Origin of the sequence: Nitratireductor sp. GCM10026969 (assembly GCF_042660605.1) — a bacterium.
In the GTDB taxonomy this organism is placed as follows: Bacteria; Pseudomonadota; Alphaproteobacteria; order Rhizobiales; family Rhizobiaceae; genus Chelativorans.
The window spans coordinates 1-56877 of record NZ_JBHSUM010000004.1 but is presented as its reverse complement, the minus strand read 5'-3'; the positions used below and the strand labels follow the sequence as shown (position 1 = coordinate 56877).

50 protein-coding genes and 1 tRNA gene (1 of these 51 only partly in view) are annotated in these 56877 nt (G+C 63.3%); 24 read left to right on the top strand and 27 right to left on the bottom strand.

Translation table 11 applies throughout. The features are described 5' to 3' along the window. The 6 genes from ACFP9U_RS02115 to ACFP9U_RS02090 all read left to right on the top strand — a co-directional run. Positions 1 to 441, top strand: partial view of an ABC transporter permease gene (locus tag ACFP9U_RS02115; protein ID WP_378618666.1) — the 3' portion only. The gene continues 345 nt to the left of window position 1, outside the view; the window shows 441 of its 786 coding nt (coding positions 346-786); its start codon lies off the left edge, out of view; it ends in the stop codon at positions 439 to 441. Next, on the top strand, positions 438 to 1682 hold the full coding sequence (locus tag ACFP9U_RS02110; RefSeq protein WP_378618664.1) for an ABC transporter ATP-binding protein: 1245 nt from the start codon (positions 438 to 440) through the stop codon (positions 1680 to 1682). Before ACFP9U_RS02115 ends, ACFP9U_RS02110 begins: the two co-directional genes overlap by 4 nt. Before the next feature lie 121 nt (positions 1683 to 1803). After that, positions 1804 to 3246, top strand: a complete 1443-nt coding sequence (locus ACFP9U_RS02105; protein ID WP_378618663.1) for a methyltransferase domain-containing protein — start codon at positions 1804 to 1806, stop codon at positions 3244 to 3246. After that, positions 3246 to 6956 (top strand): glycosyltransferase, encoded by a 3711-nt coding sequence (locus tag ACFP9U_RS02100; protein WP_378618661.1) that lies wholly within the window; start codon positions 3246 to 3248, stop codon positions 6954 to 6956. Before ACFP9U_RS02105 ends, ACFP9U_RS02100 begins: the two co-directional genes overlap by 1 nt. Positions 6957 to 7028: 72 nt before the next feature. Then, positions 7029 to 7211 (top strand): hypothetical protein, encoded by a 183-nt coding sequence (locus ACFP9U_RS02095; RefSeq protein WP_378618659.1) that lies wholly within the window; start codon positions 7029 to 7031, stop codon positions 7209 to 7211. Between the two features lie 4 nt (positions 7212 to 7215). After that, a complete protein-coding gene (locus ACFP9U_RS02090; RefSeq protein WP_378618658.1) occupies positions 7216 to 8352 on the top strand; it encodes a glycosyltransferase family 4 protein in 1137 nt (378 codons plus the stop codon). Here the strand turns inward: ACFP9U_RS02090 and ACFP9U_RS02085 are convergent. After that, on the bottom strand, positions 8319 to 9422 hold the full coding sequence (locus ACFP9U_RS02085) for a glycosyltransferase (RefSeq protein WP_378618656.1): 1104 nt from the start codon (positions 9420 to 9422) through the stop codon (positions 8319 to 8321). The genes ACFP9U_RS02090 and ACFP9U_RS02085 overlap by 34 nt on opposite strands. Positions 9423 to 9733: 311 nt before the next feature. Beyond that, positions 9734 to 9807 (bottom strand) — tRNA-Gln (locus tag ACFP9U_RS02080). Between the two features lie 255 nt (positions 9808 to 10062). Between ACFP9U_RS02080 and ACFP9U_RS02075 the strand changes: the two genes are divergently transcribed. Continuing rightward, entirely contained in the window at positions 10063 to 11391 is a 1329-nt protein-coding gene (locus tag ACFP9U_RS02075; protein WP_378618655.1) for a Ppx/GppA phosphatase family protein, read from the top strand. Further along, a complete protein-coding gene (locus ACFP9U_RS02070; RefSeq protein ID WP_378618653.1) occupies positions 11388 to 12089 on the top strand; it encodes an RlmE family RNA methyltransferase in 702 nt (233 codons plus the stop codon). The genes ACFP9U_RS02075 and ACFP9U_RS02070 overlap by 4 nt, the downstream gene beginning before the upstream one ends. A 4-nt stretch (positions 12090 to 12093) precedes the next feature. Here ACFP9U_RS02070 and ACFP9U_RS02065 read toward each other — a convergent pair whose 3' ends face one another. From ACFP9U_RS02065 to ACFP9U_RS02055, 3 genes are all read right to left on the bottom strand, one after another. Next, positions 12094 to 13506, bottom strand: a complete 1413-nt coding sequence (locus tag ACFP9U_RS02065; RefSeq protein ID WP_378618652.1) for an MFS transporter — start codon at positions 13504 to 13506, stop codon at positions 12094 to 12096. Positions 13507 to 13634: 128 nt separating this feature from the next. Continuing rightward, entirely contained in the window at positions 13635 to 14687 is a 1053-nt protein-coding gene (locus ACFP9U_RS02060) for a M48 family metallopeptidase (RefSeq protein WP_378618650.1), read from the bottom strand. Next, complete coding sequence (locus ACFP9U_RS02055) at positions 14677 to 15756, bottom strand: YjgN family protein (RefSeq protein WP_378618649.1); 1080 nt, start codon at positions 15754 to 15756, stop codon at positions 14677 to 14679. Before ACFP9U_RS02055 ends, ACFP9U_RS02060 begins: the two co-directional genes overlap by 11 nt. A gap of 186 nt (positions 15757 to 15942) precedes the next feature. Between ACFP9U_RS02055 and guaB the strand changes: the two genes are divergently transcribed. Beyond that, complete coding sequence (guaB, locus tag ACFP9U_RS02050) at positions 15943 to 17445, top strand: IMP dehydrogenase (RefSeq protein WP_378618647.1); 1503 nt, start codon at positions 15943 to 15945, stop codon at positions 17443 to 17445. Here guaB and ACFP9U_RS02045 read toward each other — a convergent pair. Further along, positions 17408 to 18394: a hydrogen peroxide-inducible genes activator gene (locus tag ACFP9U_RS02045; RefSeq protein WP_378618645.1), complete on the bottom strand. Its 987-nt coding sequence runs from the start codon at positions 18392 to 18394 to the stop codon at positions 17408 to 17410. The genes guaB and ACFP9U_RS02045 overlap by 38 nt on opposite strands. Before the next feature lie 137 nt (positions 18395 to 18531). Here ACFP9U_RS02045 and katA point away from each other — a divergent pair, with 137 nt between their 5' ends. Further along, complete coding sequence (gene katA / locus ACFP9U_RS02040; protein WP_378618644.1) at positions 18532 to 20034, top strand: catalase KatA; 1503 nt, start codon at positions 18532 to 18534, stop codon at positions 20032 to 20034. 126 nt (positions 20035 to 20160) lie between these two features. Continuing rightward, positions 20161 to 21447 (top strand): RsmB/NOP family class I SAM-dependent RNA methyltransferase, encoded by a 1287-nt coding sequence (locus tag ACFP9U_RS02035; RefSeq protein WP_378618642.1) that lies wholly within the window; start codon positions 20161 to 20163, stop codon positions 21445 to 21447. A gap of 43 nt (positions 21448 to 21490) precedes the next feature. Here the strand turns inward: ACFP9U_RS02035 and ACFP9U_RS02030 are convergent, their stop codons facing one another. Beyond that, the gene (locus ACFP9U_RS02030) at positions 21491 to 22189 is read right to left on the bottom strand and encodes a 2'-5' RNA ligase family protein (RefSeq protein ID WP_378618641.1); all 699 of its coding nucleotides are present in this window, start codon (positions 22187 to 22189) and stop codon (positions 21491 to 21493) included. 59 nt (positions 22190 to 22248) lie between these two features. Between ACFP9U_RS02030 and ACFP9U_RS02025 the strand changes: the two genes are divergently transcribed. Beyond that, positions 22249 to 22599: a hypothetical protein gene (locus tag ACFP9U_RS02025; RefSeq protein WP_378618639.1), complete on the top strand. Its 351-nt coding sequence runs from the start codon at positions 22249 to 22251 to the stop codon at positions 22597 to 22599. Between the two features lie 128 nt (positions 22600 to 22727). Next, positions 22728 to 24290 carry a glutamine-hydrolyzing GMP synthase gene (gene guaA / locus ACFP9U_RS02020; protein ID WP_378618637.1) on the top strand — a complete coding sequence of 521 codons (1563 nt, stop codon included), beginning with the start codon at positions 22728 to 22730 and terminating at the stop codon, positions 24288 to 24290. 456 nt (positions 24291 to 24746) lie between these two features. Here the strand turns inward: guaA and phnE are convergent, their stop codons facing one another. Genes phnE through phnC form a run of 3 tightly spaced genes read right to left on the bottom strand, consistent with a single transcriptional unit; the run spans position 24747 to position 27221 of the window. Beyond that, positions 24747 to 25550: a phosphonate ABC transporter, permease protein PhnE gene (gene phnE, locus ACFP9U_RS02015; protein ID WP_378618636.1), complete on the bottom strand. Its 804-nt coding sequence runs from the start codon at positions 25548 to 25550 to the stop codon at positions 24747 to 24749. A 3-nt stretch (positions 25551 to 25553) separates the two neighbouring features. After that, positions 25554 to 26429: a phosphate/phosphite/phosphonate ABC transporter substrate-binding protein gene (phnD, locus tag ACFP9U_RS02010; protein ID WP_378618634.1), complete on the bottom strand. Its 876-nt coding sequence runs from the start codon at positions 26427 to 26429 to the stop codon at positions 25554 to 25556. Positions 26430 to 26459: 30 nt separating this feature from the next. Beyond that, positions 26460 to 27221, bottom strand: a complete 762-nt coding sequence (gene phnC / locus ACFP9U_RS02005; protein ID WP_378618633.1) for a phosphonate ABC transporter ATP-binding protein — start codon at positions 27219 to 27221, stop codon at positions 26460 to 26462. A 328-nt stretch (positions 27222 to 27549) separates the two neighbouring features. Between phnC and ACFP9U_RS02000 the strand changes: the two genes are divergently transcribed. The 3 genes from ACFP9U_RS02000 to ACFP9U_RS01990 all read left to right on the top strand — a co-directional run bounded on the left by ACFP9U_RS02000 (position 27550) and on the right by ACFP9U_RS01990 (position 31365). Then, on the top strand, positions 27550 to 28560 hold the full coding sequence (locus tag ACFP9U_RS02000; RefSeq protein WP_378618632.1) for a phosphonate dehydrogenase: 1011 nt from the start codon (positions 27550 to 27552) through the stop codon (positions 28558 to 28560). Then, positions 28560 to 29432: a LysR family transcriptional regulator gene (locus tag ACFP9U_RS01995; RefSeq protein WP_378618631.1), complete on the top strand. Its 873-nt coding sequence runs from the start codon at positions 28560 to 28562 to the stop codon at positions 29430 to 29432. Before ACFP9U_RS02000 ends, ACFP9U_RS01995 begins: the two co-directional genes overlap by 1 nt. Before the next feature lie 775 nt (positions 29433 to 30207). Further along, on the top strand, positions 30208 to 31365 hold the full coding sequence (locus tag ACFP9U_RS01990; RefSeq protein ID WP_378618724.1) for a M24 family metallopeptidase: 1158 nt from the start codon (positions 30208 to 30210) through the stop codon (positions 31363 to 31365). A gap of 63 nt (positions 31366 to 31428) precedes the next feature. Here the strand turns inward: ACFP9U_RS01990 and ACFP9U_RS01985 are convergent, their stop codons facing one another. Genes ACFP9U_RS01985 through ACFP9U_RS01975 form a run of 3 tightly spaced genes read right to left on the bottom strand, consistent with a single transcriptional unit; the run spans position 31429 to position 33920 of the window. Continuing rightward, positions 31429 to 31851: a cupin domain-containing protein gene (locus tag ACFP9U_RS01985; RefSeq protein ID WP_378618630.1), complete on the bottom strand. Its 423-nt coding sequence runs from the start codon at positions 31849 to 31851 to the stop codon at positions 31429 to 31431. Positions 31852 to 31872: 21 nt separating this feature from the next. Beyond that, positions 31873 to 32715, bottom strand: a complete 843-nt coding sequence (locus tag ACFP9U_RS01980) for a phosphoenolpyruvate hydrolase family protein (RefSeq protein ID WP_378618629.1) — start codon at positions 32713 to 32715, stop codon at positions 31873 to 31875. A gap of 8 nt (positions 32716 to 32723) precedes the next feature. Then, a complete protein-coding gene (locus ACFP9U_RS01975) occupies positions 32724 to 33920 on the bottom strand; it encodes a Tm-1-like ATP-binding domain-containing protein (protein WP_378618627.1) in 1197 nt (398 codons plus the stop codon). Positions 33921 to 34019: 99 nt separating this feature from the next. Between ACFP9U_RS01975 and ACFP9U_RS01970 the strand changes: the two genes are divergently transcribed. The 7 genes from ACFP9U_RS01970 to ACFP9U_RS01940 all read left to right on the top strand — a co-directional run bounded on the left by ACFP9U_RS01970 (position 34020) and on the right by ACFP9U_RS01940 (position 40666). After that, positions 34020 to 34661 carry a TetR/AcrR family transcriptional regulator gene (locus ACFP9U_RS01970; RefSeq protein ID WP_378618626.1) on the top strand — a complete coding sequence of 214 codons (642 nt, stop codon included), beginning with the start codon at positions 34020 to 34022 and terminating at the stop codon, positions 34659 to 34661. Positions 34662 to 34984: 323 nt separating this feature from the next. Further along, on the top strand, positions 34985 to 36292 hold the full coding sequence (locus ACFP9U_RS01965) for an ABC transporter substrate-binding protein (protein ID WP_378618624.1): 1308 nt from the start codon (positions 34985 to 34987) through the stop codon (positions 36290 to 36292). Between the two features lie 85 nt (positions 36293 to 36377). Then, positions 36378 to 37283 (top strand): carbohydrate ABC transporter permease, encoded by a 906-nt coding sequence (locus ACFP9U_RS01960; RefSeq protein WP_322453666.1) that lies wholly within the window; start codon positions 36378 to 36380, stop codon positions 37281 to 37283. A 1-nt stretch (position 37284) separates the two neighbouring features. Beyond that, positions 37285 to 38244, top strand: a complete 960-nt coding sequence (locus ACFP9U_RS01955; protein ID WP_378618622.1) for a carbohydrate ABC transporter permease — start codon at positions 37285 to 37287, stop codon at positions 38242 to 38244. Next, positions 38241 to 38486 carry a hypothetical protein gene (locus ACFP9U_RS01950; RefSeq protein ID WP_322453664.1) on the top strand — a complete coding sequence of 82 codons (246 nt, stop codon included), beginning with the start codon at positions 38241 to 38243 and terminating at the stop codon, positions 38484 to 38486. The genes ACFP9U_RS01955 and ACFP9U_RS01950 overlap by 4 nt, the downstream gene beginning before the upstream one ends. Continuing rightward, on the top strand, positions 38483 to 39589 hold the full coding sequence (locus ACFP9U_RS01945) for an ABC transporter ATP-binding protein (protein ID WP_378618620.1): 1107 nt from the start codon (positions 38483 to 38485) through the stop codon (positions 39587 to 39589). Before ACFP9U_RS01950 ends, ACFP9U_RS01945 begins: the two co-directional genes overlap by 4 nt. Before the next feature lie 3 nt (positions 39590 to 39592). Further along, positions 39593 to 40666 carry an ABC transporter ATP-binding protein gene (locus tag ACFP9U_RS01940; protein ID WP_378618619.1) on the top strand — a complete coding sequence of 358 codons (1074 nt, stop codon included), beginning with the start codon at positions 39593 to 39595 and terminating at the stop codon, positions 40664 to 40666. Positions 40667 to 40728: 62 nt separating this feature from the next. On the opposite strand, the gene ACFP9U_RS01935 is transcribed toward ACFP9U_RS01940, so the two are convergent. From ACFP9U_RS01935 to ACFP9U_RS01920, 4 genes are read right to left on the bottom strand one after another with little or no spacing between them, the layout of a single operon-like run. Next, positions 40729 to 41709 (bottom strand): hydroxyacid dehydrogenase, encoded by a 981-nt coding sequence (locus ACFP9U_RS01935; RefSeq protein ID WP_378618617.1) that lies wholly within the window; start codon positions 41707 to 41709, stop codon positions 40729 to 40731. Between the two features lie 27 nt (positions 41710 to 41736). Further along, the gene (locus ACFP9U_RS01930) at positions 41737 to 42468 is read right to left on the bottom strand and encodes a FadR/GntR family transcriptional regulator (RefSeq protein WP_378618615.1); all 732 of its coding nucleotides are present in this window, start codon (positions 42466 to 42468) and stop codon (positions 41737 to 41739) included. A 3-nt stretch (positions 42469 to 42471) separates the two neighbouring features. After that, complete coding sequence (locus ACFP9U_RS01925; RefSeq protein WP_378618614.1) at positions 42472 to 43641, bottom strand: mandelate racemase/muconate lactonizing enzyme family protein; 1170 nt, start codon at positions 43639 to 43641, stop codon at positions 42472 to 42474. A gap of 9 nt (positions 43642 to 43650) precedes the next feature. Further along, positions 43651 to 44538, bottom strand: a complete 888-nt coding sequence (locus ACFP9U_RS01920) for a sugar phosphate isomerase/epimerase family protein (RefSeq protein WP_378618612.1) — start codon at positions 44536 to 44538, stop codon at positions 43651 to 43653. Positions 44539 to 44962: 424 nt separating this feature from the next. On the opposite strand from ACFP9U_RS01920, the gene ACFP9U_RS01915 reads away from it, so the two are divergent. Next, positions 44963 to 45550, top strand: coding sequence for a DJ-1/PfpI family protein (locus ACFP9U_RS01915; protein WP_378618611.1), 588 nt, complete (start codon positions 44963 to 44965; stop codon positions 45548 to 45550). A gap of 216 nt (positions 45551 to 45766) precedes the next feature. Here the strand turns inward: ACFP9U_RS01915 and ACFP9U_RS01910 are convergent, their stop codons facing one another. The 10 genes from ACFP9U_RS01910 to ACFP9U_RS01865 all read right to left on the bottom strand — a co-directional run bounded on the left by ACFP9U_RS01910 (position 45767) and on the right by ACFP9U_RS01865 (position 56492). After that, the gene (locus ACFP9U_RS01910; RefSeq protein ID WP_378618609.1) at positions 45767 to 46654 is read right to left on the bottom strand and encodes an amidohydrolase family protein; all 888 of its coding nucleotides are present in this window, start codon (positions 46652 to 46654) and stop codon (positions 45767 to 45769) included. Beyond that, entirely contained in the window at positions 46638 to 47822 is a 1185-nt protein-coding gene (locus ACFP9U_RS01905) for a vWA domain-containing protein (RefSeq protein ID WP_378618608.1), read from the bottom strand. The genes ACFP9U_RS01910 and ACFP9U_RS01905 overlap by 17 nt, the downstream gene beginning before the upstream one ends. Next, positions 47819 to 48691, bottom strand: coding sequence for an AAA family ATPase (locus ACFP9U_RS01900; RefSeq protein ID WP_378618606.1), 873 nt, complete (start codon positions 48689 to 48691; stop codon positions 47819 to 47821). The genes ACFP9U_RS01905 and ACFP9U_RS01900 overlap by 4 nt, the downstream gene beginning before the upstream one ends. Before the next feature lie 17 nt (positions 48692 to 48708). Next, complete coding sequence (locus ACFP9U_RS01895; protein WP_378618605.1) at positions 48709 to 49719, bottom strand: xanthine dehydrogenase family protein molybdopterin-binding subunit; 1011 nt, start codon at positions 49717 to 49719, stop codon at positions 48709 to 48711. 3 nt (positions 49720 to 49722) lie between these two features. Next, positions 49723 to 51090, bottom strand: a complete 1368-nt coding sequence (locus ACFP9U_RS01890) for a xanthine dehydrogenase family protein molybdopterin-binding subunit (protein ID WP_378618603.1) — start codon at positions 51088 to 51090, stop codon at positions 49723 to 49725. Positions 51091 to 51110: 20 nt separating this feature from the next. After that, a complete protein-coding gene (locus ACFP9U_RS01885) occupies positions 51111 to 51593 on the bottom strand; it encodes a (2Fe-2S)-binding protein (RefSeq protein WP_378618602.1) in 483 nt (160 codons plus the stop codon). A gap of 19 nt (positions 51594 to 51612) precedes the next feature. Beyond that, positions 51613 to 52413, bottom strand: a complete 801-nt coding sequence (locus ACFP9U_RS01880) for an FAD binding domain-containing protein (protein WP_378618601.1) — start codon at positions 52411 to 52413, stop codon at positions 51613 to 51615. Between the two features lie 9 nt (positions 52414 to 52422). Continuing rightward, entirely contained in the window at positions 52423 to 52866 is a 444-nt protein-coding gene (locus ACFP9U_RS01875) for an SRPBCC family protein (protein ID WP_322453648.1), read from the bottom strand. A 115-nt stretch (positions 52867 to 52981) separates the two neighbouring features. Further along, complete coding sequence (locus tag ACFP9U_RS01870; protein ID WP_378618599.1) at positions 52982 to 53845, bottom strand: AraC family transcriptional regulator; 864 nt, start codon at positions 53843 to 53845, stop codon at positions 52982 to 52984. A gap of 373 nt (positions 53846 to 54218) precedes the next feature. Further along, the gene (locus tag ACFP9U_RS01865; RefSeq protein WP_378618597.1) at positions 54219 to 56492 is read right to left on the bottom strand and encodes a mechanosensitive ion channel domain-containing protein; all 2274 of its coding nucleotides are present in this window, start codon (positions 56490 to 56492) and stop codon (positions 54219 to 54221) included. Positions 56493 to 56877: the final 385 nt, after the last annotated feature.

Here is a 56877-nt window from a genome sequence, read left to right as displayed (position 1 = left end):
GCGCTGGTCAACCATGCGCTGTTGCTCGTGGCGATCGCCGTGGTCTTCCTGTTCCTGGGCAAGGTGCCGGGCGCGGCCTGGCTCGCGCTGCCGCTCGGCATCCTGTTGATCTCCGTCTTCGCCTTCGGCCTCGGCATGCTGCTCGGCGTCTTCAACGTCTTCGTGCGCGACATCGGCCAGGCGGTGGGTGTCGTCCTCCAGCTCTGGTTCTGGCTCACCCCGATCGTCTATCCCGTCTCGGTCGTGCCGGATCATCTGCGCTGGGTGATCAACCTCAACCCCATGGTTCCGCTGGTGGAAATCTATCACGAGGCGATGGTGTTCGATCGCTGGCCGGATCTTGCGCCTCTGGTCGTTCCCGTGATCCTGTCGGCCGTGCTGCTCGTCCTGTCGTTCATGGTCTTCAAGCGCGCCAGCCCTGAACTGGTGGATGCGCTATGAAACCGGTCGTGCTTCATGTTGAGGGTGTCGGCAAGTGCTATGCAGCCTATTCGTCCAATATGGCCCGCTTCGCCTCCTGGTTCGGCGCCAAGGTGCGTCCAGTCAGCGAATCCTGGGCCGTGCGCGACGTCGGTTTCACCCTGAACCGCGGCGAGGCGCTGGCGCTCATCGGGCAGAACGGCGCCGGCAAGAGCACGCTGCTCAAGCTGATAACGGGCACGGTGCGGCCGACGACGGGCCGCATCTCCGTTGCCGGGCGCATCAGCGCCATCCTGGAGCTGGGGCTCGGCTTCAACCCCGAATTCACCGGCCGGCAGAACGTCTACCAGGCGGGCGGCCTGATGGGGTTTTCCCAGGAGGAGCTCACCCGCCTCATGCCCGAGATCGAGGACTTCGCCGAGCTCGACGAATATTTCGACGAGCCCCTGCGCGTCTATTCCTCCGGTATGCAGGCGCGCCTCGCCTTCTCGCTGGCCACCGCCGTGCGGCCGGAGGTGCTCATCGTCGACGAGGTCCTGTCCGTCGGCGACAGCTATTTCCAGCACAAGAGCTTCGACCGCATCCGCCGGTTCAAGGAGGAAGGCACGGCAATCCTCTTCGTCACCCACAGCATGGGCGACGTGCGCGCCCTGTGCGAACGGGTCATCCTCCTCGACCAGGGAAAGGTTCTGCGCGACGGCGCCCCCGACGAGGTGGTGGACTACTATAACGCGCTGATCGCCGAAAAGGACAACGCGCGGCTCACCGTGGAGCAGCGGCGCGAAAGCAACGGGTGGCAATACACGCGCTCGGGCACGTTCGAGGTCTCCACGAAGAAGGTGGAACTGCTCGACGGGGAAACGTTCGAACCCGTGGCGACTGCCCGCGTGGGGCAGGAGCTCGTCCTGCGCCTCACCGCTCGCGCGGAATCGGACATTCCACAGCTCGTTCTCGGCTACATGCTGCGCGACCGCACCGGTCATGTGATCTGGGGCACCAACACCTGGCATACCGAACAGGTGCAGCGAGGGGTCAGGAAAGGTGACGAGATCGAGTTCGCACTGGGCTTTCCATGCAACCTCGGGCCAGGGTCATATTCTTTCACGCCCGCTCTTACGGGCAGCGACACGCATCTTGAGAGCAATTACGAATGGCAGGACAACGCCATCATCTTCGATGTCGTGAATGCGGACATGCCGTATTTCATCGGCACGTCGCACCTGCCAGCAACTTTCTCTGTACGGAGAATGGTCCATGAGTGATCTCCAGGAGCATGAAGCCGACCTGCACTCATATGGAGAAACGGAGGCTGGCTTCTATCGCGCTTTCGAAGACAGGTTTCGCGGCGCCCGCAAGGTCATCCGTAGCCGCCTCGAAGCTTATTTGCCCTTCATCGAGCCTCTGAAGCAGGTTAGCGACAAGACGGAAGCAGTGGATCTGGGCTGCGGCCGGGGGGAATGGCTGCAATTCCTTCGCGACCAGGAGTTCCAAGCACAAGGGGTGGATCTGGACGAGGGAATGCTGGCGAGCTGCCGTAAGCGCGGTCTTAAGGCGCGGAAGGGGGACGCACTCGAGTTTCTCCGGGAGATGCCTGACGACAGCCAGGTGATCGTGTCCGGTTTCCACATCGCCGAGCACCTGCCCTTCGCCAAGCTCCAGCGTCTCGTCCGGGAAGCCCACCGGGTCTTGATGCCTGGCGGGCTGCTCATTCTGGAGACCCCGAACCCCGAAAATTTCAGGGTATCGACGCTGTCGTTCTATATGGATCCCACCCACCTCAACCCGCTGCCGCCCGACCTCTTGAGCTTTCTGACCGAGTTTGCCGGTTTCAAGAGGAACAAGGTCATCCGCCTTCAGGAGAACGAACGGCTGAGAGCCGCGTCTTCCGCGTCATTGGATGAAGTTCTGGGTGGAGCCAGCCCGGACTTTGCGGTCGTCGCACAGAAGGAGAGCGATGCCGCCGCAATGGCGCTTTTCGACGAACCCTTCGGCAAGGAATACGGACTGGGCGCTTCTACCCTTGTCGAGCGGTTCGACCGCGCGCTCAGTGGGCAGGACGAGAAGGTGGAAGCGCTTGCTGCCGCTGTCGAGGAGGAGCGTCTCGCACGGTCGCATCTGTCTTCGCAGTTTGAAGAGATGCAATCGGCGCTGACGATCGCGCTCGAGGAGGAGCGCCTTGCACGCTCTCGCCTATCTTCCGAATTTGAGGAGATGCAATCGGCGCTGACGACCGCGCTCGATGAGGAGCGCCTTGCGCGCTCTCGCTTGTCCTCCGAATTTGAGGAGATGCAATCGGCGCTGACGACCGCGCTCGATGAGGAGCGCCTTGCACGCTCTCGTCTGTCCTCCGAACTTGAAGAGATGCAGTCGGCGCTGTCGAATCTTCCCGCAAAAATCGAAGAGGAACACGCAGCAAGACGACGGCAGGCAGAGGCCAGCTTGGCGGCTGTCTACGCCTCCACCTCCTGGCGCATCACCGCTCCATTACGCGCTGTCTCCGAGTGGGGGAGGTGGTTTGTGAATGGCTCCCGAGCCTGGCTGACGCTCAAGCCCGGCACGCGGCCACGGCGGGTTGCGCGGGCGCTCATAGTGCGACTCGAACGGTTTGTTCTGGCACGTCCCTGGTCCGCGGCAGGAGCTAAGTGGCTTTTACGCCGCTTACCGCCGCCTCTTGAGACGCGCCTGCGACGCACAGTTCGCCCGCCGGCCCCTGCGCCTGTCATCCAGCAAGAAGGGGAACAAGTGTTGCCGAGCCTCTCGCCGCGTGCCCGGCAGGTCCATGCAATGCTGAAAACAGCCTTGGCGGAAGGAGGGAAAGCCACCTGATGCGCATCGTCATTGATATGCAGGCTGCGCAAACGGGAAGCGCCAAGCGCGGAATTGGCCGGTATACGATGGGGCTCCTCAAAGGGCTGCTGGCCAAAAAAGACCAACACGAAATAATCCTCGCCCTCAGCGATCTTCAGGCCCACACAGTCGATTCCCTGCACCAGGAACTTATCAGCCATGTTCCTCCTGACAATGTTGTCATGTGGCGAGGGGTAGGCCCTACTGCGTGGGAGAATCCAGCTAACCATTGGAGGCGACCTGCAAGCGAAGCGGTGCGAGAAACCTTTCTGGCTGGTCTAAATCCTGATGTGTTGCTGGTACCGAGCGTCATCGAGGGGTTTAGCGACGAGGTAGCTGTCAGTCTGAAAACTTCACAATATTCTCCTCCAACAGCTGCAATATTATATGATTTGATTCCTCTTTCCTTTCCGAAGAAGTATTTATGCACTAGTCAAATAGCTGAATGGTATAGAACGTGCGTTGATCGTCTTCGGAGAGCTGATTTATTGCTCGCCATTTCTGAGCACGCTCGGAAGGACGGGATCGAGCGGCTGCACCTTCATGAGAAGCGGATTGTCTCCATACTTGCAGGCATAGATCCCAAGTTCCGTCCTCAGAAGATTGACGCCGAGGCGGAAGCAACACTCCGCACCAAGTTCGGACTTGCCCGGCCGTTTATCCTCACCGCCGGCGGCGCGGAGCCCCGAAAGAACGTGGAGCGCCTGATCGCAGCTTTCGCGAAGTTGCCATCGTCATTGCGCGAAGCCTATCAAATAGCCGTTCTTGGGTGCGGCGATGATCAGCAAACATGGCTTGTTGGTGATCATTGGCGTGCGGAGAACGGCCTGCCGCGCGGATCAGTTGTCCCGCTCGGTCACGTGACGGACGCGGAGCTGGTCGGGCTCTATACCTTATGCTCAGCGTTCGTTTTCCCGTCCTGGTTCGAGGGCTTCGGATTTCCGCCACTTGAGGCCATGGCCTGCGGTGCGCCCGTTATTTCCTCAGGAGAAACCAGCCTCCAGGAGGTCATAGAGCGGCAAGACATTTTGTTTGATCCCTATGACGTGAACGCGATCGCGGAGAAGGTGGAGGCCGTCCTCACGGATGAAGCGCTTCGTGCTGATCTGGCAGAATGGGGCCCGGAGCGCGCTCGCTGCTTCACCTGGGAAAGGAGTGCGGAAATTGCCCTTCGGGCGATGGAGCGTCTCCATGCGGAAGCGGTATCTGCCCCGCCTCCCAGACCCCAAGCCCTGACGGCGGCACTCGTCAAAGAAATTGCCGCCTTACCGCGTGATAGGTCAGAGCCTTCAGAGAAGGACATCCTGGTACTGGCGGATGCAATCGCGGCCAATGAGGCAGAGGTGCGCCGTCGGCCGCGTGCCGACGCTCTGCCGCCAACGCTTAAATGGCGAATGGAGGGGCCGTTCGACAGCAGTTACAGCCTGGCACTCCTGAACAGGGAATTTGCCCGTGCGCTCGATGGCCTTGGACACAACGTTGCGCTGCACTCTACGGAAGGGCCGGGAGATTTTCCGCCCAATCCTGCTTTTCTTGACGCCAATCCGGATCTGGCAAGGCTTCACGACGCTTCCGGCTCGATGGCGCCCGATATGGTACATGTGGTCAGTCGGAACCTCTATCCACCCCGCGTTGCCGATATTGCGGGCACGACTGCACTGCTTCACAGCTATGGATGGGAAGAATCGGGTTTCCCTCAGGACTGGGCAGACAGTTTCAGCGCCTATCTGGACGGTATGACCTGCATGTCCCGCCATGTCGAAAAGGTCATGATTGACCATGGCGTGACTTGCCGCCTCGGTGTTGCATCCCTCGGCGTCGATCATTGGGAAAGGGTAAGCCCTGACCCAGCTTTCCAGCTAGAGACGAATGGATCCTTTCGATTCCTGCACGTCTCTTCTTGTTTCCCGAGAAAAGGCGTACGGGAAATGCTTGAGGCCTATGGTCGTGCCTTCACCGCCAATGACGATGTGGCACTGGTGATCAAGACTTTTCCCAATCCCCATAACGAGGTCCGGAAATGGCTGACGGCGGCTAGGGCGGACAGAGAGGACTTTCCCGAAGTCGTCATCATCGAAGACGACCTTTCTGATGGACAATTGAAAGCGCTTTATCTGCAAAGCCAAGCTTTGGTTGCACCAAGCAAGGCGGAAGGTTTCGGTTTGCCTCTGGCCGAAGCCATGCTTTCCGGACTGGCTGTCGTCACGACCGGCTGGAGTGGCCAAATGGATTTCTGCGACGAGCAGACCGCATGGCTCGTGGACTACGATTTCGAAAGGGCGGAATCGCATTTCGGCGTCTTTTCTTCGGCATGGGCGCGCCCGCGCGTTGACGATCTCGCCGCCAAGATGCGGGAGGTTTTCGAAGTCGGGGAACCGGTACGCAGGGAGCGTTCCCGTGCTGGCCGGCAAAGACTTCTTGAACAATTCCGTTGGCGGGACGTAGCCGAGCGTAGCGTTGCCTTCGCTCGCAATTGTGCCACCGAGCCGACGGCCGGAATGCCGAAGGTGGGCTGGGTAACGACCTGGAACACGCGTTGCGGGATCGCCACCTATTCGGATCATCTGATCAGCAATACGTCGTCGAGCCTCAGCATCTTGGCGCCTGACAATCAGGAAATCACCAGCATTGACGGTTCCGATGTAAGTCGCTGCTGGTCGGTTGGGGGGGGGGCCGACTTACGACGCTTGCAGGGTGAGGTGGCGCGCCTGGACCTTGATGTGGTCATTGTGCAGTTCAACTATGGCTTTTTCGACTTTGAGGCGCTCAGGCGTTTTCTGGACACCCTTATGGATGAAGGGCGTCTTGTCGTCGTCACTTTACATTCCACAATGGATCCTGCGGGAGACCCGAAAAAGCGGCTGGAATTGTTGCGCGAGCCGCTGTCACGCTGCGCACGTATTCTCGTCCACTCCATCCCGGACCTTAATCGTCTGAAGGCGCTGGGATTGGTGGATAATGTCACGCTCTTCCCCCATGGGATCATGGACCATGGGCTGACCGAAACCTCGAGCAAGACCAATGTCGAAAGAGAATTCGTCATTGGGTCTTACGGATTCTTTTTGCCTAACAAAGGTCTCATTGAGCTCATTGAGGCTGTATCGCTTCTTAATGACCGGCAGTGTCGTGTAAAACTGAAGCTGGTCAATGCGGAATATCCCGTTCCCGTATCACGTGATTTGATCGAGCAGGCAAAGGCGCTGATTGCCCGGAAAGGGCTGCAGGACATAATTGAACTGGAAACGTCTTTTCTCAAAGACGAAGAAAGCCTGGCCCGCTTGGTTGAAACGGACGTCATCGTTTTCCCCTATCAAAAGACAGGTGAATCTTCCAGCGCGGCGGTCCGTTACGGCCTCGCCACCGGCAAACCCATTGCCGTGACACCACTGCCGATTTTCGATGATGTATCACCTGCTGTATTTCATCTTCCGGGGTGCTCTGCCGAGGACATTGCCAACGGGCTGGAAGATCTAAGGCAGCAGATTTTAAGCGATTCCACGTCCTATCGGGAAATCATTCAGCAGGCGGAGAATTGGCGCGCCCAACATCGCTACTCTCGACTCGGGCACAGGCTGGAGGGAATGCTGGTTGCCCTGATGCGCAAGCACTCTGAACAGAGGTCGGCAAGATCCGAGCAGGGGGAGCCGCATGAAGCACATCATCCGGATTCCGTTCTTCAACAAGCCTGAGATGCTGCCGGTTACGCTGAAAGAAGGGGTACGGGGGATCGCCCGAACGCTGCCCGCGAGCCTGTTTTCCGAATGAACCAGCCAACGCCTCCCCCGTCGGACATCGCCCTCTTCCACAACTACTTCGCCAGCCGGGGGGGCGGGGAGCGGCTTGTGCTGGGGCTCGGAGGCGACAATGTCGTCGTCGCCAACTCGCAGAATACCCGTGCCCGCATCAGCCGCTATCTCGGCTGTGAAATATTCGGAGGCGATTGACGCCATGCATGTGGGCGTTGATGTCCGCAACCTGACTGCAGGTCCGATCACCGGCATTTCCCGTGTTCTCATCCAAACGGCAAAGGAACTCTCCCGCAAGGGCGCACGGTTCACATTCTACTGGCCAGGCAACCGCCACGCCTCGCCGCTCGATGACATTGCCGATGCGCATCATGTAACGGGTTCCTTTGCTGGCACTGTTGGACGTCTCGTCTGGAGCGCATCAGAGCTTCCCTGGGCGGTACGCAGAGCACCGCCGGATGTTTTCTGGGGGCCGGCGCACCGGTTGCCGTTTTTTATGCCCAGTCATGTTCCCATGGTGGTGACCATTCACGACCTCGTCTGGCATCGCTACCCTAAGACCATGGCCCCAGGCCGGCACCTCACCGACCGTATGCTTATGCAAGCGGCCATCCGAAGGGCAGACCGCATTGTTGCCGTTTCCAAGGCCACTGCGAAAGATCTCACATCGGTGTTCGGCGTATCACAAATTGACGTCGTCTACCCCGGCGCGACGCAGACGCATGTTCGCTCTGACGAACCTCTATTGCCCCCTGCCTACCTTGTGGATAAGCCCTATGCTCTGTTCGTCGGCACGCTGGAACCGCGCAAGAATCTGGAGCGGCTGCTGCGCGCTTTTGTTCTCGCACGCGGGGGCGGCAGCAAGAATTGGCATCTGGTTGTCGCAGGCGGAAAAGGCTGGAAGGACCACCAGGTCAGGCAGACTTTGGAGCCGCTGGTTGCATCCGGATATGTCCATGTCACCGGCTATGTAAGCGAGGCCGAACTTTCTGCTCTCTATGCTGGTGCCCGCTTTCTGGCGCTCCCTTCCCTCTATGAGGGATTTGGGCTGCCTATCATCGAGGCCCAGCAGTATGGTATCCCGGTTCTGGCCTCTCATTGCGGTTCCCTGCCGGAAGTCGCGGGATCGGGGGGGCTCATCGTGGATCCCCGGAACGAACAGGAAATAGCCTCCGCTATGGAAAGGCTGTTTGCAAGCGACGATCTCCATGCGTCGCTTGCCTTTGCCGCACGTGAAAACGTTCGGCGGTTCACATGGGACAAATGCGCCGATGGGATGATCGCTGCGTTCGAGGCAGCACGGAGTCACTCCGTGTTGCGCGCAGCAAGCCGCTCGTAAAGCCTGAGATAGGCGCGGCACATATCCTCGGCCCGGAAGAGCTGCTCGAAGCGCGTGTGCGCGTTCCGCCCCATTTGCGTCGCCTCGTCGGGATTTTCCGCCAGCCAGGCCATTGCGCTTGCGAGCTCCTGTGCGTCGGCAGGGGCGACCGTGATGCCGGTCTGGCCGTCGGCGTTGACGTAGCTCGTCCCAGAGCCCATTTTGCAGGAGATCATCGGCTTTCCCGCCCGCGCGGCTTCCAGAAGCGCCACACCGAAGGCTTCCGAGCGCAAGTGCGAGGGAAAGACGAAGGCCCGGCAGAGGGACAGAAGCGCTTCCTTGTCCGTCTCCGAAACCGCGCCGACGAGGGTGACGTTCGCGGGCGCGTTGGCTGCCGCCCATCCTTCCAGATTGCCGCTTCCCGCAACGACGACGGGCAGCCCCGTGCGCTCGGCGGCTTCGATCAGGAAGGGCAGGCCCTTGTAGTAGCGCAGCGCGCCGATGAAGAGGAAGAAACTGTCGCCCACCCGCCGGTGCCAACGATCCAGATCCGCGGTCGCCGGCGGCACCCTGTCTGCCGCGCCGATCGGAATGATCGACAGCCTGGCGCGATGGTGCCTCAGGACCGGGCTTGTTTCGGCATAGTCGGGCGAGGTCGCCACGATCGCGTCCGCCCGATCAAGAAAGCGCCGCATAAGGGGCAGGTAGAGGCGCTTGAGATAACGCTGGCGCACGATGTCGGAATGGTAGGTGACCAGGGCGGGCTTGCCGCGGCCATGGAGAAAATAAAGCGCGTCGGCCACTGGCCAGGGGAAGTGATAGTGCACCACGTCCGCCATCCCGGCGAGCGCGCGAAAGCGCGTGAAGACGGAGAGCGAAAGCCCGGTCGAAGCGATCTGCAGGTCCTGCCTGGCGTGATGGGCGTAATGGCTGCCCACGCGCAACGGCCCCTCGCGCTTTTCCCTGGAAAGGGAAAGCACGTGGCTCTCCACGCCGTGGGGCGCCAATCCCTCCGCCAGGGTGTGTATGACGCGCGCCACGCCCGTGAAGTCGTCAGGCAGGTAGGCTTTGTAGACGTGGAGAACTTTCAATGCATCCCGGTGTCTGGAAAACGCGCAACGGCGACCCTGTTCCAAATGCGGCTGAGAAGGGATGGATCCTCCTTCTCACCCCTGAAGCCGGATCGAGTCGAGCAGAGTGATACCCTGTCCCGCCTCGCTTGGAAATCATTTTCAATCGTGCGTGCGGACCGTTCTCGGCACCTTCACGTGTGTTCGTGCGGCCCGAAGGTCGGCGTCCGCAGCTTCATCTCATGGCGCCATTCGCGCCAATGGCGACGAGCAGCGCCATGAGCACGGGGTCGATGAAGAGCCGAGCAGGCCAACGAAACCTAGAAAATTTCTGGCTGGGGAACCTGGATTCGAACCAGGACTGACGGAGTCAGAGTCCGCTGTTCTACCGTTAAACTATTCCCCAATGCCGGCCAGAGCCCTGGCGGCGTGGCTCCACGCTATTTATCGATCTGCATGCAATAGTCAACCCGGGCCGGTTTCATTGTCGACCCCGGATCCGTCGGGTCGCATCCGTCTTGGTGGCGCGGCGTGACGGTCTTGTCCGGATTCTTTCGCCTGTGCTCTTGGTCAAAACGCGCCCCGCTGCTACTGTGTCGCCAACATGGAATGTCAGACGCCTGCAGCGCCCCTTGGTGCGCGCGGCGCAGAAGGAACAGCGGTGGACGAGCACGAGCAAGGTGACGCGCCACCGGTCGCGGAACTCGTTCGCGATCACGTCTCGGCCGGGGGCGACGTGGCCGAAGAACAGGGGGAGCCCCCGCAGGCGCTCCTTTCGGGTTTCGCGGGCGATGGCCCGGCGAAACGCAAGCGCAAACGCAGGAGAAAGCGTGGGCGCCGCCGCGTCTTTGTCCGTGACGGGGCAGAGTGCGAGACGCGTCCGCAACCTGCGGCGGCCGTCCCGCCGACCGGATCCAGCGAACCGGAGACCCTGCGCCGCGGCCGCGCCTATGCGGCGCGCCTGACCTATTCCCGATCGGACGAAACCTTCTATGCCGCCCTGGATCTCGGCACGAACAACTGTCGCCTGCTCGTCGCCACGCCGGGCCGCCCGGGCTGCTTTCGGGTGGTGGATGCATTCTCCCGCATCGTGCGGCTGGGCGAAGGGCTCTCCTCGAGCGGGCGTTTGACCCAGGCGGCCATGGACCGCGCCGTCGAGGCGCTGGCGGTTTGCGCGGAGAAGCTGGGCAATCGCAGGCTCGCCGGCCTGCGCATGATCGCCACGGAGGCCTGCCGCTCGGCCGAGAACGGAGGCCATTTCATCGAACGCGTGCACAGCGAGACCGGGCTTTCGCTGGAGATCATCGATCGGCGCACCGAGGCGCGCCTCGCCGTCTCCGGCTGCAGTTCGCTGGTCACCCGCGAGACCGACGGTCTCGTCCTGTTCGATATCGGCGGCGGCTCGTCGGAGATCGCGCTCATCGACCTGTCGCGCCACCGCACGCCGCGCCTGGCGGACCATATCGTCTCCTGGACCTCGCTGCCCGTTGGCGTAGTTTCGCTCGCCGAGCGCTTCGGCGGCCGTGATGTCACGCGCGAGCGCTTCGAGGCGATGGTGGCGCATGTGTCGGCCATGCTCGAGCGCTTTGACGGGGGTGGGCGGCTGGCCCATCTCGTTTCCGGGGAACGTTTCCACCTTCTGGGCACATCCGGCACGGTGACGACGCTGGCCGGCGTGCATCTCGGCCTGAGGCGGTATGACCGCCGGCGCGTCGACGGGCTGTGGATGGAACGCGACAACGTCGACCGGATGATCGAGACCATCCTCGGCTGGAGCTTCGAGCAACGCAAGGCCAATCCCTGCATCGGCGCGGAGCGGGCCGACCTCGTGCTCGCCGGCTGCGCGATCCTCGAGGCCATCCGCCGCCAGTGGCCGGCCGAGCGCCTGCGGGTGGCCGACCGCGGCCTGCGCGAGGGCATGCTCAACGAGATGATGGCGCGTGACGGGGTGTGGCGGCGCCGGAAGCGCCCGAGGGTCGAAGCCGGATGAAGAAGGGGGCGAAGGCCGGCGCCGGCGCGCGTGCGCTCAGGACACGGGTGAAGAAGAAGCGCGGCCTGAAGAACTCCTCCCGCCGCTGGCTGGAGCGCCACCTGAACGATCCTTACGTGCATCGTGCCAGCGCGGAGGGCATGCGCTCGCGCGCCGCCTACAAGCTGGCGGAGATCGACGACAGGTACGGGATCCTGAAACCCGGCATGAAGGTGATCGATCTGGGGGCCGCCCCCGGCGGCTGGTCGCAGGTGGCGGCCGAGCGCGTGCGCTCCGATCCCGAAAGTCCGAGCGTCGTGGGCATCGACTATCTGGAGATGGACCCGGTGCCGGGCGCGGCCATTTTGCAGACCGACTTTCTGGACGACGACGCGCCGGACCGGCTGATCGCGCTCCTGGGCGGCCCGCCCGATGTCGTTTTGTCCGACATGGCCGCACCGACCACCGGCCACCGCCGCACAGACCATCTGCGCACCATGCATTTGTGCGAGGCGGCGGCTGACTTCGCCGTCAACGTGCTGGCCCCCGGCGGGCACTTCCTCGCCAAAACCTTTCAGGGCGGGGCGGAGGCGGCGCTGCTTTCCATGCTCAAGCGCAATTTCCGCTTCGTCCACCACGTCAAGCCGCCCGCCTCGCGCAGCGAGTCGGTGGAGCTCTACCTGCTCGCCAGGGAGTTCAAGAGCGCCGCGCCTGCCTGAGCCGTCATTCGGCGGCGGCGGTACGCTTCGTCTCCGCCGCCCGGTGACGGTGGCCCGACACGGCGCTTCCCGTGTCTGCCGGCAGCTTGAGGAAGGGCAGAACGGCGAATGCGCTCATCATCGAGACGACCACGAAGGCGTTGAAGAAGGCGTCGAGGCCGAGCGGCGCCCCCGTTGCGCGCACGGTCGCTTCGAGGATACCGCCGCCGATCGCCACCCCGAGGGCGATGCTCACCTGCTGGCTCACCGCGGCGATCGCCGTCGCCTGGCTCGCCTCCTTGTCGCTGATCTCGGCGAAGACCAGCGCGTTGACCGAGGTGAAGAACAGGGAGCGAAAGAAACCCGCTGCCACCAGCACGGCAATGATGACGGCGTGGGGCGTTGCGGGCGTGAAGAGCGCGTTGACGGCGATGAACCCGCTTCCGGCCAGGGCGGCTGTGACAAGCACCAGACGGAAGCCGGCGGTCCTCAGCGTGGTGCTTGCGATGAACTTCATCGCGATAGCGCCGAAGGCGGAGGTGAAGGTGAGCAGCCCCGACTGGAAGGGCGACAGGCCGAAGCCGACCTGGAACATGAGCGGCAAGAGGAAGGGCACGGCGCCGAGTCCGATCCGGAACAGCGACCCGCCGAGGATGGCGGCGCGGAATGCGCGGTTCCTGAAAAGCTGGAGATCGAGGATTGGACGCGTCGACCGCCGTGCATGGCGCACGTAGAGCCATGTCATCGTCACGCCGAGGCCGGCAATGGCAAAGCCGACGGAAGGCGGCAGGGTCGGCACGCTGATGACGGACAGCCCGAATACCAGGCCGGCTGCGGCCAGGCCCGCCAGAAGAAAACCCTTGAAATCCAGTCTCTGGCGCGCGTCCGGTTCGAAGTCGGGCAGGATGCGCCCGGAAAGCACGATCCCGGCCAGCCCGATCGGCACATTGATGATGAAGATCCAATGCCAGGAGAAGTAGGTGGTGATGAAGCCGCCGACCGGCGGGCCGGCGAGCGGGCCGATCAGCGCCGGCACGGCGACCCAGGCCATCGCCGAGACCAGTTGATTGCGCGGTGTCGCCCGCACCAGCACAAGCCGTCCCACCGGTGTCATCATCGCCCCGCCCATTCCCTGCACGAAGCGCGCCAGCACGAAGGCCGGCAGCGACTGGGCGAGCGCGCAGGCGATCGAGCCCAGGACAAAGACGCCGATGGCGAGCCGGAAGACCCGCTTGGCACCGAAGCGGTCGGCCATCCACCCGCTGACAGGAATGAAGATGGCCAGCGCCACCAGATAGGTGGTCAGGGCCAACTTCAGCGTGACCGGGCTGGTGCCGATGTCGGCGGCGATCGCGGGCAGGGAGGTGGCGATGATGGTGGAATCCATCTGCTCCATGAAGAGCGCCACGGCAAGGATCAACGGCAGGCTGCGGTTCAAGGCTGAGCGTCCGTTTCGTTTCGCGAAACCGCCGGTTAAAACGGAAAGGATCGTCGGCGCAGACCGTATCGGCCTTCCGCCGCGGCTTGTCAAAGCCAGTAGGGACGGAAAGGGGATGCCAGTAGCGCCTACCGCCCCTCCACCTTCTGGGCATGCCGGCGGATATCCTCGATACGGTCTGGGGTTGCCGGATGGGTGGAGAGGAAGTCGTTGCCGCTAACGTCGTCGTATCGGTCGCGCAGCACCTCGAAGAGGCGCGCCAAGCCCGTGGGCTCCCGGCCCGCCTTCGCCATAAGCTCGACACTGTAGCGGTCGGCCTCGCTCTCCTGCGCGCGCGAATAGGAAAGCGTCAGCAGCCCCGAGCCCTGGACCAGCACTTCCTCCACGCCCGAGCCGACATCGCCGCCGATGAACATGATGAGCGCGGTCACGCCGGCTGCGCGATAGAGGCGGCGCAGGCTGTGCTCGTGCACCACGTGGCCGATCTCGTGCGCTAGGACGCCGAGCACGGCATCGTCGTCGCGGGCAAGCCGCACCAACTCATCGGTCAGGATGATCGTACCGTCGGGAAGTGCGAAGGCGTTGGGCCCGATGATGCCGCCTTCGCGGAAGTTAAGCTCGAAGGCGTCAGCGCCTTCGGGCGTCAGCGCGGCAAGAGCGCGGAACTCCTCGGTAATCGCCGCGCGCCTCGCTTCCTCGAGGCGCGAGGGAGAAAGAACCGCTTTGTCCAGCGAGGAAAGCACGCCCTGGCTCATCAGGCGCGGGGCGGCCGGCGGCGTCAGCACCACCGCCGCCTCGACCGTAATCGGCAGAGCATAGCGGTAAAGCCCCACGCAGAGTGCAACGATCAGCACCACAAAAAGCACGAGCCGCGGGTGAAAGCGCTCCAGCCGGTGCACGAGGCCCGCCCGGCGGCCGTAGAGCGCACCCAGCCAGCGGTCGATGGCGTCGTTGTCCTCCGTCTCGAAGACGCTTCCGTCCTCAAAGGTGATGCGGCGCGGGACGGCGCCGACACGGGCCGAGATCGCCAGGCTGTCGACGGCGCCCGTCGCAAGTGCGGCCTCCCCTTCGGCATCGGTCACGGTTGCCATGCCGTCGGCTGTCGTGAACCGGGAGGGCACCGCCCGACTGGAGCGCGGGGGATGCCAGATGCCGGAAATGGTTGGGCAGTCAGAACCCAAAGTCGATGCCTTCCACGTCCATATATTCGGCACCCACGGCAGGACCGGTCTCCTCCACCTGATTGAGATAGTCGTCCAGCAAGCCGCTGACGAGCACCGCCGTGGCCGTGGCGGTGTAACGTGCCATACGCACCGCCGCCCAGGGCCGTGCCAGACCGATGGTGCAGATGGTCGCCAGGAAGTTCGTGATCGAAATCCAGGCGTAGCGGCGCCGGCCGAGCGTTGAGACGAATTGATGGCGGCCGTCGAGCATCGCCGCGTTGAAGGCGACGTTGCGCACGCCGGCGCGGTAGAACAGGCCGGCCACGCCGTAGATCAGCGCAAGCGCGATGAAGACGGCAACCGGTAGGAAGGCGAGGCCGAGGTCCGCGCCCGCAAACGCCCCGCCGAACGGGAAAAAAACTGCCACGGCAAGCAGGCCGAGCAGCGCCGTCCCCAGGAGTACCATGATGGCCGGCAGCCACCATTGGCCGTAGAGCGCGCCCAGCCGCGGGGTGCAGTCCACCTTGCGACCGCCATAGCGCACATTGCCGAGCGTGTAGCGCCACGCCCAGCGTGAGGCAAGCGGCGCCAGGATGCCGAGGGTAACCGCGGCCAGGGCCGGGCCGATGACGAAGGACAGAAGGGCTCCCCAAAAGCCGCCGTGGAAGTCGAGCCGGACGTTGCGGTAGCTGGTCACGCGGGCATTGAAGCGCAGGCCCCGCTTGATGAGCCATGGCGTGACGGCGATCAAAAGCGCAAGCAGCACAAGGCTCGCGACCGGGAAGAACGTGGCCACGGCGTTGTAGACGAGGAGCGCCGCCAGAACGACGATCCGTCCGATGAGGATCTGCATCGGCCGTGCATGGTAGTCGAAGCTGCGGCCGGCAAGCTTCGTGTTACCGTAAAAATAGCGCTGCCGGCGCACCTTCGCCCATGCGGAGTAGATGCCGAGGGTCAGGATCGTCAGTAGGATGTTGACGATCCAGATGCCGAAATATTCGCCGGCCGTGCCCGTGAACGAGAAGCGCTCGAGGCGGCGTTCCCCGGGTGCACCCTCCGCCAGGCTCGGTTGTGTGGTGTCGTTCATCCTGCCCCGCCTCGTAAAGCTTCGATTCAATCAAGGCGTGCACCATGGCGCCAATCCACCGTCTTTTCAATTCCCGGCAGACGTGGTACCAGCCAGCGCCAATCCTGAAAGGGAATCATATTCGAGGAGGCAGCCCGTTGTCCCGCCAGGGGCGGGCCGCCTCCCACATTATTTCAAGGATCGGCCATGGCGAAAATCATCGAAACCGCAACCGGCGCCGAGGCGCTGACCTTTGACGACGTGCTTTTGCAGCCGGGGCATTCCGATGTCATGCCGGGCCAGACGGATGTGCGCACGCGCATCGCAGGCGACGTCGAGCTCAACATACCCATCCTGTCGGCGGCCATGGATACGGTCACCGAAGCGCGGCTGGCGATTGCCGTGGCCCAGGCCGGCGGCATCGGCGTTGTCCACCGCAATTTCACGCCCGCTGAGCAGGCCGAGGAAGTGCGCCAGGTCAAGAAGTTCGAGTCCGGCATGGTGGTGAATCCCGTCACCATCGGCCCCGACGCCACGCTGGCCGACGCGCATGCGCTCATGAACGCCCACACCATCTCCGGCATCCCGGTGGTGGAGAACGGCGGGCGTGGCGGCCACACGACCGGCCGGCTGATCGGGATCCTCACCAATCGCGATGTCCGCTTCGCCTCGAACCCGGCCCAGCCCGTGCGCGAACTGATGACGCACGACAACCTGATCACCGTGAAGGAAGGGGTGAGCCAGGAAGAGGCCAAGCGCCTCCTGCATCAGCACCGCATCGAGAAGCTGCTGGTCGTCGACGGCGCCGGCAATTGCGTCGGGCTGATCACGGTCAAGGATATCGAGAAGTCTCAGCTCAACCCCCATGCCTGCAAGGACGCGCAGGGCAGGTTGCGGGTGGCGGCGGCCACCAGCGTCGGCGACGACGGTTTCGAGCGTGCCGAGCGGCTCATCGATGCAGGGGTCGATCTCCTGGTGATCGACACGGCCCACGGACATTCCCAGCGGGTCCTGGATGCCGTCGCCCGCGCCAAGACGATCTCCAACGCCGTGCGCATCGTCGCCGGCAATGTGGCCACGGCCGACGGGACGAAGGCGCTGATCGACGCGGGCGCGGACGCGGTCAAGGTGGGTATTGGCCCCGGCTCCATCTGCACCACGCGCGTGGTGGCGGGCGTCGGGGTGCCGCAGCTTTCGGCGATCATGGCGGCGGCGGAAGCCGCCCACAAGGCCGGCGCGACGGTGATCGCCGACGGCGGCATCAAATATTCCGGCGATCTGGCCAAGGCGCTGGCCGCCGGTGCCGACGCGGCCATGATCGGCTCCCTGCTGGCCGGCACGGACGAAAGCCCCGGCGAAGTCTATCTCTACCAGGGCCGCTCCTTCAAAGCCTATCGCGGCATGGGCTCGGTCGGCGCCATGGCGCGCGGCTCGGCCGACCGCTACTTCCAGGCGGAGGTGCGCGATACGTTGAAGCTCGTGCCGGAGGGCATCGAGGGCCAGGTGCCCTACAAGGGGCCGGCCGCTGGCGTCCTGCACCAGCTGACGGGCGGGCTGAAGGCGGCCATGGGGTATGTCGGCGCGCAAAACCTGCCGGAGTTCCAGAAACGGGCCACCTTCGTGCGCATTTCCGGCGCGGGCCTGCGCGAGAGCCATCCCCACGACGTGACGATCACCCGCGAAAGCCCGAATTATCCGGGCGCAGGCTGAGCGGGCCTGCAGCACTCTGTAGGGGCCGCGGTCGGGCGGTGCCCGGCGCCTCGGTCCCGCGCCGGACTTCCCTGATGGCGGCCCCCATGGCGGTGAAATCCGCCTGACGGGGATTCGTCTTGCGCCAGCCGAGACAGATGGTGCGTGAGGGTCCCGGCTCGGCGAATGGCAGCACGCGCACGCCCGGCAGAAGCGTGGCCGCTTCGCGTGCCATTTCCGGGATCAGTGTCACGCCCAGCCCGTGCGAGACCATGTGCAGGAGTGTTGCCAGGCTCGAGGCCCCGAAGCTCGCCATGGTCACCGGCTTGACCATGCCGCAGACGGCCAGCGCCTGGGCGCGCAGGCAGTGGCCTTCCTCCAGCAGCATCAGCCGCTCCAGCTCCGGCATGTCCTGGGCGACGGGCGGCGCCATGCGCTCCGCCTCGTCTTCCGGCACGGCGAGGTAGAAGCGGTCCTCGAAAAGCGTTTCCTGCACAAGCTGCGGCGCGTCGAGCGGCGCGGCGGCGATGATCCCGTCGAGCCCGCCATTGCCCGTCTCCTTCAGCAGTGTTTCGGTGACGGCCTCGCGCACCTCCAGGCGCAGTGCGGGAAAGCGTTCTTTCAGCAGTGGCAGCAGATGCGGCAGCAGATAGGGGGCGACGGTGGGAATGACGCCCAGCCGGAACGGTCCTTCGAGCACGCTCCGGCCGCGCCGGGCGACATTTTCCAGATCCTCGACCTCGGCCAGGATGCGTGCAACGCGCGGGCGCAGTTCAAGGGCTTCCGCCGTCAACCGTACGGTGCCGCCGCCGCGCTCGAACAGCCGCACCCCTAGTTGCGCCTCCATCTCCGCGATCTGGGCGGAAAGCGCGGGCTGCGTGACGCCAGCCGTCTCTGCGGCGCGTCGGAAATGCAGGGTTTCTGCCAGATGCTGGAAATACTGCATCTGACGGAGTGTCAATCGCAACATAAGGAAAACTTATCACATAGAATAAGAAAGACAATTGGAGTTGGCGGACGCCCGTCTATATAGTCTGGAACTGTTCCAATCACCGTCTCTCAGCCGCGCATACCCACGACCGGATGCGCCAGCAAGGAGTAATTGCGATGGCCGACAAACCGACGCTCACCACCACAGCGGGCGCACCGATCCCGGACAACCAGAACTCGATGACGGTGGGCGAGCGCGGCCCCGTTCTCCTGCAGGACTATCAGCTTATCGAGAAGCTGGCGCACCAGAACCGCGAGCGCATCCCCGAGCGCGTGGTCCATGCCAAGGGCTGGGGCGCCTACGGCACGCTCAAGATTACCGGCGACATTTCCAAATACACCAAGGCCAAGGCGCTGCAGCCGGGCGCGGAGACGCCGCTGATCCTGCGCTTTTCCACCGTGGCCGGCGAGCTCGGCGCGGCCGACGCCGAGCGCGACGTGCGCGGCTTCGCCATCAAGTTCTACACCGAAGAGGGCAACTGGGATCTCGTCGGCAACAACACGCCGGTCTTCTTCGTGCGCGATCCCTTGAAGTTCCCCGACTTCATCCACACCCAGAAGCGGCACCCCAAGACCAATCTGCGCTCGGCGACGGCCATGTGGGACTTCTGGTCGCTTTCGCCGGAGAGCCTGCACCAGGTCACCATCCTGATGTCCGACCGCGGCCTGCCGACGGCGCCGATGTTCATGAACGGCTACGGCTCGCATACCTATTCCTTCTGGAACGATGCCGGCGAGCGCTATTGGGTGAAGTTCCACTTCAAGACCATGCAGGGCCACAAGTTCCACACCAACGAGGAGGCCGAGAAGGTCGTCGGCAAGACCCGAGAGAGCTATCAGGAGGCCCTCTTCAATACGATCGAGGACGGCAACTTCCCGAAGTGGAAGGTGCAGGTGCAGATCATGCCCGAACTCGACGCGGACAAGACGCCTTACAACCCCTTCGACCTCACCAAGGTCTGGCCGCATGGCGACTATCCGCCGATCGACATCGGCGTGCTGGAGCTGAACCGCAACCCGGAGAACTACTTCGCCGAGATCGAGCAGGTGGCCCTTTCTCCCTCCAACATCGTGCCCGGCATTTCGCACTCGCCGGACAAGATGCTGCAGGCGCGCATCTTCTCCTATGCCGATGCGCACCGTTACCGGCTCGGCACCCACTACGAGGCGCTGCCGGTCAATGCGCCGCGCTGCCCGGTCCACCACTACCACAAGGACGGCCAGATGAACTTCTTCGGCCACAAGTCCGGTAATCCGGATGCCTATTACGAGCCGAACTCGATGGGTGGTCCGGTAGAGCAGTCCGCCGCCAAGGAGCCGCCGCTGAAGATCTCCGGCGATGCCGATCGCTACAACCATCGCATCGGCAATGACGACTATTCCCAGCCGCGGGCGCTCTTCAACCTGTTCGACGAGGACCAGAGGCACCGGCTCTTCAACAATATCGCCGCGGCGATGGCCGGGGTGCCGGGCGAGATCGTCGAGCGCCAGCTCGCTCATTTCGACAAGGTGCACCCCGAATACGGCAACGGCGTGCGCAAGGCGCTGAAGGAGGCGCACGGCTACGAGGCCAACGCCGTCTCCACCGCCGAGTCCTCGCCGCAGGCGGCGGCCGAATAGCGCTTACCTCACGAAGGCGAATACGGGCGCGGAGCGATCCGCGCCCGTTCTTCTATTGGGCGCTTGTCTGCGCCGCCGGGTCGGCTTAGCTAGGAGCCGAGACGGGCAACCGGAAAGGCAACACCCATGCGCCTCGGCGGCAGGCTGGCGGCAGCCATCGAGATTCTCCAGGACATCGAGACGCGTCACAGGCCCGCGGCCGAAGCGATGCGGGACTGGGGGTTGTCGCATCGTTTCGCCGGAGCAGGCGACCGGGCGGCGATCGGCAATTTCGTTTATGACGGGCTGCGACGTCGGCGCGCGGCCGCTTTCCTTTTCGACGCGGACACGCCGCGCGCGCTCGCCCTCGGCGGCTTCCTTCTGGAGAACCGCAAAGGGCCGGAGGCGCTGGAGGCTGCCTTCGCCGACGACAGTTTCGCACCGCCGCCTCTGGACGATGCCGAGAAGGCGATGCTCGTTACCCGGTTTCGGCAGGACCTGCCCGACGCCGTCCGTGCCAACGTGCCGGAATGGTGCGAGCCGATGATGGCACGTGCATTTGCCGAGGGTTGGGTGGAGGAGGGGATGGCCCTGGCCACCCGGCCGCCGCTCGACATGCGTGCCAACACCTTGAAGGCCGGGCGCGAGAAGGTCCTTGCCGCCCTGTCGCGGGTCGGAGCCGTGCCCGCCCGTATTGCGTCCCATGGCATGCGCATTCCCCCGGTCGAGGGTGACCGGCGCCACCCCAATGTCCAGGCCGAGCCCGCCTTCCGCCGGGGCTGGTTCGAGGTGCAGGACGAGGGCTCGCAGGTCGTTGCCGAACTTGCCGGGGCCACTCCCGGCGCCCAGGTGCTCGACTTCTGCGCCGGCGCGGGCGGCAAGACCCTTGCCATGGCCGCAATGATGGAAAATCGCGGCCAGATCCATGCCTATGATGCCGACCGGCAGCGCCTCGCGCCCATCTTCGAGCGCCTGAAGCGCGCCGCCTGCCGCAATGTCCAGGTCATCGCGCAGGAGGATGCGCTGAAGGCGATCGAGGGGCGGATGGACTTCGTCGTGGTGGACGCGCCCTGCACGGGCTCCGGCACGTGGCGCCGGCGGCCGGACGCCAAATGGCGGCTCACCCCGCAACAACTCGAAGCCCGCTGCGCCGAACAGATGGCCATCCTCGACAGCGCCGCCCGCTACGTAAAGCCGGGTGGCAGGCTTGCTTACATCACCTGCTCGATTTTCGAGGAGGAGAACGGCGCGCAGGCGCAAGCTTTCCTGGCGCGCGCATCCGAATTCCGCGCCCTCGACCACGGCGCGCTGTGGCGTGATCGCTTTCCCGGCAACCAGACAGCCGCCCGCGTGGACGAGGCCGGCGGCATCACCCTGACACCCGCTTCGGCAGGCACGGACGGCTTTTACTTCGCCGGCTTCGAACGCGCATAGAACGCCACATGCTTCCGCACGGGAGCGAATCGATGGCTCGAGGTCACCCCTGAAACGGCCAACGGTTGATCAGGTTATATTTCGAAAGCCCAAGCTCGCTGTGGACGAGGGCGAATGCGGTCGCCGTGAAGCGGATCGGTTCGATCGGCTGGAACGGCACTTTCCGCCGACCATAGAGAAGGGTCATGTGCGGCGTGAAATCCGCCGAGGCTTTCAGGCCGTTCCTTTCCATGGCGGCGCCGAGAACCCCGTGGAGATTCAGCAGCGCATCTCCCTCGGCGAGCAGGACAAGCGGCCGCTTGCGCGGCCGGCCCGCGACCGCCGGCGCCCCCTCGAAGCTTCCCACAGAGCGGAAGGTCACCTCGAACGGGTACGCCGCCACGGCGTTTCCGGCCTGCTTTGCCGCATAGATGAATTTCGTCCGCAGGCAGCTGTAGTCTCCAACATGCTGCAGCGATATGTGCAGGCGCTTCCACTTGATCCGCCTGCCTTGCAGGCCGCTTTTCCGGATGAACTGTCCTGCGAACCACCATACCCGAAGGGCTGTTTCCTTGTCCGGAAACAGCAGGAACATCAGCCGTTCGGGTTTCGCGGGCCTGGCGGGGCCGTCGAGGTAGAACGGAAACGCACTTTGCACCGGGGGCATTTTCGACACTCCATACGCGCCCCCAAATCGTCGAGATATTAGAACAAATAGAGAACATAAGCAAGCGCCATCGCTGATGCGGAGATCGGTCTGCATTTTGCCCTCGAGGCACCTAGCTATTCCCCAGTGGATCTCTTGAGCATACGAGAAATGCGATGCCGAGTTCGACCTACCAGCTGTTCGCGCAGGCCATGGCAGGCCGCAAACAGGTCATTTGCACCTATGACGGCTATCCGCGCGAGGTCTGTCCGGTCATCCTGGGGCACAGCAAGGGGCGGGAGGCAGCACTCGTCTACCAGTTTGCCGGCGGGAGCAGGAGCGGCCTTCCCAAAGGGGGCCAGTGGAAGTGCTTTTCGCTTTCCAAGGCGAGCGGCGTTCGGCTTCGCGACGGCCCCTGGCGTGCCGGCTCCAGCCATCGGCGGCCGCAAAGCTGTGTCGAAATCGTCGATCTGGACGTCAATCCCGACAGCCCCTACGACCCGCTGCGCCGCTTCGGCAAAGCGTGAGGCTTCGGGGCGCCATCGGCCGCATTGCAGCAGTGCGACGGTTCCTATATGGCATTGCAACGGAGGCTTTGCCGGGTCATTGCCCAGGCCGCTTTCCGGCGCTTTTCACCCGGACCCGTTGGAGCACCATGAGCATCACCAAACATCCCGACACCGTTCTCATCGTCGATTTCGGCAGCCAGGTCACGCAGCTCATCGCGCGGCGCGTGCGCGAGGCTGGCGTCTACTCGGAAATTGCGCCATTCCAGCTTGCCGGGGAGGCGTTCCGCCGCCTGCAGCCCAAGGCGGTCATCCTGTCCGGAAGTCCCGCCTCCACCGCCGACGTTGGCAGCCCCCGCGCTCCCGAAGTCGTTTTTGAATCGGGCGTGCCGGTCCTCGGCATCTGCTACGGCGAGCAGACCATCTGCGCCCAGCTCGGCGGCAAGGTGGAAGGCAGCGACCATCGCGAGTTCGGCCGCGCCTTCCTGGAGGTCGAGGAGGATTGCGCCCTTTTCGAAGGCGTGTGGGCCCCCGGCACCCGGCACCAGGTGTGGATGAGCCATGGCGACCGCGTGACGGCGATCCCGCCCGGCTTCAAGGTGGTGGGCACCTCCGCCGGCGCGCCTTTTGCCGCCATCGCCGATGAGAAGCGCAAATATTACGGTGTGCAGTTCCATCCGGAGGTCGTTCACACGCCCGACGGCGCGAAGCTCATCGCCAACTTCGTGCACAAAATAGCCGGGCTCGCCGGCGACTGGACCATGGCCGCCTATCGCGATCAGGCGATTGCCGCGATCCGCGATCAGGTGCGCGACGGCAAGGTGATCTGCGCCCTTTCCGGCGGCGTCGATTCCTCTGTGGCCGCCTTGCTGACGCACGAGGCGGTGGGCGAGCAGCTCACCTGCATCCTCGTCGACCACGGTCTGATGCGCAAGAACGAGGCGGCCGAGGTCGTGCAGATGTTCCGTGAGCACTACAACGTGCCGCTGGTCCTGGTCGACGCCTCCGATCGCTTCATCGGCGCGCTGGAAAACGAGAGTGACCCCGAAAAGAAGCGCAAGACCATCGGCCGGCTTTTCATCGAGGTATTCGAGGACGAGGCGAAGAAGCTAGGCGGTGCCGACTTCCTCGTCCAGGGAACCCTTTATCCCGACGTGATCGAGAGCGTCTCCTTCACCGGCGGTCCCTCCGTCACCATCAAGTCACACCACAATGTGGGCGGCCTGCCCGAGCGCATGAACATGAGCCTCGTCGAGCCTCTGCGCGAGCTCTTCAAGGACGAGGTACGCGTACTCGGCAAGGAGCTCGGCCTGCCCGACCACTTCATCGGCCGCCATCCTTTCCCCGGCCCCGGCCTTGCCATCCGCTGCCCGGGCGGGGTGACGCGCGAGAAACTCGAAATCCTGCGCTCGGCCGACGCCATCTATCTCGATGAGATCCGCAAGGCCGGCCTCTATGACGCCATCTGGCAGGCCTTCGCCGTGCTCCTTCCCGTCCAGACGGTGGGCGTCATGGGCGACGGCCGCACCTACGAATATGTCTGCGCGCTGCGCGCCGTCACCTCGGTCGACGGCATGACCGCCGACTTTTACCATTTCGACATGGATTTCCTCGGCCGCGCCGCCACCCGCATCATCAACGAGGTCAAAGGCATCAATCGTGTCGTCTACGACGTGACGTCGAAGCCGCCGGGAACGATCGAGTGGGAGTGATTCAGGTGATACCGGAAGTATCCGGCGGCGCGCCAGAATACGACCTATCAACGATAGAGTGGGCGAGCGGGTAAATGGCGACGATAGCGTAGTTTCGGCGGCGGTTTTCGCTGCCGTCCTGTTGCCGTTCCCATCGGTATCGTATTCCCGCAGAGTTGGCGTTCTCCATCCCTGACACGCAGATCCCATCCGCTGCCCACTTTCGGGATGATGTCAAGCCGCTTCAAAGGGCGGGAGTGCTCCAGCGAAGAGTAGCGTAAACAAAGGCGCGTCTGCTTCGCGCCGATCTCGGACATCCGAGCTGTCCCGGGCGGTCCACCAAGAGTAGGCGGCGCTGTCGCCGAAACCACGGGTGAGTGGACTTGCTCCGATTAAAGGGTTGTGTTGCCCTGATGCCCATGAGGGGGTCGTCAGTTGAACAGTCTTCTCAGATCGAGAAGCTCATACGCACTATGATCACCTTAGTGCACTTCGGAGCGTGGCGCCCAACCCGTCGACCAGGACAACACAGAACAGGATCGCAAGGAGAATCGCCGAGACCTGATCGTAGGCCAACAGACGCAGCGCCGCCATCAGTTCGAAGCCGATCCCACCAGCGCCGACGATACCCAGCACGGCCGAGGCGCGGAAATGATATTCCCAGCGATAGATCGTGATGTCGGCGAGTTGCGGGAGCACCTGCGGCAGAACGGCATGCAGGATGACGCCCATCGGCCCGCATCCGGCCGCCCGGGCCGCCTCGATCGGTTTCGGGTCCACGTGTTCGATGGCCTCGGCGTAGAACTTGCCGACCATGCCGACTGAGTGAAGCCCCAGCGCAAGCACCCCGGGAAGTGCTCCGAAGCCGACAGCGGCGACGAAAAGCACGCCCATGATGATTTCCGGCACGGATCTGAGGAAGGAAAGGACCAATCGCGCGCCCTGGTAGATTACCGCATTCGGGGCGGTGTTCGGCGCCGCCAGCAGAGCGAGTGGAAGCGAGAACACCACCGCAAAGGCGGTTCCAGCGATCGACATGGCAAGGGTATCGATCAGCGGGCGCATCCAGCTCTGCCAGCGGGAGAAATCCGGTGGCACCATCTCGTCGAAAAGCTGGGCGATCGCCGGACCGCCATCCCGCAGGCGTGCGAGGTCGAAGAAACCGGTGATCCAAAGCGCGCCGATGCACACGGTAACGATCAAAGCGGCCAGCGCGGCCGCCCAGCGGGCGGCGCGGCGCTCTTCGGAAAGGATGCCGGCGTAGATCTCTTCCGTCGACATGGCTCAGTTCGCCTTTGCCAGATTGATCTCGAGAATTTCTGCCATCTCGCGCAGCACGTCATAAGCAGCGTCATCGGTCGGATCGAGCCGCTCCACCCGAAACAGTTCGAGAATCTCGGGATTGTCGATATCCAGGAAGGCCGACCTGATCGCCTCCTTCAACTCCGGGACGAGGTAGCCTTGCATGGTGAGGGGATAGTTCGGCAGCGGATCGCTGTAGCCGAGCACGCGAATTTTGGAAGCATCGACCTTGCCCCGCTCGACCAGAACCTCGTAGATCGATTCCGACAGGCCGCCGGCAGGCACCTGGCCAGCAGCCACTGCCCGCGCTACGGCGTCGTGCTTGCCCAAATGCACAACCTTGTAGTCTGAATCGCCCTTGAGCCCAGCCCTGGCCAGCACCGTGCGCGGCGCCAGGTGGCTCGAAGTCGACGCCTGATCGCCAAATGCAAAGGGCTTGCCGCGGATATCCTCGTAGCCCTTTATCGGACCCTCGGCATTCGCGATCAGGATTGAGCGGTAGGTCGGTGAACCATCGACCACGCCCACGCCGAAGGGCTCGATTTCGGGCGCACGCGACTTGGCCAAGACGTAGGAGAGCGGGCCAAAATACCCGACCTCGATACGCCCGAAACGCATAGCTTCGATCATGGAAGAATAGTCGGTCGTCACGAGGATTTCGACGTCCCTGCCCAGGCGCTCAGCGAGAAACTCCTTCAAGGGCTGCGCGTTCTGGATGATGGTTGCAGCGTTCTCGTCAGGCAGGAGCGCCACGCGCAGGGTCTGCGGGTCGGTGCGGTCCGACGCCGCGGCAGGCAGAGCGGTGGCGAAGCTCGAGGCAACGAGAGCGGCGAGGACGTGGCGTCGGGTAGGTAGCATGGCGATCTCCTGATCGAACGGTTTGAATGGTTATGCGGCGGCCGCGGGCAAGTCCGCAGGCAAGCGGCCATAGATTGCGTCGAGCGCATGAGGTGTGAGCGTTTTCGGGCTCCCGCGAAACACGACGCGTCCGGCGGAAAGCCCGATGATCTCGTCCGCAAAGCGACGGGCGAATTCCACTTGGTGCAGGCTCACCACGGCGGTGATCCCGTCCTCGCTGCAAATTCTGTGCAGATCCGAGAGCACGCGCTCCGCAGTGGCAGGGTCGAGGCTTGCCACGGGTTCGTCGGCAAGTATCAGGCTGGGCTCCTGCGTCATCGCACGCGCGATGCCGACGCGTTGCTGCTGCCCGCCGGACAGTTGGTCGGCCCGATCGAGCGCCCGATCGAGAAGGCCGACACGATCCAGTGCCTCCAGCGCCACAAGCCGGTCGGATCGCGGCAGTGGCAACAGCGTCCGCAAGACCGCATGCCGCGATAGCCGGGCCGTCAGCACATTGGCCAGGGCCGTCATCCGTCCGATCAGATGATGATGCTGAAAAACCATGCCGGTGGTGCGCCGATGCGCGCGCAGGCGTGCCCGGGACGAAAAGATCGAGCCCGCATCGCCGCACAGAACATCACCGTGCGTTGGGCGCACCAATCCGTTGAGGCAACGCAGGAGGCTGGACTTTCCTGCACCGGAAGGACCCAGCAGCACGAGGAATCGACCTGCAGCCACCTCGAGATCGGTGTCATGCAATGCCGTCACCCCATTCGGATAACCGAGCGACAGACTTTCGACGCGAATCATTTGCTTCTCCTGTGCCGGCAAAGGATGGCAAGCTCAACGGCGGACCACCCCCGGAGAGTCAGAATTGCTATTTGATTTCTATTTCCAATTATAAAGACTTATCGATTGATGTCTTCCTAGCAGCGCAAGATGACGCCTGTATGAACGGCATCTGGAAAAGCTCTGCCTAAAAAAGAACGTCTCTTCTGAGGATTGGCCCGCATTTGATTTCCATATTGATTGGATTACACGATTGATATACGACGATGATTATCATCGCGAAGTGTGTGGGGCGGTTGGCCTCGTAGCTGACCGGCTGGCCTGCCGAACATTCGAGGAGACATCGAACGTGGCACGCAAGACCATCGTCACCAACTGGATACATCGGGAGGTGCTCGACCGGCTCGAGACGAGAGGCGCGGTGGAAGCCAACCAGGCGCGCCAGCCGTGGTCGCGCGAAGAGCTTCTGGCCCGGGCGCGAGACGCCGACGCGATGGTCGCTTTCATGACCGATCACGTCGATGAAGAATTCCTCGAGCAATGCCCGGACCTCAAGGTCATCGCCTGTGCCTTGAAGGGGGCCGACAATTTCGACCTGGCGGCGTGTCGGCGGCGTGGCGTGGCCGTCAGCATCGTCCCGGACCTGCTGACCGCGCCGACGGCGGAGCTCACCATCGGCCTCATGATCGCCCTCGGCCGCAACATCGTGGAAGGCGACCGTCTTGTTCGTGGCGGCTCCTTCACGGGCTGGCGGCCGATCCTCTACGGCACTGGCCTGGACGGCGCCACCGTCGGGATCATCGGTATGGGCGCCGTCGGCCAGGCGATCGCGTATCGGCTGCGCGCCTTCCGGTGCCGGCTCCTCTACTGCGATGCGCGTCCGCTTTCGCCAGGAAAGGAGGATGCGCTCTGCCTGGTACGACGAGACCTGTCACCGCTCCTGCGGGAGTGCGACTATGTGGTCCTGGCGCTGCCACTCGTTCCCGACTCGCTCCATCTGATCGATGCGGCTGCACTGGCGGCAATGAAACCCGGCGCAATGCTCGTCAATCCGGCCCGCGGCTCCCTCGTCAACGAAGCGGCCGTCGCCGATGCGCTCGAGGCCGGCACTCTCGGTGGCTACGCGGCTGACGTTTTCGAAATGGAGGACTGGGCGCGGCCGGACCGTCGCTGCGAAGTCGAGCCTCGGCTGCGCGCCCATCCCCGCACCGTGCTGACGCCCCACCTGGGCTCGGCCGTCGACAGCGTGCGCTGCGACATCGCACTCGCCGCCGCCGACGACATCTTGCGCTTCCTCGATGGCGGGCGGATGCACGGAACGATCCTCGATCCGCACAAATCCATGGAGAGAACCGCCTGATGCTCAACTTGACGCATGTCCAAGCGTTCCTCGCCATCGTGGATTCAGGCGGCTTCCATGAAGCGGCCCGCCGCCTCGGCGCTTCCCAGCCGACGGTGAGCCAGCAGTTGCGCAAGCTCGAGGAGAGCCTCGGCGTGACACTCGTTCATCGTGCCCATCGCAACGCTTCCCCAACGGCGCGGGGGGCGGCCTTCCTCCCGTTCGCCCGGCGCCTCATCGAGGGCGCGGAACGCTCGATTCAGGCGGTTCATCGCCATCCCCTCGCTGTCGGGGCTGCCTCCAATCCGGGCATTTACCTGCTGCCGCCCTATATCCGCCGTTTTGAACAGGAGGATCCCAAAGCGCTTCCCGTGCGGCTGCGCATCGGCACCAACCCCGAAACGATCGCGCGGCTCGAGAGCGGAGAAATCGATGTCGCCGTGACGGAGTGGTGGGAGCCCCGTTCGGGCTGCGAGGTCGTACCCTGGCGGCGCGATCCGATGGTGGTGATTGTGGCGCCCGACCACCGCTGGAGCCGAAGACGCTCAATCTCTGCGGAAGAATTCGTCACCGAACCTGTATTGGGAGGCGAGCCCGGTACGGGTACGGGACGATTGTTGCGCTCGGAGTTGAGAAGTCTGGTGGATCGAATGAATGTGACGCAGCAGCTCGGCAGCACGGAGGCCGTGAAACGGGCGGTCGCCGCGGGCCTTGGCATCTCCATCGTACTTGCAAGTGCCGTTCGCGACGAAGTCGCATCGGGTAGCCTCGTCGCCCTCACTCTCGAAGGAGTCTCGATGGAGCGCCAGCTCTTCGTCATCACCCCCGCCGATGCGCCGCCGACAGCGATGTCGCGCCGTTTCACGGCTACCCTGATGCAACTGGCCTCGTGAAACCGGTGATGAGGCGGAGCACAGGGCGAGCCTGCCGGTACGATCTGGTAATCTCCACCGCCCTCTATGGCGCAGCCGTCATGATCCTCGTCAGACGCATCGCGTGCCGAGCACGATCAGTTTCGGCACGGACCCGAAGAAGCTCTTTCAACGAACTTCGGGATTTTCATGAAGTAGCGGCATTGCAGCCATTTTGATGCCAGATCACTTTAAGAAACTGCATAATTCATTTAGCGTGTCTTCATAAGCAGCCGGAAAACTGCCAAATGCGGGATATAAATCTCAAGGCCACCGAAGAGGGGGGTACTCAACCGAAGCGTAAACCGGTACACGAACGGGAGCCCCTGCAGGACCGAGGTGATCCCATGGAACCGATCTGCAAAAAGCGGTATGGCAACCGGATCCTGAGTGGCGCCGATCAGGTCTCAGCTTGAGGCCGTTTCCATACGGGGTATCATGTACGCGCGCAAACGTGGCCGGTGTTCACCAGCAATGCGGATTGCGGTGGCGTGCAGCCGGTGCGCCCCTCGACATCTTCTTTCGACAGTGATTGGCGGGCACGAGTGGCGATCGGGCGGGACGACGCGCGTGCCCGTGCGGCCGGACGGCTTGTCGCCCGGCGGCGGATGGGTAGGTTTGGGTTGTCTGGATGCCGCCCTGGACTCTGGACGCTCCAGCTTCCAATGTGCAAAACTGGTCCGACCAGAAATGTTTGATGCGGCCGCTTGCGAGGGAGGAACCGGTGAATATCGACGCGTCTCAAACGACCCGCACCATGGCCCCGTTTGATACGGGCCGCCTCGACGCGCTGATGGAGGAGGCCGGCATCGATGTGCTCCTCGCCACTTCCAAGCACAACACGCAGTATCTGCTCGGCGGCTACAGGTTCATCTTCTTTTCAACGATGGATGCGATCGGGCACAGCCGCTACCTGCCCGTCGTCATCTATGAAAAGGGACACGCCGAAAACTCCGCTTATGTGGCCAACCGGATGGAGGGCGGCGAGCACCAGAACCATCCGTTCTGGACCCCCGCCTTTCATGCTGCGGCCTGGGGGACGCTGGATGCCGCCGAATACGCGGTGGAGCATCTGAGGAAGATCGGGAAGGGGGCGGCACGCATCGGCATCGAGCCGTCTTTCCTGCCGCTGGACGCCTACAGGCTGTTCAGCGAGCGGCTAGAGGGCGCGACTTTCGTGGACGCGACCGGCGTGCTCGAGCGGTTGCGTGCCGTGAAGAAACCGGAGGAGCTGGAGAAGCTGCGCAAGGCCTCCGAGCTCGTCACCAACGCCATGATGGCGACAATCGGGTGGGCGCGTGCAGGAACGACAAAAACCGAGATCATCGAAAGGCTGCGGCAGGAGGAGACGAACCGCGGCCTGCAGTTCGAATATTGTCTTCTCACCCTGGGACCGAGCCACAACCGGGCAGCGTCGGACCAGGCCTGGCGGGAGGGCGATGTGCTCTCCATCGATTCCGGCGGAAACTATCGCGGCTATATCGGTGATCTGTGCCGCATGGGCGTGCTGGGGCATCTCGACGCCGAACTGGAGGATTTGCTTGGCGAGGTGGAGCAGATCCAGCAGGCGGCTTTCTCGAAGGTTCGCGCAGGGGCGCGCGGCGGCGACGTGATCGCCCGTGCGCAGAGCGTGCTCAAGGCCTCCAAGGTTGCCGAATTTACCGATTTCTTCGCCCACGGCATGGGCCTGATCACCCATGAGGTGCCGTTTCTGATGACCAATCATCCGGTCACCTATGAAGGCGTAGACGCTGCACGTCCTCTGGAGGCCGGCATGGTCGTCTCGGTGGAGACGACCATGCTTCACCCTTCCCGCGGCTTCATCAAGCTCGAGGACACGCTGGCGGTCACAAACGACGGCTATGAGATGTTCGGCGAGCGTGGCAGGGGTTGGAACCGGGGCGCGACGGCATAGGAACGGACAGCCAGCCGAAAGGCCTCGTCTGCCTGCGTGCGTGGCCGCCGATGGCTCGCAGCGTTACGCCCCGCCAGCCTTCAACAGGCGGAAGTCGGGAAGATCCCGAAGCGCCTGTTCCGGACCGGCCGGTGAATAGACGACGAAGAGCTGCATCGGGCCGTCGCCGGTGTTGAGCGTCGAGTGATAGCGGCTTTCGGGGACATAGACGGTGCAGCCCGGCCCCACTTCGCGCGTGACGGGATTGCCGCTCTCGTCCTCGACCATCTGTTCGCCATTGCCCGAAATCACGAAGATGATCTCTTCGGCGCCCGGATGGTTGTGGCGCGCATGCCCTTCTCCCGGGTTGACGTCCACGACACCACCGGAAAACCGCCTGGCACCATTGACCTCCGGCCCGACCGTCAGCGCCAGTCTGCCCCAGTCGAAGCCGAAAGCATCCACCTCGCCGGGATAGTTGAAGAATTGCCGCCTGCTTTTGCTCATCTCGTTTTCCTCCCTGAAACCTCACGTGCTTTCGCGCAGCAGCAGCGCTTTGAAGCTCGCCGTCTGGTCGCGGATCGCCGCCTCCGCGGGCAGGCGCTCCATCGAGCTCGCACCGTAGAAGCCGTGGATGCCCACGCAGCGTTCGAGGATGTAGCGCGCGTCCTCGGGCATCGAGATCGGCCCTCCATGACAGAGCACGATCACGTCCCCGCGAACGGTCCGGGCCGCCGCCGCGATCGCGTCTATCTCTTCCACGCACTGGTCCAGCGACTTGGCCGAGGAGGCTCCGATCGTGCCGCCGGTGGTCACGCCCATGTGGGCGACCACGATGTCCGCTCCGGCGCGCGTCATTGCGATTGCCTCATCCGCATTGAAGACATATGGCGTCGTCAGGAGGTCGAGCCGGTGCGCGGCGGCGATCATGTCGACCTCCAGCGCGTAGGACATGCCCGTCTCCTCGAAGCTGCGGCGCATCGTCCCGTCGAAAAGTCCGATCGTCGGGAAATTCTGCACGCCGGAGAAGCCCATCGCCTTCAGTTCGGAAAGGAACTGCGGCATCAGCACGAAGGGGTCCGTTCCGTTGACGCCCGCAAGCACCGGCGTTCTTTCGACCACCGGCAGAACCTCCGCCGCCATCTCCTTCACGATCGCGTTGGCATTTCCGTAGGCGAGCAAGCCGGCGGCGGAACCCCGTCCCGCCATGCGATAGCGGCCCGAATTGTAGATGATGATGAGGTCGATCCCGCCCGCTTCCTCAGCCTTGGCGGAAAGGCCTGTTCCGGCCCCTCCGCCGACGATAGGCTTGCCCTCGTCGATCATCTTGCGGAACGTCTCGAGGACTTGGCTACGTGAAATTGCGGGCATCTTGCCTCTCAGTTGTGATGGATTTCGAGAAAAGTCGCGGCCGCAGCCTCGGCAAAGGCGGGATCGTTGATGTGCAGCGGCAGGGGCACGATCCTGCGCCTTTCGGTCTGCCGGACCGTCGCTTCGATCGCCATGAACAATGCCGCGTCGGCCTCCGGATCGAAGAAGGCGCCCCCTTCGATATCGAGCGCGGAAACGCCCTTTTCGGGGATCAGGAACCGGACCTCTCCCTCGCACGCGTTCAGCTTGTTGCCGATCCACTCGCCTATGGCCCGGCACTCCTCGCGCGTCGTGCGCATCAGCGTGACATTCGGGTTGTGCTCGTAGAAATTACGCGTGCGGTGATGCGGCGGAACGGTCTCCGGCGCCCAGAAATTCACCATGTCGAGCGCGCCGACGGAGCCAACATAGGGAAGGCGCGTGCGGGCGACGGCGCCGAAACGATCCTCGGTGGCCGGAAGGACACCGCCGAAGAGCAGGTCGCACACCTCGGTGGTCGTGATGTCGATGAAACCGGCCAGCATGCCGCTGTCGGCCAGTTTCTCCATCGTACGACCGCCTGTGCCCGTGGCGTGGAAGACCATGCAGTCGTAGTCGTCCCGCAGGCGCTCTGCGATCGCGGTGACGCAGGGGGTCGTCACGCCGAACATGGTAAGACCGATCGCCGGCCTGGTCTCCCTGCGATCGGCAGGATGCGCGGCCATTCCCGCGATCGCCTCCGCGGCATTGTGCAGGATGACGCGGCTGAGGCCGTTCAGCCCCGCGATGTCGGTGACCGCGGGCATCATGACAATGTCGGAGATGTCGACATAAGGCGACACGTCCCCGGAAGCGAGCGTCGAGACCATCAGCTTCGGGACGCCGTAAGGCAGCATGCGCATCCCGGCCGTAATGATCGAGGTACCGCCGCCCCCGCCGAGGCCGACGACCGCACCGATATCTTCTCGTGAAACGATGAAGCGGCTGAAGGCCGTAGCCATTGCCGCGATGGCAGTTCCGCGATCGTCCAGACCGAGAACCGCCGTCGCGCCGTCTGGATGAAAGGCCGCCACCTCTGCGGCCGGAATATCCATTTCGGACGTGGACGGACGCGTGCCCACGTCGACCCGGACCACGGGCAGCCCGCGAGCCTCGACCAGAGCGGCGAGAAAAGCCAGTTCCTCCCCTTTCGTGTCAGCCGTGCCGACGACATAGACCCGTTTCAAGCAACCTTCCTCGGTGATCGTTCTTCTCTTCCGCCCTTCCCGGCGGCGACAGCTTCTGCCGGCTGTTGCAAATTTTTGAGACGCGAGTATCATAATGATATGGATATCTCACGTCAATCAACCGAGTTGCCGGAGGAAAACGAACGCGGCCCGCGGGCGAGGACCCGTCGGCTCATGCTCAAGACGGCAATCCGGCTCATGCAGGCGGGTCTTACGCCGTCGGTCAGCGACGTCGCCGAAGCGGCGGGGGTGTCCCGGGCGACCGCATACCGCTACTTCCCCAGCCAGGCGGCTCTGGTCGATGCCGTGGTGGACGAGGCTTTGGGACCGATCTTGAAGTGGAAGGACCGGTCGCCTGATGCCGGGGAACGGATCGAGAGTTTGTTTCGCACCTCGTTGCCGCGGCTCGATGAGTTCGAGGCGACCTTCAAGGCCGCGTTGAAGCTTTCGCTGGACCAGTGGGCGCAGCGGAAATCGGGCGCACCGGAGGGCGAACCGCAGTTCATGCGCGGCCACCGCGTGGAACTCCTGCGCAATGCGCTGGAGCCGCTGCGCGTACAGTTGCCGGCAGAAGAATTCGACCGGCTCACTCAGGCACTGTCGCTGATCTTCGGCATCGAGGCCTTGGTGGTGCTCAAGGACATCTGGGGCCTCGACAGCAAGGAATCCGAGAAGGTGGCGACCTGGGCTGCACTGGAACTGGTGCGGGCGACAATGCGCCACAAGAACAAGGAGGGCTAGAAACATAGGTCAATCTGGTTAGACCAGATAGGGCCATCTGCTTGTTCACCTTGCCGCACAACTTGCCCACGGGGCGTGCGTCGGGATCGCCTGAACGGACACCGAAAGGCGTGGGCTTTGGAGCAGGTGCTTCGGCTAAATGGAAGTAGTCTGGCGCGACAAGTCGCTTGACTGTGGTTGCAATTTGGTACTACCAGATTCATGGGAGAAGGAAGGAAAAATCGTCTCGCGGAGAGCTGGCGAACAGGTGAGGAGGCCTGTCCGCACAAGGACATAAGTGGGGCGATCAGCAGCGGTTCAGGCGCAAGAATGGGAGGAACATCATGCGCAATGGAATGAAGAGCCTATTTGCGGGCATATCGCTGCTTGCTTTCGGGGCATCAGCAAGCGCGCAGGAACTGACGATCTTCTGGGCCGAGTGGGATCCGGCGAACTATCTGCAGGAACTCGTCAATGAATACGAAGCCGAGACGGGGGTAATGGTCACGGTCGAGACGACGCCTTGGCAGGACTTCCAGACGAAGGCCTTCACCGAGTTCAATGCGAGGGGCTCCGCCTATGACATGGTCGTCGGCGACTCCCAGTGGCTCGGCGCTGCTTCCGAGGCGGGGCACTATGTGGACCTCACGGACTTCTTCAACGAGCACAACTTGAACGAGGTGATGGCACCGGCGACGGTGAAGTACTACGCCGAATATCCGGCGAATTCCGGTAAGTACTGGGCCATTCCGGCCGAGGGGGACGCGGTCGGCTGGGCCTACCGCAAGGACTGGTTCGAGGATCCCAAGGAGATGGAGGCGTTCAAGGCCAAATACGGCTACGATCTCGCGCCGCCGACAACCTGGGCTCAGATGCGCGACATTGCGGAGTTCTTCCACCGTCCGGACGAAAACCGCTACGGCATCGCCATCTACACCGACAACTCCTATGACGGCCTGGTGATGGGCGTCGAAAACGCCATCTTCTCCTATGGCGGCGAGTTGGGCAATTACGAGACCTATGAGGTCGACGGCATCATCAACTCCGATGAGAACGTCAAGGCGCTCGAGATGTATCGCGAGCTCTACGACTATACGCCGCCGGGCTGGGCCAAGACCTTCTTCGTGGAGAACAACCAGGCCATCACCGAAAACCTGGCCGCGATGAGCATGAACTACTTTGCCTTCTTCCCGGCACTCGTGAATGAGGCGTCAAACCCGAATGCCGAGGTGACCGGTTTCTTCGCCAATCCGGAAGGTCCGGACGGCGACCAGTTCGCCGCGCTTGGCGGGCAGGGAATTTCGATCGTCTCCTATTCCGAGAACAAGGAAGAGGCGATGAAATTCCTGGAATGGTTCATCCAGGACGACGTCCAGAAGCGCTGGGCCGAACTCGGCGGCTACACCGCGCACGCCAAAACGCTGGAATCGGAAGAGTTCCGCAATGCGACCCCTTATAACGAAGCCTTCTATCAGACCATGTTCAAGGTGAAGGACTTCTGGGCCACGCCGGAATATGCCGAGCTTCTGATCCAGATGAACCAGCGCATCTACCCCTACATCGTGGGTGGGGAAGGTTCGGCCAAGGAAGCGCTCGACGCACTGGCGGCAGACTGGAAGGCGACTTTCGAGAAGTACAATCGCTACGATTGATGCAGATTGGCGAAGGGGGCTTCGGTCCCCTTCGTGACCGATTCATCGGGCCGCTCGCGCGGCATGCTCTCGGAGGAGGAGAGTTTTGGCGACCGAAGTCATGACACGGCTGGATCCGCAGTCGCGTGCGGCCGCGCGCGGCTGGAGCGACTTGACGATCCGGAACCTTTTCATAATCCCGACAATCCTTTTCCTGATCATCTTCAATATCTTCCCGCTGCTGTACTCGCTCGGATACTCCTTCACGGATTTCCGCGCCTCCACCAATGCGCCAGCGAATTTCGTTGGTCTGGCGAACTACCGCACACTGCTGAACGATCCCTATATTTGGACCAACTTCGCGATCACCGCGAAATACGTGATTGTCTCCGTGACGGGGCAAGTGCTGGTCGGGTTCGGCGTCGCGATGCTGCTCAACCGGGCGATTCCTTTCAAGGGCCTCCTGACGACGCTGCTGCTCTTGCCGATGATGCTGTCCATGGCGGTCGTCGGCCTGTTCTGGAAGCTGCTTTACGACCCGTCCTTCGGCATCATCAACTATGCGCTGGGTCTCGGCCGCTTCGAATGGCTGTCCAATCCGGACATGGCGCTATATGCCGTCGCGATCACCGACATCTGGATGTGGTCGCCGTTCGTCATGCTGCTGTCGCTGGCCGGCCTTTCGGCGGTGCCCAAGCATCTTTATGAAGCCGCGGCGATCGACCGGGCCGGCCCGTTCTACACCTTCTTCCGGATCACGCTGCCATTGGTGGCGCCGATCCTGATGATCGCGATCATCTTCCGCACCATGGAAGCGTTCAAGACTTTCGATCTGGCCTACATCCTGACCAGCCAGCCGACCACGGAACTCATATCGATCCGGCTCTACAAGATGGCTTTCCAGGAGTGGCAGACCGGCATGTCCTCCGCACTCGCCTACATCATGCTGATCATGGTGGTCGCCATCACCAACATCTACGTCAAGTACCTGAACAAGGTGAAGGAGCGCTGAGGTGGCGGCAGTCAAAACAACCTCCGAAGTCGCGCTCAACAGGCTGGCGATCGTCGCCGTCCTGATCGTGACGATCATCTTCCTGGCGCCGATCTACTGGATCGCCTCGACGGCTTTCAAGCCGCGCAACCTGGCAACCACCATTCCGCCGACGGTCCTGTTCGAGCCGGAAATCGCGCCCTTCGTGAAGCTGATGGTGCGCCGCTCACAGCTTCGCGAGCCTCCGACAGCCGAAGAATACGCGGCCGCGCCCTGGTGGGAGCAGATCGTGCTCGACGATGGGGAGAAGATCGTCCGGTCCGGCCGCGGCGAAGTGCAACTGTCGGCCTATCCGGACCGCTTCATGAATTCGCTCATCATCGCGATTTCCTCGACGGTCCTTGCGGTCGGCATGGGCACACTCACGGCCTACGGTTTTTCGCGCTTCAAGGTGGCCGGTGAGCAGGACTGGTTGTTCTTCATTCTGTCGACGCGAATGCTGCCGCCGGTGGTCGTGGCGATACCGATGTTCCTGATGTACCGCTGGTTTGGGCTCAACGATACCCACATCGGGCTGATCATTCTCTATACCGCCTTCAATCTTTCCTTCTCGGTCTGGCTCATGAAAGGCTTCATCGACGAGATCCCGAAGGAATACGAGGAGGCGGCGCTCGTCGACGGCTACACGCGGCTCCAGGCCTTCTTCAAGGTCGTGCTGCCCGAAGCCGTCACCGGCATCGCGGCGACGGCCGTCTTCTGCTTCATCATCGCGTGGAACGAGTACGCCTTTGCACTGATCATGACGAACCGGCGTGCGCAGACCGCGCCGCCTTTCATCCCCAGCCAGGTCGGTTCCGGCCTGCCGGACTGGACCGTCATTGCAGCGGGCACATTCCTGTTCCTGCTTCCGGTCGCGATCTTCACCTTCCTTCTGCGCAATCACCTCCTGCGCGGCATGTCCTTCGGAGCGATCCGCAAATGACTTTCCGAGAGATGAACCGGCGATATCTCGAACCAGGCTCGATGTGGCTGATGATCTTTGGAATCGTGGCGCTCTGCCAGCCCTGGATATTCTTCCTGCACCGCTATGGCGTGACGATCATACTGATCGGCCTTGTGGGATTCATCATCACCTCGCATATCGGACCGGGCTCCGTGGGAACCGAGGAGGACGTCTCCGACGATGTGTTCGACGTCTCCGACCACCGCGAGGGCAAGGCATGACGGAAATTGAGCTTCGGGGTGTCCAGAAGTGGTTCGGTAACCTTCAGGTCATCAAGGACTTCAACCTGTCGATCGCCGGCAGCGAGTTCATCGTGATGCTCGGTCAGTCCGGCTGCGGCAAGACGACGACGCTGCGCGCCATCGCCGGACTCGAGACGATCGACGAGGGTGATATCCTGATCGACGGCAAGCCGGTCCAGCATCTGAAATGCTCCGATCGCGACATCGCGATGGTGTTCCAGTCCTTCTCGCTTTATCCGCACATGACGGTGTACGAGAACATTGCCTTCCCGCTTCGCGCTACGCGTACGAGCAGGGGCGCCATCGACGAGACCGTTCGCGAGATCGCGAAGGTGCTGCGCATCGCGCACCTGCTCGACCGCAAGCCGTCGGCGCTCTCGGGTGGCGACATGCAGCGCGTCGCCATCGGCCGCGCGCTGGTGCGCCAGCCGAAGGCCATGCTGATGGACGAGCCGATCGGTGCACTCGACGCCAAGCTGCGCGAGGAGATGCGCGCTGAGATCAAGCGCCTGCACATCAAGCAGGGATCGACCACCATTTATGTCACGCACGACCAGGTGGAGGCGATGAGCCTCGCGGACCGGATCGTCATCATGCACGAAGGTGTGCTTCAGCAAGTCGGCACCCCGGAGGAAGTCTATGCCCGCCCGCAGAATCTCTTCGTGGCGCAGTTCGTGGGCAGTCCGGTGATGAACGTCATGCCCGCGCGCGTGAGTGAGGAAGCCGGTTCGGCGCGTGTCACGGTCGATGATGCGGCTGAGGGCTTCCAGTTCCCGCGTGAACTGCTGATGAAGCTGAACGGGCATGCGCCCGGGGACACTCTTGCGCTCGGCGTCCGGCCGGAGGGGATCCTTGTCTCCCATGAGCCGCGCGAGGGCTACCTGCCGGTCGAAGCGCAGATCATAGAGCCGCTCGGCTCTCACGACATTGTAGACCTCAAGGTGGGCGGGGGCATGTTGCGTGCGCGTACGCCGGCGGGCTTCGTGCCGAGGGCGGGAGAGCAGGTGCATGCACGCATCGATCCCGTGCAGGCGCACTTCTTCGATACCAGGGACGGCAAGTCGCTTGGAGTGAGGCTGTAGGCGATGGCACATATCGAACTGAGAGACATCACCAAGACCTTTGGCGCCAACACCGCGCTTCGAGGGCTCGACCTCGAAGTCGCCGATGGCCAGTTCTTCGTGCTGCTCGGCGAAACGGGGGCCGGTAAGACCACCACGCTGCGCATCGTGGCCGGGCTGGAGAAGCCGACTGAAGGAACGGTGCTGATCGACGGGGTCGATGTCGGTGATTGGGGCCCGGCCGAGCGCGATGTCGCGCTCGTGCTCCAGCAATATTCGCTCTACCCGCGCTACACGGTGCGCGAGAATCTCGAATTCCCGTTGAAGTCCAAGATCCGCCACGTCGAGCCCTCCGAGATTAAGGTGCGCGTGGAGCAAGTGGCGAAAACCTTGCGCATCGATCACCTGCTCGACCGTAAGACGGATCGCCTTTCCGGCGGAGAGATGCAGCGCGTTTCCATCGGACGGGCGATCGTGCGCAAGCCGCGCGTCTTTCTCATGGACGAGCCGTTGTCGGCGCTCGATGCCAAGCTGCGCGAGGCGCTGCGTACGGAGCTCAAGAATCTCCAGATGCATCTTGGCGCAACATTTCTGTTCGTCACGCACGACCAGATCGAGGCCATGTCCATGGGCGACCGGATCGGCGTGCTCGACCGTGGCCGCCTCGTTCAGGTCGGCGCCCCCTCGGAAATCTACTCCCGCCCAAGGAATACTTTCGTTGCACGTTCGGTCGGCTCGCCGCCGATGAATCTCATCCATGGTGCAATCAGCGGCGGAAATGCCGTGGCGGAGGCCGGTTTCAGCCTACCGATCGCAACGCCCAGAGACGACATGGAAGGGCGTGACCTGATCTTCGGGATCAGGCCCGAGGACATGTTCCTCGAAAGCGGTGCCCCGGCGCAGGCAAGGGTACACGACGTCGAAAATTATGGTGTCGAGAAGATCGTCACTTTGCGTGCCGGCGACAGTATGATCCGGCTGACGACACCGGCGCATCAGAGCTTTCGGATCGACGAGGCGGTGCAGTTTTCCTGTAACCCGGGCAAGATCATCCTTTTCGACAGGGGGACGGGCCGGAGCCTCGCCTATCCAGGTTGAGGCAAAGAAACGTTGCCGGGCCTGGCAAGCCGGAGGGGCTCCACCCTGCGAAATTGCTGATCTCAGCCACCTGCAGGAAATCTCAGGCGGTAGCGGGCTTCCACCTGCGGATTGCAGAAATTCCTGGGAAGTTCTCCGGACAGAACCCGCACCGCCTCTTCGGCAGCTCCAGTGCCCATTCTCATCATGGAATCCTCGGTAATTCCGGCCATGTGGGGCGTGAGGATCACGTTGTCGAGCGCAAGCAGTGGATGGTCCACCGGCAGTGGCTGGGTCGAGAACACGTCGAGCGCAGCACCCGCGATCGATCCCTGCTGCAGGGCCGTCACGAGGGCTGCCTCGTCGACGACAGGACCGCGCGAGACGTTAATCAGCAGGGCCCCGGTCCTCATCCGCCCGATGCGCTCGCGGTTGATGAACCCTCTGGTCTCAGCTGTCAGCGGACAGCACAGCACGATCACGTCTGATCGGGCGACCAGCGTATCGAGATCGACCCGCAGGACTCCCTCGGGGAGCGCGGCGGAACTGCGGGTTGCCGTGATGACATTCAGCCCGAAACCCGAACTGGCGGCTTTGAACACGGCCCGTCCGACCGCGCCCATGCCGACGATGCCCATGGTCCGGCCGGCGAGGTCATGTCCCAGATCCGCATGGGCCCGCGCCGCCGTCCAGCCTGCCTGTCGCAGATCGCGGTCGACCATACGGAACCGCCGCTGCAGCGCCAGGGTGACCATCATCACGTGCTCGGCCACCGTCCGGGCATTGACGGCCGGCACGTTTGCCACGAGGACGCCCGCCTCGGTCGCAGCCTCGACCGGGATCATGTCGAGCCCCGCTCCGTGCCTGATTGCCGCGCGCAGCCGCGGCGGATCGTCGAACAGCGCCGTGGGCAGGGGAGCCCTGACGATGATCACATCGGCCTCGCGGCCTTCGCGCTGCAGGGTCTCCTGATCGGGTGCGCTCGCAACGACAAACTCGCCGGTCTGCTCAAGAATCCGCACGGCGTGGGGATGAATCTCATGTGTCGAGAAGATGACCGGCACGTCGACTAGCCCTTTCCGACCAGCTTGCTAGGTGCGCGCGTTTGCGGCCTCCATCTGCGGTATATCGCGCTCGTCCGTTTCGGGAGTGCCGATCAGGCCTTTCCAGTAGCTCTCGGCTCCGGTTAGGTGCGCGCTCATGAGCGCCTGCGCCAGATTGCCGTCCCTTCGCAGGAGGGCCTCGAAGATCTGGATGTGCTCGGCGTGGGAACGACGGCTGCGTTCAGGATCACCGAAATAGATCGGCAGGCGCTGTTCGCCCATCATGTAGTAGACGCTGCAGACCTTGTGGAAGACGCTGTTCTTCGTCGCGCGCACGATTTCGAGATGGAAATCACGATCCTCGCGCGCAAGGCCTTCGCCCGCCGCCAGCCTCTCCTCCGAGGTCTTCAGGATCTCCCGCAGCCGCTCGAAGTTCTCGTCCGTCGCTCTTTCGCAGGCGAGCTCGGCTGCCTTGATCTCGTGGATCTTCCTGAGTTCCACCGTCTCATAGATTTGCACTGGATCGAGCGGCACCCCGGCACGCGCAAACAGGGCCATCGCCTCCACGCTCGCCTCGTTCGTCGTCAAATAGATGCCGGACTTGGCGCGACGCTCGACGATACGCATGGCCTCCAGAATTGCCAGCGCTTCCCGGATCTGGCCGCGGCTCACCGAGAAGTGGTCGGCGAGCTCGCGTTCGGAGGGAAGGCGCCCATTGTCCGCTTTGGAGTGCGCGTAGAGATGCGCCGCAAGATCCGGTAGAAGGTTATTTTCCTTCATTTTTCAACTCTTCTGCGCGTAGGTTTCAAGAACCGTTTCCGCGATGGTGAAACCGAGACCTGGGCGGCCCGGGATTTCGATCATGCCGTCCTCCACCCGCACCTCGTCTTCCACGAGGTCGTGGATCATCGGGTTTGCGCCGAGCGAATACTCGATGATGAAGCTTGCCGGCGACGCTGCGCATACATGCAGGCCGGCAAAGAAACAAGGTGCGCCGGCCCACAGATGCGGCGCGAGTCTCAGGTTGAAGGCGCTGGCGATCGCGCCGATGCGCATCGCCTCGGTTATGCCGCCGCAGAAGGCTGGATCGGGCTGGAAGATGTCGGCCGACTTGAGCACCGCGAGGTCGCGGAAGGCGAAACGTGTTGTGTCGGACTCGCCCGCGGCGATCGGCACCAATCCGCTGGCACGAACCTCGGCCATGCCTGCCTTGTCGTCGGCACTCACCGGCTCCTCGAACCAGGCGAGGTCGCAATCGGATACGTGCTGGATAAAGCGTTTTGCCTCGGCGACGGTGTAGGTCCCGTGCGCATCGACCATTAGCTGGACATCCGGGCCGAGCGCGGCGCGGGCGGCCTTCACCCGTGCCGCGGAAATGTGCGGCGCGCCGTCCATAGCGCCGACGCGCATCTTCACCGCCCGGAAGCCGCCATCGGCGACATAGGATTGCAATTGCTCGCCGATCTGGTCGACGGGCGCCCAGCCGCCTGAAGCATAGGCTGGCATCCGGTCCGCCTTGCGTCCACCGAGCAATCGCCACACGGGCTGTCCGAGCGACTTTCCGAGGAGATCCCATAGCGCGATATCGACCGCGCTGATCGCCGCGACCGACAGGCCCCGGCGCGAGAGTTCGGGCATCGCATGTCCCTGGGCGGCGGCGGTCTCGTAGCGCACGCCGTTGTACAGCATCTCCCATATCTGGACGATGTCGGCGGGATCGCGCCCGACGAGCCGGGGCGCGATCTCATGGTTCAGCATGTGAACCAGCGCGGCGTAGGTGCCGGCACTGCCGGCGGCGTTCTTGCCTTCGCCCCAGCCTACCAGCCCGTCATCGGTCTCGATGCGGAGGATCGCAGCGTCGAACGTCTGCAATTGGCCGAAGTCGCTGCGGTGCTGGCGGTTTGGCTCGATCGGTATCCTGACCCACCACGCCCGTGCCGATTTGATCCGCATCTTATGCGCTCATCGGATCAGCGGCAGGATCGTCTCGGCCGTAATGCGCATCTGGTCGGAATAGAACTTCTCCGTGAGCAGGCTGGAGCCGTGATCCTGGATGAACTTCAGCTGCTCGGGCGGGATATCGACGGGGTCGTGCTCCACCATGTCCGGATATTTCGCGGCGGGCGTGCGATCGACCGGTGCGACGAACTCGTTCGTCAGCGCGCCGTCATAGCCGATCTCCTTGAGCGTGCCGATGATCTTTGGCCAGTCGAGATGGCCGAGGCCGGCGGCAAAGCGATTGTTGTCGGCGATGTGGAAATCGAAAAGGCGCCTGCCGGCGAGCCGGATCGCCTCGTAGATGTCCTCTTCCTCGATGTTCAGGTGGAATGCATCGAGGCAAACGCCGCATTCGGGGCTGACGGCCTCGGCCAGGGCCAGCGCCTGCGCGCAGCGGTTGAAGAGATAGGTTTCGAAACGGTTCAGCGGTTCGATGGCGATCCGCACGCCCTTCTTCTGCGCATGGTCAAAACATTCCCGAGTGGCATCGACGACCCACTGCCACTCCTCCTCTTCGGTGGCGTCCGGAACGACTTTGCCCACCGTTGCCGGCACGAGCGTGATGATCTCCCCGTCGAGCTCCGACACCATCGTAATCACGCTCTTTACGTAATCGACGGAACGAGCCCGCTGCCCCTCGTCCTTGGCCGCGAGGTTGCGCTCGCCAAGCGTCAGCGTCACCGCGCCCCAGCAGCGGATGCCGTGTTCCTTCAGCAGCGCGCGCGTCTCCCCCACCTGATACTGACTTGGCTCGCCTGATATCTCGATGGATTCATAACCGAACTGCTTGATACGGCGCAGCGTCGTCTCCAGTGGTTCCGCCCGCATCCAGTTGTGTGTCGAAAGATGCATCCTCCTTGCCTCCTCCTGAAAGCTCCGCGCTTAGCCAGGCGCGATATCTGGTGTGACCAATACAATCTTCTTTCACCTCTATCGCATTCTCAGGCGATCTACAAGATTTGACAACGAGCATGAGTTGCGATGGCCGTTTGCACGATAAAACAATGTGTTATAAAGAACGTTGGAAATGGAAAGGTCGAGTGTCAGAATTCGGGTCCTTGACCCTATAGGATAGTCTGGTATTACCAGATTGCGGACCGCTCCATTCCACGCGAGGGCCGACGAGGGCGGCCAAGGACCGGGGGATTTCGCCGAAAGCCCGACGCGGTCCATCGGGAAGGCTATCGCCACATCCGCCGTGATCTCAACGCATGATATTCGCGGCGAGGGGGCTGGAGATAATCGATTTTGGGTAATTGACGGGAGGAGTAAAACGATGCCGGGCAAGAAGATATTGATGCTGACCGGTGAGTTCACCGAAGAGTACGAGATTTTCGTCTTCCAACAGGCGATGGAGGCGGTCGGCCACACGGTTCATGTGATCTGCCCGGACAAGAACGCCGGCGACGTGATCAAGACCTCGCTACACGATTTCGAGGGGCATCAGACCTATACCGAAAAGCCGGGGCATGACTTCGTCATCAACAAGACCTTCTCAGAGGTGAGGCCTGAGGAGTATGACGCCGTCTATTGCGCGGGCGGCCGCGGCCCCGAATATATCCGCACCGACGAACGTATCCAGGCAATCGTCCGGCACTTTCACGAGACCGACAAGCCGATTTTCACGATATGCCATGGCGTCCAGATTCTCGTTGCCGTCGACGGTGTGGTGGAAGGCAAGAGGGTCGGGGCGCTCGGCGCCTGCGCGCCGGAGGTGAGGCTCGCCGGCGGCACCTATGTCGACCTGTCGCCCACGGAGGCGCTCGTCGACGGCAAGATGGTCTCGGCGAAGGGCTGGACGGCGCTGGCCGCCTTCATGCGCGAGTGCCTGAAGGTGCTGGGCACGGAGATCAAGCATAGCTAGTATCATGAATTGAAGGCTGATCGGGTTGCGAATGGCATCCCTCGTCCTTCGACAAGCTCGCCCTTCGACAAGCTCAGGATGAGGGCTGGCCAATGCGCCATTCGTTGAAGTCGAAGCTTACATGAGGCCGGCCTGCCTTTACCCTCATCCTGAGCTTGTAAGGACGAGGGTGAAGGCACGCACTGCCGGCTCCACCCGAATTATCCCGCTTTAGATCTATGCCGGTCGATAGACGCGCTCGGCCGTGTCGTGCATGATGTCCGCCACGGCCTGCGCGCCATGCCGCTCGGCTGCGGCGCGATGGGCGGAGAGCACCGAAGCGTAGTCCGACCAGAGCTTTTCGATCGGGAAGTTCGAGCCGAACATCAGCCGCTCGCTGCCCAGGATCGTGACGGCGGCATCGACGATCAAGGTTGTGAGGTCCGGATCGTTCCGGTGCGCGAAGGTGCCCAGGCCCGAGAGCTTGGCAAAGAGGTTCGGCAGGGGCGCAAGGCGGGCGAGGCCGTCCTTCCAGGCGGCGACGGTTTCCGGCCGGTCGTCGACCAGCATGCCGCAATGGGTGAGGATGAAATCCGTCTGCGGGTTTTCTGCGACAAGCTCCGCACCCGCCTTCATCTGCGCCGGGAAGAGCTGAAGGTCGAAAGAGAAGCCGTATTCCTTGAGCCGTCCCACGTTCCTTCGCACGGTCGGATCAACAACCTGGTCGGGCCCGGAGGCAAAGCGGTATTCCGGCACCTCGTGCCAGTGCAGCTGCATCCGCACGCCGCGTACCAGCGGATAGGCCTTGAGCCGGTCGAGCTGCGGGCGAACGTCCTCTGCCGACATGTCCGCATAGCCGACGATCGCGTGCGGCCAGCCGGTTTGCTCGGCCGTCTTGCTCACCCAGGCGACCTCCTTCTCGAAATCCTCCCTTGCCCAGTTGGTCTGTACATAAACGGCCTTTATGACGTTCAGCCCCTCGAGTTCCGAGAGATATTCGTCGATCGGATAGTCCCGCCGGATCGGCTCATAGGGACCAAAGATGCGCGGGACCATGGGGCCGCTGAGCCACGGCAGGTCGGCGCGGCGCCAGATATGGAAATGCGAGTCAATGACGCGCTGCATGGGCTTCCTCCTTCCATACGACTGCCGCCCGGGGTGCTGGCCTGCCGAGCGACAGGATAAAGCGTGCGAGCGCCTCGCCGGTTGAGCCGTCAACGAGATCGTCGAGCCAGGGCAGGATGGAGGCGAGCGCCGCCGTTTCCGGCCGGAACCGCGGATCCCCGGCAAGTGGCGTTGCAAGCGACAGGCGATAGGCAAGGGCGGAGAGGCGACGTATCGAATCCACGAAATCCCCATGGCCGCCACGCTCCAGGCCGTCCGATGCGAGAACGATAAGGCTGCCGCGAGCGAGGGCCACGAAGCGGGGCACTGCGAGAAAGGCCTTGAGCGCCGGTCCTATGCGCGTTCCGCCGTCCCAGTCGTCAACTGACGCAGCCGCGCGCTCAAGCGCCTGGGCCCGGTCCCGGCTCCTGAGCGCCGTCGTGATGCGGCTGAGCCTGGTGCCGATGGTGAAGACCTCGGTGCCGGGCACTGCCTGGACGGCCGCGTGGGCGAGCTCAAGAAGTCCGTCCGTGTGCTCCCGCATCGAACCGGAGATGTCGATGATCAGCAGCAGCCGGCGCGCAATCTCCTTGCGTCGGCGCAAGCGCGGGGAGGCGAGATCGCCATCCGCATGCACGATGTCGCGGAACGAGCGGCGCAGGTCGATCATGCCCTTCGAACGGGTCCGAAGGTGCCGGAAGGTCCGGCGGCGGGGCAGGGCGTCGGGCAGCTGGCGCTGGAAGGCCCTCAAGGAGCGCTCCCTGTTATCGAACGCGCGCGTGGAGAGCCGCTCCGTCGCGGAAGCGTGGGCGCCGCCCTTTTCCCGCTGCAGGAGGATCTCGCCGACAGCTTCGGCGCCGCCCTGGTCCTTCACGACGATTTCTTCCTCTTCCTCTCTTTGCACGGCCGCTACGCGCTCTTCTCCGAAGAAGACGGCGCGGAAGAGGGCGTCGAAGGTGCCCTGCCTGTCGACCGGCGGGGCAAGCGTTGCAATGGCGGCGCGCCGGATATGCTCCATGCTTTTCGGGCCGAGCAGGGTGACCGCCGCGAGAAAGCTCACCGTCTGGTCAGGCGCCACGGCGAAACCGTGGCGGCGCAGCGCCTGGACAAAATCGAGGAAGGGGGTGCATTCCCGCGGCAGGCGGGGCGGTGGTTGCGTCCGGCGCTTCGCGCTCGCTGCCTGCCTCACGTCAGTGCCTCCTCGAGGATGCGCGGCAGTTCCTCATGCATGCAGGCGAGGTCCTCCTCATCCTTGAGAAGCACGCCGATCGCCCGGCGGAAAGCTTCCGGCCACGGGCTGCCCGTCTTTTCCAGAACGGTCGCAGCATTTGCCCATTCGACGGCCTCCGAAATGCCGGGCGGTTTGGCGAGCGGGTGCGCGCGGATGGTGCTTACGGCGCGCGCGACGGCGGCCGCCGTGCTCTCGGCCACGTCGGCGGCGCGGGCCAGGATGATCGCCGTTTCGCGAACGGGATCGGGATAGGCGATCCAGTGGTAGACGCAGCGCCGGCGGAGCGCTTCCGCCAGTTCGCGCGTGCGGTTCGAAGTGAGGATCACGATCGGCGGTTCGCCTGCACGCACCGTTCCCCGCTCGGGAATCGAGATCTGGAAATCGGAGAGATATTCAAGAAGCAGCGCTTCGAATTCATGGTCCGAGCGGTCGATCTCGTCGACCAGGAGCACCGTCCGCTCGGGGTTGCGGAGCGAGCGCAGCAGCGGACGTTCAATCAGGAAGCGGTCGTCATAGATGTCGGTCTCGGCCTTCTTCGCCTGGCGGATCGCTAGGAGCTGGCGCTGGTAGTTCCACTCGTAGAGGGCGTGTTGAGCGTCGATGCCTTCGTAGCATTGCAGGCGGATGAGTTCCCTCTGCAATATCTCGGCCACGGCCTTCGCGGCCTCGGTCTTGCCGACGCCCGGCACGCCTTCCAAAAGCAGCGGCTTGCCGAGCCGGATGGCCAGAAAGACCGCTGTCGCAAGCGGCTCGTCGGCGATGTAGCGGCATTGCCCGAAGCGCTCGGCAACCTGTTCGGGCGAGCTTGGAACGTCGCTTGCCGCCATTGCGCCCATCGCGCCGCTCAATGGGCCGCACCGGCGTTCTGCCGCAGCGCGCGCAGAACCCGTTCGGGCGTGATCGGCAGCGTGTCGACCCGCACCCCAACGGCGTCGAAGATGGCGTTGGCTATTGCCGGGATCTGCGGATTGGCGCACATCTCGCCGGGCCCCTTGGCTCCATAGGGGCCGTCCGCCGCGGGCCGCTCCAGCACGACGATCTCGGTTTCCGCGAGGTCGCCGGGCCCGGGCATCAGATACTGGTTGAAGTCGCGCCCGCCATGCTCCCGGCTTGGATAGTACGGTTCCGTCGTCTCGTAAAGCGCGTGGCTCATGCCCATCCAGGAGCCGCCGACGAGCTGTTGTTCCACCATCTTCGGATTGAGCGCTCGGCCGATCTCGAAGACGTTCTTGACGGACAGAACGGTCACCTCGCCGGTCTCGTCGTCCACCTCGACTTCCGCCACCGTGCAGGCATGGGCATAGCAGGTGGAGGGTTTCATGGCGCCCGTTTCGGTATCCGGATAGGAACGGGGGATGAGGAACATGCCGCGCCCGGAGATCGAGCGTCCATGCTTGAAATGGGCGGCGAGAGCGGTATCGAAGATCGAGACCGAGCGCTGCGGCGCGCCTTTCACATGGATGTTGCCCTGGCCATCCGTTTCAAGGTCGGCGGCATCCGTCTCCAGTTCCTCGGCCGCAACCTCCAGCATCACCTGGCGCGCTTCCCTGGCGGCCTGAATGACGGCGTTGCCGGCGCGGTGGGTCCCGCGCGAGGCGAAGGTGCCCATGCAGTGCGGGCCCGTATCCGTATCGGCGGTGTCGATCACCACGCGGTCGCTCGGCACGCCGATCGTCTCGGCGCAGATCTGCGTCATGATCTGCTTCATTCCCTGGCCGAGATCGACCGAGGACAGCGAGACCATGAAGTTTCCTGTGGGTGTGGAATGCACCAGCGCCTGCGTCGGATCGCCGCCGAGGTTCATGCCCGTGGGATAGTTAACTGCCGCGACCCCGCGGCCTCTCTTCAAAGCCATGGTTCAGCCCTCCCTCGCGGCGGACGACATCCGCATGTATTTCTCGGCGACCGGCCAGCTCGCGATGCGCGAGGCCTCCTGCATGCATTCGATCAGCGCCGCGCCTTCGGTGACCTGACGATGCGCCTTCATGTCCCCGTCGCGATAGGCGTTGACGAAACGGAATTCGATCGGGTCCATGCCGATGCACTGCGCGAGCTTGTCCATCTGCACCTCGAGCGCGAAGTCGCCGATCGTCACGCCGAAGCCGCGCATGGCGCTCGACGGCGTGCGGTTGGTGTAGATGCAATAGCTGTCCACCCAGACATTCGGCACCGTGTAGGGGCCGGGGAAGTGCGCCGCCGACTTCTGCGCGCCATAGGGCGAGTGCCGGGAGTAGGCGCCGGCGTCGATATAGGCCTTCACGTAGCGCGCGACGATCCGTCCGTCCTTCATGACGCCGTCCTTGATGACGAGCTTCTCGGCGGCGCGCGGGGAAGAGACCTGCATCTCTTCTTCACGACTGTAGATGAAGGAGACGGGTCTTCCCGTGAGCTTCGCACCGAGGATGGCGATCGGCTCAACGATGACGTCGACCTTGCCGCCGAACCCGCCGCCGACAGTGCCGCCGACCATGTGCAGCTTTGCTCCCTCCATCTCGAGGATGATCGAGGTGTTGTCGAGCGTGAAGAACATCGCCTGGGTGTTGGTGTAGCAGGTAAAGCGGCCGTCGCCTTCGGGCACCACGACGCAGCCGGTCGTCTCCGTCGGCGCGTGCTCGATTGGTCCTGACGAATAGGTCTCCTCGAGCACGTGGTCGGCCTCGGCAAAGCCGGCCTCGACATCGCCGAAGCGAACCTTGCGGCATTCGCCACTGTCGTAGCGATAATAGTTCTGGCCGTGGTACTCGTTGACGATCGGCGCGTCCGGCTTCAGCGCATCCTCGATGCTGAGGACCGCCGGCAGCACCTCGTAGTCGACCTTCACCTTGGCGGCCGCCTCGTGGGCGGCACGCTCGCTATCGGCGAGGACGGCTACGATCGCCTCGCCCTTCCAGCGCACCTTGTCGGTGGCGAGCACCGTCTCGTCCTCCGGACCCACCTGGATGAGGGTCAGGATGGTGTAGACATTATGCGGCACGTCGGCGGCCGTCAGGATGCGCACGACGCCGGGTTGCTTTTCGGCCTCGGAAAGATCGATGCCGCGGATACGGGCATGGTGGTGGGGGCTGCGCACCATCTTCAGATGCAGGAGCCCGGGGAACTCCCGGTCGGCGAAATAGATCGTCCTGCCGGTGACGTGGCCGAGCGTATCGACGCGTGGCCGCGGCTGTCCGATCTCCTTGAGATCATCCTTGCGCTCGTCGGCGAAGTAGGATTTGCGGACCTCCATTGTGCCCTCCCTGGCGGCCTCTAGGCCGCGTTGACGGAATTGGCCCGTGCGGCCGAAAGGATCGCCTGGATGATCGGTTCGTAGCCGGTGCACCGGCAGACGTTGCCGCCGATCGCGTCGATGACCTCCTCGCGGCTCGGCGACGGGTTGCGGTCAAGCAGTACCTTGGCCGCCATCAGCATGCCCGGCGTGCAGAAGCCGCACTGCGCGGCGAATCCTTCATGGAAGGCGCGTTGCAGCGGATGGAGCACGCCGCCGCGGGCAAGCCCCGCGGTGGTTTCGATGGCCGCACCGTCGCAAGTCTCCGCGAGGGTGAGGCACGAAAGCCTGAGGTCGCCGTCGATGATGATGGAGCAGCTTCCGCAGGTGCCTTGGTGGCAACCGCCTTTCACCGACATATCGCCGATCTTCTCGCGCAGCGCCTTCAAGAGTGTGGTGCCGCTTTCGACGAACTCCGCCGTTTCCTCGCCGTTGAGCGTGAACTGTACCGGAACCTTTGCCATCGCCTCCTCCCTTACACTGCTAGGCGAGCAGCAGCCTGCCCAGATGCACCGGCAGGACCTGGCTGCGGTACCATGCGCTTGCGATCGCATCGGTAATGGGCGAGGTGCCGTCGGCGGCGACAGCCAAGGCATCGCGGATACCGTCCGCCGTCCGTGGCTTGCCGATGAGCGCAGCCTCCACCGCTTGCGCCCGGATCGGCCGGTCGGCCATGCAGCCATAGGCGACGCGGGCGCTGGTGATCGTTCCGTCCTTCTCCTCAAGAAGAGCGGCGATCGTTACGACCGAGATACCTTTCGGCTTGACGCGCGAGACCTTGAGGAATCGCAAGCTGCCGGCCACCGGCAAGGCAAAGCCGACGTTTTTCAGCACCGTATGTGCGTAGGTCCCGTGGCGATCCGCAAGAAAGGCCGAAAGCGGGATCGGCCCACCGCCGATCTCTACGGTTGCATCCAGCGCCAGCAGCGCGACGGCGAGGTCGCCGTAGGGCGCTGGTGCATAAAGGTTGCCGCCCACGGTCGCCACGTTGCGGATCGCCGGGCCGCCGACGCTCTTTGCCACCTCGGCGAGACAGGCGAGGCGCCCATCGGCGATGATCCGCCCCATCGTCACGGAAGCGCCGAGGGTCGCCCGGCCGTCTTCTACGGTAATGGTCGAAAGCGCCGGATCCGTCGCCCGAACATATGTCGAAAAGGACACGTCGCCTTCATTGGCTTGGCGCACGACGAGTGTGCCGCCGCCGATATAGCGCGAGGCGTCGTCAGCCGCCAGCGCGGCACCGGCGGCGTCCGCAGTCGAAAAAGTCTGGAGCGTCATGGCCATGGCTTTTTCTCAAGGGTTCTCCGCGAAATGGGCTTTCAGCGCGTCAAAGCCGCCCTGAAAGACATTGGCGCCCATGCCCTCCGCCACCTTGTCGGCCTCCTCGGCTGGCGCATCGAACGTCGCGGTCCATTCGGCGTAAGTTCGGTTGCCGTCGGTGATGCGTCGCAGCGAGAGCGTTGCCTGGTGGTTGCTGATCGGCTGTGGCGTTTCGAGGATGCTGTAAGTGACGGAATGGTCGGTGTCGGAGAAGGCGATCAGCTTCTCGCGCAGCGTTGCGCCCGAGGCGAGCTGGAATTTGCGCACGCAGCCGATCTCGTCGGCGGGCCGTCCGTCCTCGATCTCGCTCTTGACCATGCGCGGGTGCCAGGAAGGCAGGCCGTTGAAGTCGCGGATGCGTGCCCAGACCTTCTCGACCGGTGCATCGATGACGGAAGAAACGGTGACTGTAGGCATGTGCTTCCCTATCCTGATCCAGTTGAGTGGATCGTAGGGAGGCGGAGCGGCAAGTGCTTATCGATCGGTCTGGAGTACCTATCGAATAGTCTGAAAATCGAACCGGAAGGTCCGTCTAACGAAGGAATTCAGCGCGCCCCCGTGTGGGCAGACCCGGCCGGCCCTCGCTTGCTGCCGAGCGATAAACGGTCGGCGGAACGCCTGTGTGTTCGCGAAAGAAGCGGGAGAAGTTTCCTTGCGAAGAAAAGCCGAGATTGCAGGCGAGAGAGATCACGGGTTCGTCGGAGGATTGCAGGCATCGCGTGGCTTCGGCAAGCCTGAGCGTGTTCCAGTAGACATTCGGCGTGACCCCCATCTGCTCCCTGAAGAGCACGAAGAAGTGCGGCCGGGAAAGGCCGACGCTGCGGGCGACCTCGTCAAAGCAGATGCGTTCACCGATATTCGCTTCCATCAGCGCGACCGCCTTGCGTATGCGGAAGTCCCGGCTGCGGCGCATCGTCTTGGCGCCTGCCTTTTTCGGCTGCGTCGCGCCGGCGGCCGCCATGACATGGTCGATGAAGCGCACAACTTCGTAGGAGACGAGCTCCTCCTCGTCGCTGGCCAGCCGGTCGGGAAGCAGAAACGCCAGATCGGCAAGCCAGGGCGGCAGCGGGATGACCGGCTTCTCGAAGGCCACGGAGGCGGGCGGCAACCCGAGCCGGCTGTTGAGCCATTCACGGTCGATGTAGAAGGCCAGGAACTGACCGGGGGTTTCGGACCTGGCAAAGGTATGGCTGTGGGGCTCAAAGGAGTTGATGCCTATAGCGATCCCCGGCCGCGGGGCGATGGTCCAGCCGTCAACCGTCATGGTGCCGGCGCAACCCGCCAGCCAGATAACGATATGGATCTCCGGGTGGGCATGGGTGACGAGATTGCCGCCGACATTCAGAAGTGAGACATGCCCGAAGGGGCCCCGGAAGAGCCTGATGAATTCCGTCATCTTTTCCTCCCGCGAATGAGACCTCCCGTTTCGACGCGCTTGCGCGCGCCGTCATCCGCATGTCTCGATTTTTGGGTAGCACGCCGTACCCGTCAACCCGAGAAGGCCATCTTATGCGGTTTGCACAGTCGGGCGGGAGTCTTTTTCAGACTGATTGATTGGCCATTCCTGGCTCGTCGCTGTCTGAAGCTGCCATCGACCAGGTCGAACATGAGCCGCTTTCTGGGAACGGGCGTCATCGGAAAGGCCATGGGTCCGGAGGTGTACACGCAAGCCTGTTACCCGCGCATCGATGCCGAATCCGGCGCATCGTTGGCTGGCGCACGGGTTCGGGACACGTGTGCGCAGCCCCATCCATGGTTCCTGGCAGCCTCTAGACCTCACCGTCGGAAGGGATATCCGTCTTGTTCTCCTGTGAGGACTGTGCCGACTTCCTCTTTGAGACTTTCGCCCGCCGGGGGTTGCTCGGCTTTGCATCGTCGGATTTTTTGCCCGCAACCGGAGGCGAGGGCTGAATGATCTTGATCGGCGCGGCGGGCGCGGAGCCTTTCTTGTCCTCGCCGAAATAGAGCGTGACATGCGGGAAGGGGATCTCGATTCCGGCCGCGTCGAAGTGCTTCTTGATGGTGGCGTTGTAGGCGCGCCCGACACCCCATTGCTGGCCGGGCAGGGTCTTGATGCGTATGCGGACATTCACGCTGGAATCGGCAAGCTGAGTGACCCCGTGCACCTCGAGATCGTCGATGATGCTGTCGGAATAATCGGGGTTGGCGCGCAATTCCTCGAACGCCTGCTTCATCACCTCGATAACCTCATCGATGTTCTCCCTGTACGCCACCCCGTACTCTCCCACGTGGTAGGAGAAGCCGCGCATGAAGTTCGACACCGTATCAACGGAGGAAAACGGGACGATGTGGTAGGTGCCCGAAAGGTCGCGAATCCCGAGCGAACGGATCGTCAGCTTTTCGACCACGCCCGTGGTTCCGGCAGCCGTGACGACGTCGCCCGTGTAGATGGCGTTTTCGAGCTGGATGAACACACCCGTGATGACGTCCTGCACGAGCTTTTGCGCGCCGAAGCCGACGGCGAGACCGAGTACGCCGGCCCCGGCCAGCAATGGTCCGATGTCAACGCCGAGTTCGGACAGCGTGATCATCACCGCCAGGACGACGAGGACGACGGTCAAGGCGTTGCGGAAGATCGTCAGAAGCGTGCGCTGGCGCGCCATGGAGGCGGCGAGGACGCCACTGGTTTGCAGGTTGAGACGGTATTCGATCCAGGATGAAACGAACAGCCAGATGGCAAAAGCCGCAAGCAGCACCAGGGCGATCGTAATGATCTTTCCGAGGACCAGGAGGCCGCTGTCCGAGCGTATCCAGGCGAAGAAATCGAAGACCTTCCAGGCGTCCAGAACAACCGCCGCCACGACGAGGGCAATGACGATGCGCACCACCTTCAATGTCGTGGGCACGAAGGCGTTCAGCCGCTCCTCCAGCATCGGGAATTGCGAACGCATCTCGGGCTTCAGCCGAACGCCGAAAGCGATCGCCTTGTCGACCAACGCCGACAGGAGAATTCCTGCTGCAATCGCTACGATCGTCTGGACCGTTGCGCCGATCATGAAGGAGAGCGCTTCCTCCGGCTCTATGATCAGGAGCAGTGCCAGCACCGAAAGATAGGCGATCATGATGATGTGCCAGACGCGAGCCAGCGTCCCCAGAAGGATGCCTGCGAAGCCGACTTGGCTCCTCTCGGCCATCGCCTCGAGCCGCGTCCTGACCGGCTCGCGATTCTGACGGATCATGACAACCGCGAGGATGAGCGCCACACCATAGACGAAGGCGGCAACGACAGATCCCAGTGCCGTTCCGAGATTGATGTTGACGATCGGCACGACAAGGAGAATCCCGTAACCCACGAAGCTCGTGAGACCCGAGAGCCACGTATTCCAGTAGGCTGCCTCCTCGCCCCTGATCGGGAGCAGCCGCAATCCGTCGTATCGCGTTGCGAAAAAGAGCCGGAGCGCGACCTTGACGGTCTCGATGACGAGAAAGGCGTTGAGGAAGAGTGACTGGCTCGTGTCGATGCGCCCGGTCCCATCCCCGAGGACGAAAAGGGCGACGGCATAGCCGGCCACCCATCCGGCGGCGACGGTGACGAGATCGAGCAGGCTGCAGCCAAGGGCCGCCAGCCAACGCCGCAACCAGGTTCCCGGACGGTCCGGCACCAGCACCCAATCGGATGCCCTTCGGTAGACCGAACGCGCCAGCATTCGCGACAGCCAAAGGATTGCAATGACGACAGCGACAACGACGCCGAGATCGAATGCACCCTTTGCCAGGTTCGCCATCCCCGTGGACGACAACGTACCCAGGTTGAGGTCCAGAATACGGTCGTAGGCCGCGTCGAGCTCGGTCACGAAACCTTCGGCGGCGGTACTTGTAAGATCCGCGATCTGGCGGGCCAGCGAGACATCCTGTGTTTCCGGTTCCGCCGGCATGGCGTCTCCGGCCGCAAGCCTGCGCAGTTCCTCGATCAGAGCATTCCGGGCTGCTTCGTCTTCGAGAAGATCCGCGATCGCTCCATAGCTCGGTTGCGGACCGCCGGGCGGTTCCTGTGCGGGCGGCGCTTCGGTCTGTGCGGCCACAGAACCTGTGAGCAGAAGAAGCGCAAAAAGCGGAGACAGAACGTATCGCAGAAGGGCCGGCAACTGGTGACCTCGGTTTCCGGGAGGGATTTCAATTGTATATGATGCCGTGGCCGAGAATAGACTTTGCGCCTCTCATTTCAACCTGCCGCGTTCTTGGCCTGCCGAAGTGCCGCTCCGGTTTGTCGTCTGCTCAGAGCCCTTTTGTGATCACCGGATTGAATGACCGTTCAAATGCGGCGCAAGTGGTTGTCCCAGGCGGGCCGATCCGCGCCCTCGGAGCGTATGACCTTCTCCGTCTCGGGCCCGGCCGTGACGATCGCTCCGCGCCCGCTGGTGGCAAGCACCTCATCCCGTGCCGCGGGCGCCACGCCGCAGCCGTCGG

What these genes read in the sequence shown, in the direction of transcription:
- ACFP9U_RS02110 (WP_378618664.1), top strand. Translation starts at nt 438, where the DNA reads ATGAAACCGGTCGTGCTTCATGTTGAGGGTGTCGGCAAGTGCTATGCA.
- ACFP9U_RS02100 (WP_378618661.1), top strand. Translation starts at nt 3,246, where the DNA reads ATGCGCATCGTCATTGATATGCAGGCTGCGCAAACGGGAAGCGCCAAG.
- ACFP9U_RS02095 (WP_378618659.1), top strand. Translation starts at nt 7,029, where the DNA reads ATGAACCAGCCAACGCCTCCCCCGTCGGACATCGCCCTCTTCCACAAC.
- ACFP9U_RS02090 (WP_378618658.1), top strand. Translation starts at nt 7,216, where the DNA reads ATGCATGTGGGCGTTGATGTCCGCAACCTGACTGCAGGTCCGATCACC.
- ACFP9U_RS02070 (WP_378618653.1), top strand. Translation starts at nt 11,388, where the DNA reads ATGAAGAAGGGGGCGAAGGCCGGCGCCGGCGCGCGTGCGCTCAGGACA.
- ACFP9U_RS02055 (WP_378618649.1), bottom strand. Translation starts at nt 15,756, where the DNA reads ATGAACGACACCACACAACCGAGCCTGGCGGAGGGTGCACCCGGGGAA.
- guaB (WP_378618647.1), top strand. Translation starts at nt 15,943, where the DNA reads ATGGCGAAAATCATCGAAACCGCAACCGGCGCCGAGGCGCTGACCTTT.
- ACFP9U_RS02045 (WP_378618645.1), bottom strand. Translation starts at nt 18,394, where the DNA reads ATGTTGCGATTGACACTCCGTCAGATGCAGTATTTCCAGCATCTGGCA.
- katA (WP_378618644.1), top strand. Translation starts at nt 18,532, where the DNA reads ATGGCCGACAAACCGACGCTCACCACCACAGCGGGCGCACCGATCCCG.
- ACFP9U_RS02035 (WP_378618642.1), top strand. Translation starts at nt 20,161, where the DNA reads ATGCGCCTCGGCGGCAGGCTGGCGGCAGCCATCGAGATTCTCCAGGAC.
- ACFP9U_RS02030 (WP_378618641.1), bottom strand. Translation starts at nt 22,189, where the DNA reads ATGCAGACCGATCTCCGCATCAGCGATGGCGCTTGCTTATGTTCTCTA.
- ACFP9U_RS02025 (WP_378618639.1), top strand. Translation starts at nt 22,249, where the DNA reads ATGCCGAGTTCGACCTACCAGCTGTTCGCGCAGGCCATGGCAGGCCGC.
- guaA (WP_378618637.1), top strand. Translation starts at nt 22,728, where the DNA reads ATGAGCATCACCAAACATCCCGACACCGTTCTCATCGTCGATTTCGGC.
- phnE (WP_378618636.1), bottom strand. Translation starts at nt 25,550, where the DNA reads ATGTCGACGGAAGAGATCTACGCCGGCATCCTTTCCGAAGAGCGCCGC.
- phnD (WP_378618634.1), bottom strand. Translation starts at nt 26,429, where the DNA reads ATGCTACCTACCCGACGCCACGTCCTCGCCGCTCTCGTTGCCTCGAGC.
- phnC (WP_378618633.1), bottom strand. Translation starts at nt 27,221, where the DNA reads ATGATTCGCGTCGAAAGTCTGTCGCTCGGTTATCCGAATGGGGTGACG.
- ACFP9U_RS01995 (WP_378618631.1), top strand. Translation starts at nt 28,560, where the DNA reads ATGCTCAACTTGACGCATGTCCAAGCGTTCCTCGCCATCGTGGATTCA.
- ACFP9U_RS01990 (WP_378618724.1), top strand. Translation starts at nt 30,208, where the DNA reads ATGGCCCCGTTTGATACGGGCCGCCTCGACGCGCTGATGGAGGAGGCC.
- ACFP9U_RS01985 (WP_378618630.1), bottom strand. Translation starts at nt 31,851, where the DNA reads ATGAGCAAAAGCAGGCGGCAATTCTTCAACTATCCCGGCGAGGTGGAT.
- ACFP9U_RS01980 (WP_378618629.1), bottom strand. Translation starts at nt 32,715, where the DNA reads ATGCCCGCAATTTCACGTAGCCAAGTCCTCGAGACGTTCCGCAAGATG.
- ACFP9U_RS01970 (WP_378618626.1), top strand. Translation starts at nt 34,020, where the DNA reads ATGGATATCTCACGTCAATCAACCGAGTTGCCGGAGGAAAACGAACGC.
- ACFP9U_RS01965 (WP_378618624.1), top strand. Translation starts at nt 34,985, where the DNA reads ATGCGCAATGGAATGAAGAGCCTATTTGCGGGCATATCGCTGCTTGCT.
- ACFP9U_RS01950 (WP_322453664.1), top strand. Translation starts at nt 38,241, where the DNA reads ATGACTTTCCGAGAGATGAACCGGCGATATCTCGAACCAGGCTCGATG.
- ACFP9U_RS01945 (WP_378618620.1), top strand. Translation starts at nt 38,483, where the DNA reads ATGACGGAAATTGAGCTTCGGGGTGTCCAGAAGTGGTTCGGTAACCTT.
- ACFP9U_RS01940 (WP_378618619.1), top strand. Translation starts at nt 39,593, where the DNA reads ATGGCACATATCGAACTGAGAGACATCACCAAGACCTTTGGCGCCAAC.
- ACFP9U_RS01930 (WP_378618615.1), bottom strand. Translation starts at nt 42,468, where the DNA reads ATGAAGGAAAATAACCTTCTACCGGATCTTGCGGCGCATCTCTACGCG.
- ACFP9U_RS01925 (WP_378618614.1), bottom strand. Translation starts at nt 43,641, where the DNA reads ATGCGGATCAAATCGGCACGGGCGTGGTGGGTCAGGATACCGATCGAG.
- ACFP9U_RS01920 (WP_378618612.1), bottom strand. Translation starts at nt 44,538, where the DNA reads ATGCATCTTTCGACACACAACTGGATGCGGGCGGAACCACTGGAGACG.
- ACFP9U_RS01915 (WP_378618611.1), top strand. Translation starts at nt 44,963, where the DNA reads ATGCCGGGCAAGAAGATATTGATGCTGACCGGTGAGTTCACCGAAGAG.
- ACFP9U_RS01910 (WP_378618609.1), bottom strand. Translation starts at nt 46,654, where the DNA reads ATGCAGCGCGTCATTGACTCGCATTTCCATATCTGGCGCCGCGCCGAC.
- ACFP9U_RS01900 (WP_378618606.1), bottom strand. Translation starts at nt 48,691, where the DNA reads ATGGCGGCAAGCGACGTTCCAAGCTCGCCCGAACAGGTTGCCGAGCGC.
- ACFP9U_RS01895 (WP_378618605.1), bottom strand. Translation starts at nt 49,719, where the DNA reads ATGGCTTTGAAGAGAGGCCGCGGGGTCGCGGCAGTTAACTATCCCACG.
- ACFP9U_RS01890 (WP_378618603.1), bottom strand. Translation starts at nt 51,090, where the DNA reads ATGGAGGTCCGCAAATCCTACTTCGCCGACGAGCGCAAGGATGATCTC.
- ACFP9U_RS01885 (WP_378618602.1), bottom strand. Translation starts at nt 51,593, where the DNA reads ATGGCAAAGGTTCCGGTACAGTTCACGCTCAACGGCGAGGAAACGGCG.
- ACFP9U_RS01880 (WP_378618601.1), bottom strand. Translation starts at nt 52,413, where the DNA reads ATGGCCATGACGCTCCAGACTTTTTCGACTGCGGACGCCGCCGGTGCC.
- ACFP9U_RS01875 (WP_322453648.1), bottom strand. Translation starts at nt 52,866, where the DNA reads ATGCCTACAGTCACCGTTTCTTCCGTCATCGATGCACCGGTCGAGAAG.
- ACFP9U_RS01870 (WP_378618599.1), bottom strand. Translation starts at nt 53,845, where the DNA reads ATGACGGAATTCATCAGGCTCTTCCGGGGCCCCTTCGGGCATGTCTCA.